At 47.9% G+C, this 40,925-nt stretch carries 43 protein-coding genes, 2 tRNA genes and 5 pseudogenes; 24 read left to right on the top strand and 26 right to left on the bottom strand.

Annotated features, from left to right (window positions below; all coding sequences use genetic code 11):
* The first annotated feature begins 168 nt into the window (after positions 1-168).
* Both CAFE_RS01770 and CAFE_RS01765 read left to right on the top strand, forming a co-directional pair.
* Positions 169-270, top strand: coding sequence for a hypothetical protein (locus tag CAFE_RS01770; protein WP_233452669.1), 102 nt, complete (start codon positions 169-171; stop codon positions 268-270).
* Positions 260-943 (top strand): DUF4367 domain-containing protein, encoded by a 684-nt coding sequence (locus tag CAFE_RS01765; protein WP_166525043.1) that lies wholly within the window; start codon positions 260-262, stop codon positions 941-943. The genes CAFE_RS01770 and CAFE_RS01765 overlap by 11 nt, the downstream gene beginning before the upstream one ends.
* Here CAFE_RS01765 and CAFE_RS01760 read toward each other — a convergent pair.
* Entirely contained in the window at positions 940-1,137 is a 198-nt protein-coding gene (locus tag CAFE_RS01760; protein ID WP_156989639.1) for a hypothetical protein, read from the bottom strand. The genes CAFE_RS01765 and CAFE_RS01760 overlap by 4 nt on opposite strands.
* A 280-nt stretch (positions 1,138-1,417) precedes the next feature.
* On the opposite strand from CAFE_RS01760, the gene CAFE_RS01755 reads away from it, so the two are divergent.
* From CAFE_RS01755 to CAFE_RS01720, 8 genes and pseudogenes are all read left to right on the top strand, one after another.
* On the top strand, positions 1,418-2,017 hold the full coding sequence (locus tag CAFE_RS01755; RefSeq protein ID WP_156989638.1) for a hypothetical protein: 600 nt from the start codon (positions 1,418-1,420) through the stop codon (positions 2,015-2,017).
* A 126-nt stretch (positions 2,018-2,143) separates the two neighbouring features.
* Positions 2,144-2,734, top strand: a complete 591-nt coding sequence (locus CAFE_RS01750; RefSeq protein ID WP_156989637.1) for a hypothetical protein — start codon at positions 2,144-2,146, stop codon at positions 2,732-2,734.
* 163 nt (positions 2,735-2,897) lie between these two features.
* Positions 2,898-3,672: pseudogene (locus CAFE_RS01745) on the top strand (IS5 family transposase).
* Positions 3,673-3,808: 136 nt separating this feature from the next.
* Positions 3,809-4,237: a hypothetical protein gene (locus CAFE_RS01740; RefSeq protein WP_156989636.1), complete on the top strand. Its 429-nt coding sequence runs from the start codon at positions 3,809-3,811 to the stop codon at positions 4,235-4,237.
* A gap of 133 nt (positions 4,238-4,370) precedes the next feature.
* Positions 4,371-5,414: an amidase domain-containing protein gene (locus CAFE_RS01735; RefSeq protein WP_156989635.1), complete on the top strand. Its 1,044-nt coding sequence runs from the start codon at positions 4,371-4,373 to the stop codon at positions 5,412-5,414.
* A 258-nt stretch (positions 5,415-5,672) separates the two neighbouring features.
* Complete coding sequence (locus tag CAFE_RS01730) at positions 5,673-6,107, top strand: hypothetical protein (protein ID WP_156989634.1); 435 nt, start codon at positions 5,673-5,675, stop codon at positions 6,105-6,107.
* A gap of 348 nt (positions 6,108-6,455) precedes the next feature.
* Complete coding sequence (locus tag CAFE_RS01725) at positions 6,456-7,091, top strand: hypothetical protein (RefSeq protein WP_156989633.1); 636 nt, start codon at positions 6,456-6,458, stop codon at positions 7,089-7,091.
* 113 nt (positions 7,092-7,204) lie between these two features.
* On the top strand, positions 7,205-7,390 hold the full coding sequence (locus tag CAFE_RS01720; RefSeq protein ID WP_330593777.1) for a cysteine-rich KTR domain-containing protein: 186 nt from the start codon (positions 7,205-7,207) through the stop codon (positions 7,388-7,390).
* A 59-nt stretch (positions 7,391-7,449) separates the two neighbouring features.
* On the opposite strand, the gene CAFE_RS01715 is transcribed toward CAFE_RS01720, so the two are convergent.
* Positions 7,450-7,800 carry a helix-turn-helix transcriptional regulator gene (locus CAFE_RS01715; protein ID WP_156989632.1) on the bottom strand — a complete coding sequence of 117 codons (351 nt, stop codon included), beginning with the start codon at positions 7,798-7,800 and terminating at the stop codon, positions 7,450-7,452.
* Positions 7,801-8,098: 298 nt separating this feature from the next.
* Between CAFE_RS01715 and CAFE_RS01710 the strand changes: the two genes are divergently transcribed.
* The 3 genes from CAFE_RS01710 (at position 8,099) to CAFE_RS01700 (ending at position 10,809) form a co-directional block, all read left to right on the top strand.
* On the top strand, positions 8,099-8,524 hold the full coding sequence (locus tag CAFE_RS01710; protein WP_156989631.1) for a sigma factor-like helix-turn-helix DNA-binding protein: 426 nt from the start codon (positions 8,099-8,101) through the stop codon (positions 8,522-8,524).
* A 729-nt stretch (positions 8,525-9,253) separates the two neighbouring features.
* Positions 9,254-9,415, top strand: coding sequence for a helix-turn-helix domain-containing protein (locus tag CAFE_RS19885; protein WP_242857906.1), 162 nt, complete (start codon positions 9,254-9,256; stop codon positions 9,413-9,415).
* 2 nt (positions 9,416-9,417) lie between these two features.
* The gene (locus tag CAFE_RS01700; protein WP_156989630.1) at positions 9,418-10,809 is read left to right on the top strand and encodes a site-specific integrase; all 1,392 of its coding nucleotides are present in this window, start codon (positions 9,418-9,420) and stop codon (positions 10,807-10,809) included.
* A 265-nt stretch (positions 10,810-11,074) separates the two neighbouring features.
* Here the strand turns inward: CAFE_RS01700 and CAFE_RS01695 are convergent.
* The 3 genes from CAFE_RS01695 to CAFE_RS01685 all read right to left on the bottom strand — a co-directional run bounded on the left by CAFE_RS01695 (position 11,075) and on the right by CAFE_RS01685 (position 13,861).
* Positions 11,075-11,151 (bottom strand) — tRNA-Arg (locus CAFE_RS01695).
* A gap of 233 nt (positions 11,152-11,384) precedes the next feature.
* Complete coding sequence (locus tag CAFE_RS01690) at positions 11,385-12,587, bottom strand: peptidoglycan-binding protein (protein WP_156989629.1); 1,203 nt, start codon at positions 12,585-12,587, stop codon at positions 11,385-11,387.
* A 26-nt stretch (positions 12,588-12,613) separates the two neighbouring features.
* Complete coding sequence (locus CAFE_RS01685) at positions 12,614-13,861, bottom strand: ATP-binding protein (RefSeq protein ID WP_083210216.1); 1,248 nt, start codon at positions 13,859-13,861, stop codon at positions 12,614-12,616.
* 182 nt (positions 13,862-14,043) lie between these two features.
* On the opposite strand from CAFE_RS01685, the gene CAFE_RS01680 reads away from it, so the two are divergent.
* Both CAFE_RS01680 and CAFE_RS01675 read left to right on the top strand, forming a co-directional pair.
* On the top strand, positions 14,044-14,868 hold the full coding sequence (locus tag CAFE_RS01680; protein WP_066648516.1) for a hypothetical protein: 825 nt from the start codon (positions 14,044-14,046) through the stop codon (positions 14,866-14,868).
* A 277-nt stretch (positions 14,869-15,145) separates the two neighbouring features.
* Positions 15,146-15,234: transfer RNA gene (locus CAFE_RS01675), tRNA-Ser, on the top strand.
* Positions 15,235-15,422: 188 nt separating this feature from the next.
* Here the strand turns inward: CAFE_RS01675 and CAFE_RS01670 are convergent.
* Together CAFE_RS01670 and CAFE_RS20585 are read right to left on the bottom strand one after the other, a co-directional pair.
* Positions 15,423-16,286 carry a tyrosine-type recombinase/integrase gene (locus tag CAFE_RS01670; protein ID WP_156989628.1) on the bottom strand — a complete coding sequence of 288 codons (864 nt, stop codon included), beginning with the start codon at positions 16,284-16,286 and terminating at the stop codon, positions 15,423-15,425.
* 19 nt (positions 16,287-16,305) lie between these two features.
* Positions 16,306-16,425 (bottom strand): annotated as a pseudogene (locus CAFE_RS20585) (tyrosine-type recombinase/integrase); the annotation flags it as partial.
* A 685-nt stretch (positions 16,426-17,110) separates the two neighbouring features.
* Between CAFE_RS20585 and CAFE_RS01660 the strand changes: the two are divergent.
* From CAFE_RS01660 to CAFE_RS01650, 3 genes are all read left to right on the top strand, one after another.
* A complete protein-coding gene (locus CAFE_RS01660) occupies positions 17,111-18,412 on the top strand; it encodes an RNA-binding domain-containing protein (RefSeq protein ID WP_156989627.1) in 1,302 nt (433 codons plus the stop codon).
* Positions 18,409-19,305: a TOTE conflict system archaeo-eukaryotic primase domain-containing protein gene (locus CAFE_RS01655; RefSeq protein WP_156989626.1), complete on the top strand. Its 897-nt coding sequence runs from the start codon at positions 18,409-18,411 to the stop codon at positions 19,303-19,305. The genes CAFE_RS01660 and CAFE_RS01655 overlap by 4 nt, the downstream gene beginning before the upstream one ends.
* A gap of 178 nt (positions 19,306-19,483) precedes the next feature.
* A complete protein-coding gene (locus CAFE_RS01650; RefSeq protein WP_330593784.1) occupies positions 19,484-20,479 on the top strand; it encodes a DEAD/DEAH box helicase in 996 nt (331 codons plus the stop codon).
* Here the strand turns inward: CAFE_RS01650 and CAFE_RS01645 are convergent.
* The 6 genes and pseudogenes from CAFE_RS01645 to CAFE_RS01620 form a co-directional block, all read right to left on the bottom strand.
* A pseudogene (locus tag CAFE_RS01645) lies at positions 20,437-20,835 on the bottom strand (hypothetical protein); the annotation flags it as partial. The gene CAFE_RS01650 and the pseudogene CAFE_RS01645 overlap by 43 nt on opposite strands.
* 18 nt (positions 20,836-20,853) lie before the next feature.
* The gene (locus CAFE_RS01640; RefSeq protein ID WP_156989624.1) at positions 20,854-21,000 is read right to left on the bottom strand and encodes a hypothetical protein; all 147 of its coding nucleotides are present in this window, start codon (positions 20,998-21,000) and stop codon (positions 20,854-20,856) included.
* Positions 21,001-21,016: 16 nt separating this feature from the next.
* A complete protein-coding gene (mobP3, locus tag CAFE_RS01635; RefSeq protein ID WP_156989623.1) occupies positions 21,017-22,756 on the bottom strand; it encodes a MobP3 family relaxase in 1,740 nt (579 codons plus the stop codon).
* 2 nt (positions 22,757-22,758) lie between these two features.
* A complete protein-coding gene (locus CAFE_RS01630; RefSeq protein WP_156989622.1) occupies positions 22,759-23,172 on the bottom strand; it encodes a hypothetical protein in 414 nt (137 codons plus the stop codon).
* Between the two features lie 527 nt (positions 23,173-23,699).
* Positions 23,700-23,882, bottom strand: a complete 183-nt coding sequence (locus CAFE_RS01625; RefSeq protein ID WP_156989621.1) for a DUF6103 family protein — start codon at positions 23,880-23,882, stop codon at positions 23,700-23,702.
* Positions 23,883-23,984: 102 nt separating this feature from the next.
* Positions 23,985-24,158 carry a plasmid segregation centromere-binding protein ParR gene (locus CAFE_RS01620; RefSeq protein ID WP_233452668.1) on the bottom strand — a complete coding sequence of 58 codons (174 nt, stop codon included), beginning with the start codon at positions 24,156-24,158 and terminating at the stop codon, positions 23,985-23,987.
* A 307-nt stretch (positions 24,159-24,465) separates the two neighbouring features.
* On the opposite strand from CAFE_RS01620, the pseudogene CAFE_RS01615 reads away from it, so the two are divergent.
* The 6 genes and pseudogenes from CAFE_RS01615 to CAFE_RS01590 form a co-directional block, all read left to right on the top strand.
* Positions 24,466-25,170 (top strand): annotated as a pseudogene (locus CAFE_RS01615) (SDR family NAD(P)-dependent oxidoreductase); the annotation flags it as partial.
* Between the two features lie 56 nt (positions 25,171-25,226).
* Entirely contained in the window at positions 25,227-26,273 is a 1,047-nt protein-coding gene (locus tag CAFE_RS01610) for an alpha/beta fold hydrolase (protein WP_156989619.1), read from the top strand.
* A 117-nt stretch (positions 26,274-26,390) separates the two neighbouring features.
* Positions 26,391-27,398 carry a C45 family autoproteolytic acyltransferase/hydolase gene (locus CAFE_RS01605; protein WP_156989618.1) on the top strand — a complete coding sequence of 336 codons (1,008 nt, stop codon included), beginning with the start codon at positions 26,391-26,393 and terminating at the stop codon, positions 27,396-27,398.
* Positions 27,399-27,636: 238 nt separating this feature from the next.
* Positions 27,637-28,719 (top strand): helix-turn-helix domain-containing protein, encoded by a 1,083-nt coding sequence (locus CAFE_RS01600; RefSeq protein WP_156989617.1) that lies wholly within the window; start codon positions 27,637-27,639, stop codon positions 28,717-28,719.
* Between the two features lie 169 nt (positions 28,720-28,888).
* Positions 28,889-29,191, top strand: coding sequence for a DUF2089 family protein (locus tag CAFE_RS01595; protein WP_156989616.1), 303 nt, complete (start codon positions 28,889-28,891; stop codon positions 29,189-29,191).
* Entirely contained in the window at positions 29,188-29,481 is a 294-nt protein-coding gene (locus CAFE_RS01590) for a hypothetical protein (RefSeq protein WP_156989615.1), read from the top strand. The genes CAFE_RS01595 and CAFE_RS01590 overlap by 4 nt, the downstream gene beginning before the upstream one ends.
* Before the next feature lie 124 nt (positions 29,482-29,605).
* On the opposite strand, the gene CAFE_RS01585 is transcribed toward CAFE_RS01590, so the two are convergent.
* The 13 genes and pseudogenes from CAFE_RS01585 to CAFE_RS01525 all read right to left on the bottom strand — a co-directional run.
* The gene (locus CAFE_RS01585; RefSeq protein ID WP_156989614.1) at positions 29,606-31,210 is read right to left on the bottom strand and encodes a recombinase family protein; all 1,605 of its coding nucleotides are present in this window, start codon (positions 31,208-31,210) and stop codon (positions 29,606-29,608) included.
* Between the two features lie 102 nt (positions 31,211-31,312).
* Complete coding sequence (locus CAFE_RS01580; protein WP_156989613.1) at positions 31,313-31,501, bottom strand: hypothetical protein; 189 nt, start codon at positions 31,499-31,501, stop codon at positions 31,313-31,315.
* Entirely contained in the window at positions 31,483-32,511 is a 1,029-nt protein-coding gene (locus CAFE_RS01575; protein WP_156989612.1) for a relaxase/mobilization nuclease domain-containing protein, read from the bottom strand. The genes CAFE_RS01580 and CAFE_RS01575 overlap by 19 nt, the downstream gene beginning before the upstream one ends.
* Positions 32,511-32,816 (bottom strand): plasmid mobilization protein, encoded by a 306-nt coding sequence (locus CAFE_RS01570; protein WP_156989611.1) that lies wholly within the window; start codon positions 32,814-32,816, stop codon positions 32,511-32,513. The genes CAFE_RS01575 and CAFE_RS01570 overlap by 1 nt, the downstream gene beginning before the upstream one ends.
* A gap of 379 nt (positions 32,817-33,195) precedes the next feature.
* On the bottom strand, positions 33,196-34,212 hold the full coding sequence (locus tag CAFE_RS01565) for an AAA family ATPase (protein WP_156989610.1): 1,017 nt from the start codon (positions 34,210-34,212) through the stop codon (positions 33,196-33,198).
* Positions 34,213-34,357: 145 nt separating this feature from the next.
* On the bottom strand, positions 34,358-34,807 hold the full coding sequence (locus tag CAFE_RS01560; RefSeq protein ID WP_156989609.1) for a sigma-70 family RNA polymerase sigma factor: 450 nt from the start codon (positions 34,805-34,807) through the stop codon (positions 34,358-34,360).
* 519 nt (positions 34,808-35,326) lie between these two features.
* Positions 35,327-36,571 (bottom strand): ABC transporter permease, encoded by a 1,245-nt coding sequence (locus CAFE_RS01555; protein WP_156989641.1) that lies wholly within the window; start codon positions 36,569-36,571, stop codon positions 35,327-35,329.
* Positions 36,572-36,574: 3 nt separating this feature from the next.
* Complete coding sequence (locus CAFE_RS01550; RefSeq protein ID WP_156989608.1) at positions 36,575-37,462, bottom strand: ABC transporter ATP-binding protein; 888 nt, start codon at positions 37,460-37,462, stop codon at positions 36,575-36,577.
* 135 nt (positions 37,463-37,597) lie between these two features.
* Positions 37,598-38,656 (bottom strand): sensor histidine kinase, encoded by a 1,059-nt coding sequence (locus tag CAFE_RS01545; RefSeq protein WP_156989607.1) that lies wholly within the window; start codon positions 38,654-38,656, stop codon positions 37,598-37,600.
* Positions 38,657-38,685: 29 nt separating this feature from the next.
* A complete protein-coding gene (locus tag CAFE_RS01540; RefSeq protein ID WP_156989606.1) occupies positions 38,686-39,201 on the bottom strand; it encodes a VanZ family protein in 516 nt (171 codons plus the stop codon).
* A gap of 35 nt (positions 39,202-39,236) precedes the next feature.
* Entirely contained in the window at positions 39,237-39,932 is a 696-nt protein-coding gene (gene vanR / locus CAFE_RS01535; RefSeq protein ID WP_156989605.1) for a VanR-ABDEGLN family response regulator transcription factor, read from the bottom strand.
* 214 nt (positions 39,933-40,146) lie between these two features.
* Complete coding sequence (locus tag CAFE_RS01530; RefSeq protein ID WP_156989604.1) at positions 40,147-40,434, bottom strand: hypothetical protein; 288 nt, start codon at positions 40,432-40,434, stop codon at positions 40,147-40,149.
* Positions 40,435-40,576: 142 nt separating this feature from the next.
* Positions 40,577-40,681: pseudogene (locus CAFE_RS01525) on the bottom strand (DUF3852 family protein); the annotation flags it as partial.
* Between the last annotated feature and the right edge of the window lie 244 nt (positions 40,682-40,925).

Here is a 40,925-nt window from a genome sequence, read left to right as displayed (position 1 = left end):
GACAGCAAATCTGGTATGATTTTGTCATGAGGACTCGTCTCCTTTCGGGAGTACATTGTTTTGTGTCAAAACCATTGTACCAGAAGGGCTGACGAGTCCTCAACTTTCATTTAACTTTACAATACGTTAAAATATGTTCAGGAGTTTTCAAATGAAGAAATTGCAAAGATGTTAGGGATCTCGGAACCGACTGTCCGAAAGCGATTGGAGCGCGCGAAAGAAAAAATTCAGCAATTTCTGAATGAGGAGACAAGTGAAAATGCTGACTAACTACTCAGAAGAATCCCTGAAAGCTGCTGTTATAGCAGCCGACCGCATGTTCCTGGATTCTTTACCTTCCGACGATGAAATCAATCATGTGTTTTCCAAGAGATTTGAGCGTCACATGAAAAAACTTATACAAAAATGTAGCTCTGGAAAAACTACTGCAAAATCCCATATAGTGAGAAAACGGTGGATTGCTATTCTTGTCTCAGTTATTATGGTCTTCTCCATGGCACTGAGCGTTTCCGCCGTGCGGCAATCAATTTATAGATTTGTGTCCCAAATATATGAAAAATACACACAAATCCTTTTTAGCCAAACGTCGTCCTCGCAAACAGACAGCCTTGTTTTTGAGGCTTACATCCCCTCGTATATCCCGGACGGTTTCCAATTGGTTCATCAGGAAAAAAATGATATCGTGATGCTCGAATATGAGAAAGGCAAAGACTTTGTTTCATACGATCAGGAACCGCTTGAAAATGTATCCGCCCGTATCAATACGGAAGGCGTCAAAATTGAAGATACAAAACTGAATGGGACGCCTGCGCAGTATTATTCCAATAAAGGCATACAAAATCTGATCTGGTACGACAGCCGTTATATGTATATGATATCGTCTACTTTAGACCGCAAAACGGTCTTCCGGATTGCTGAAAGTGTACCCATGAAAAAAGATTAAAATTTTTCCATAATTTTTGTCACAAAAAGCCTTCCTGATTTGTCTTTATGTGTAGAAGACAAAATTAAGGGAGGCTTTCGTATGTTATCAAAAAAAATCATTTCCTTTGCAGCGAGTGCTCTGATCGTTTTTTCTGCCGCATGTCCAGCGCTGGCCGCCAGTACACCCAGGTCAACTAAGGAATCTTCACCCATACATGTTGATTATGCTTATATCAACAGAGCCAACAGCAGTCTCCAGAGAAACTTATTGTAATCGCAACTTGTTACTCTGTAATCGGCTCGAGTGAGTCGGAGTCAGATATAATTTGCAGTAAAACTTTCTCTTGTTAGTCTTTGCAAATAGACAGATTAAAACAATAAATATATTCATTATTTAGGGGGTGATTCCAATGGTTAATTAAAAGTACGCCTTTTTTCTGAGGACAATAGCTTGTTTGAGAACGGTTTTTCAATAATCAAGGAGGTATAAACCATGAAAACAAAAATACGCTTTGGAGCCACATTCCTCGCTCTTTTAGTCAGCTGTGCAATGGTTACTACTACTGCGTTTGCAGCCGAAACACAAACATCCACGAGTTCTACAGGCAAAACAGTTTACACACAGACGGTCAATGCACAGCTTGAGGCGATGCCTTATGCCTCAGCTGACAGCAGAACAGTAACCGCAAACAAAAGTCTGGGACTTGCATTAGATCCAGGAGCAAGCGGATGGAGTATGCCTGTAACCTTTCGATTCTCTAGCCTTCCATCCAATGCCGTGGTACGCTCCATTGCGATTAATCCCGGGCGGGGTGTCATAAACAATAACAATAGAAACATGTTGGGACTAATAGTCATTTCAAAGATAGAAGTAACTAGCCCGAGGGGAAAAACAGCCGATATTTCATGGAGGCCGTACGGCATGACGGACGACGTTGATTTTTTACAACAACAGGCCTCTGGAAATTGGACAGCACTCGTTTATGGGACAAATATTACACGTCCTACTGGAGATCGTATGATGGATCTTCGCTCTTTTGGCAGTATTTCTTATAAATCCGCTCAGATGACAGTTTCATATGTTTTGGAGTAATCTTGTTCTACAGTGGGAGGGACAAGCTATAAAGGTTGTCCCTCCCATTTGTGGTCTATATTCAGCTTTTTCGAAAACTGCCGATAATATATATCGAAAAACACTTTATAATACGAGGGTAATGTTATGACTATAAGTTCTCTTAGCATGGGAGGTTTCTCACGTCTAAATTCCCAAACTACTGTAAAAGCAGATAAAACCACTTCTACTGAAAACACTTCCGATAAGAAAAATACCAGTTCCTTGCCGGATGCAGTGGTTGAAAACATTCAGAAAATGGCACGGGAAGGTGCAAAAAAAGGTGTATACATGGGAGATAAATATGGAGCATATATCAACGCATATAAAACGCAGCATATATCGCCTGACCGTTCAAAGTTGATTTCTTTGATGACTCCTATGGTGATGAACGCCAAATACACAAATGGTTTACCAAGTTTTTTTCAACTCCCAGGACTTCCGTTTACAGGGATGTTGCAGGTCGGCGCACGAAATGGAGCGTCTATGTCTATCTATGACAATAGCGGAACGGAAATCCTGTCTTATGATTGCAGGAATGGCTGGCTTCCTCACCAATCGCAGGTGGAAGGCAAGTTTTACGATGAAACAACGGCAATTTATCATGAGGCATACGCCGCCGCGAGAGCTGAGATGCAGACAGGTTCAGTACAAAGTAGCGGAATAGCTACAATTTCGGGATTGGATATGAAAGCATAAAGCGCCTTGGCGTATTCTTATAAAGTGAAGATCACCCTGTCTTACCAATCAAATTGTAGTGGATTACAACATACCGATATTTAACCACCATCTTTCGCTGATTCTAGGTCTTGTTTGAAAAATAAAAGTTGCACAGTATGGATAAATTATGTAGACTCAAGATATGGGTATACACAGATATGAAATTGCAGATGAACAGTGGGAACGAATCAAGAATATGCTGCCAGCAGAGCATCCGAAGTTTGGAAAACGCGGCCGTCCGGCAAAATATGATAACCGCAGTATGGTAAATGGGATACTGTGGATTGCCAAAAGCGGAGCACCATGGAGAGAACTGCCTGAACGGTATGGGCCTTGGCAGACCGTCTATGCTTGTTTTCGTAAATGGAGGAAACTCGGTGTATTTGAGGCAATCTTCCATGCCTTGTCGGGTGATGCGGATATGGAAAACGTCAGCATAGATTCGACGTCATGTAAAGTGCATCAGAGCGCCAATGGTGGGAAAAAAATCTGAGGATAAAGCTGTGGGAATGTCCAGAGGAGGACGTAACACCAAGATTCATACGCTTGTGGACGGTCTAGGTAACCCCATCTCCTTTATGCTCAGCCCGGGCAATGAGCATGATTCCATTCGTGCCATTCCCTTGCTCAAACAGATTGACATCAGAGGCTGCAATATACTGGGTGATAAAGCCTACGGAGCGCAGACAATCCGCGATTATATATCGTCGCAGAAAGCCACCTATACGATTCCACCTCAAGACAACTGCAAGGAACCGTGGTCTGTTGACTGGCATACATATAAAGAACGCCATCTTGTGGAGTGCTTCTTTCAGCAGCTCAAATGGTTTCGCAGAATATTCACTCGATACGATAAGCTAGATGCGTCTTTTCTCGCGTTCGTTTATATTGCCGCTACCATGGTTTTATTGAAATAGCACAATGGGGGTCGATTTTTCAAACAAGCCCTAAATATAGTTGATCAAAAAAATAAATTTTCCCAAAATGTTTGTCACAAAAAGCCTTCCTAATTTGTCTTTATGTGTAGAAGACAAAATTAAGGGAGGCTTTCGTATGTTATCAAAAAAAATCATTTCCTTTGCAGCGAGTGCTCTGATCGTTTTTTCTGCCGCATGTCCAGCGCTGGCCGCCAGTACACCTAGGTCGACTAAGGAATCTTCGCCCATACACGTTGATTATGCTTATATCAACAGGGTAAGCAGCACCTTGAGTATTTCCAACGGGACAGCCCATATCTTTGGGTATGTGCAAAGAACAACCTCTGGAAAGAGAATTGATGTGGAATCCACTCTGGAACGCTACTCCGGCGGCTCTTGGGATAGAGTTGCAAGCTGGTCCGCATCTTCGAATTCCTATTCGGCATCAGTATCTAAAACCTATAGGGTTTCCGGCGGAACTTACCGCGTCGCAACTTATTACTCTGTGAGTGGTTCGAGCGGTTCGGAGGCAGATACTCTTTATAGCAAAACCGTAAATTGCTAATTATTTCTCCTATATATTTTGATGGAAAGGGGTGATTCCAATGAACTTATTAATGAGGTGAAAGCCTCTATCAAAATAGCAAAAAATCATGTTCGAATATAGAAATGATGACTAATTTGAAGGAGTGAAAAAAATGAAATTCTCCATGAAAAAAATGATCAGTTTAGGCTTAACGTTAGTAATGGCATTGGCTATTTCCGTACCAAGTTTTGCTGCGGATAAAGTTAATGGGAATTCTGAGAATAAGAAACAAGCCGATCAAATATATGAAGGTGTTGTTTCTTATGTGAATGAAGTTTATCCAGATTTAGCTAAGACCGAAAAAAGCAATTTAATCGATAGACTTTATAAGGAAAAAAGTCAAGCAACATCCAAATCACAAATACAATCGAGAAATAATCGCAATGAAGTAGACGAAGCATATCAAAACGTTATGGCCGAAGAGGAATATATTGTAGATCTGATAAATTCACGTGGCGCTAGCACTGCTTTGGATAATTGGCAATTCAATTTGAAGTATTTAAAGCAAAACTATGACGCAATTAAAAAAATTCCTAATGTTAACATGACATATGTGGATTCCTATATTGCGGCATATGAATCAGTACTGGCAGCAAAAGATATGCCGACCGAAAAGGTGAATACATGTACTACCTTAGCAACCAATGGCTCTTATAATTATGATCAAGCCGTAAATTACGCAAAAAAATATTACCGCAATTATAATTCCGCCTATCCAAGTTGGGCTTCTGCTGGTGGCGACTGTGCCAATTTTGTGTCGCAATGCCTGTACGCTGGTGGAAAGCCCATGAAAGGGACACCAGGAAGCGCGTCTTCCGCCAGCAACTGGTCTAATTGGTTTTCGAGAGGAAATACTCAAAACACTAATAATGTATCTTCAACATGGAGAGGTGCGCAAGCATTTAGAAGTTATTGGCAAACTAACGCATCGTCTTATAAAAAATTCACAAGTGTCGACAGTAGTTCCTTCAATTATGGCTGGACAGGTGATGCTGTGTCGCTATTGAATAGCAATGGTAGAGCATATCATACTTTGATTATTGTTGGCTATTCAAGCCCTGACTTCACAGTAGGCGCCCATACAGGCGATACAATTGATGGTTCGTTAAGAAGCTATGCATCGTCAAATGGTTTTATTATCTATAACATGCGTTAACAAGTATCTCTCGGGGGCAAATTCAAATATTTGCCCCTATTTATTATCACGAATACGGGATTAAAACTCTCACCTCTAGGCGAAAACTTTAGGTCAACATAATCCGTCAAAAGCGGAAGATCTGCGAAAACTACTTGTTGATTTTGTGTTAGGCTGATATAAAAGCGACGTTTTCCATATTTAGGTGGCTTCCAGCCGCCAATGGAACCTACCGCCTTTTAGGTGGTAGCAGTTCAGTTTTGAAGGGAAGGTATATATATGAGCAAAAAGTTCCTTCTGGCCTTATTGGTAGTATTAATAACAATAGGAACATTTGGTTGTAGTTATATAAGGAATAGTAATAATGTTTCCTCTGACCGATCGCGAATGGTCGTAAGTTCGTCATCGTCAGATTCAAATGTACTACCGCCATCTAGCAATGAATCAGTGAGTTCTAATATGTTTACAAATGAAGAAATTGAAAGCGCTAAAAAAATTGCGGAAGCGTATTATAAAGGAACTACATGGAAACCAAAATCATATCAGTTTGATACGACCAACCGTCTTTATAAGCAATACTCTTCAAAATATGAAAAAGATAAATTAATCGTCTTTACAGTCGCAATCGAAAATTCTGAAGATCCGCCAAGAGGGATCGCATTGACAAAAGCAGATACAAATTCCGATTGGAAAGTTGTAGATGAAGGATATTAGTAAGAATATTCTTATATCTTTTAATTAAGTGCATAAACAGCAATTAGACGTTCAGGTTCAGAAATATATTGAGCAGAAGAAAAAGGCAGACACCAACATTTCCGAAGACAAAATTTTGTCTCACAGTTACAATCGGGATAGAAATCAAATTGTAGCTAACTACTCGATTCGTTATACTTATCCAAGCGGAGATTGGGTCGCTTACGATGCAGAAAAGAAAACTTTTAAAATACCTGCATAGCATCTACTCTACAGAATTTTTTAGACAACTAAAATGGCTGACAGTCACTTCAAAAGTAACTGTCAGCCATTTGCCCTTTATAGATAATACTGTCCATAGGCTTACTATTGAAGATTTACCATTCTTTATGGAAACATTTCATTCGTAATGGTCTGAAATCATTTGCAGAAATATCCCGGCGTGTTCTTGGCGAAGTGGCAGACGAAGCCCTGTCGGAGCGGCTAAAGAGCTATGTGCTGGCGTATGACAGAGAAATGATTGATGAAGTCGTTGATTTACAGTTACTGGATTATGGATATGAACGGTACGGTGCGTTTTTGACTGTCAGAACAAAGTGTGATGCAGACAAGGGAAGATTCTTGCTGCTTATCGCAGACCTGAAAAGTGACATATACAAGGAATTTGGATATGTTGCAACCATTGAGCCGGAGGTTCCGGCAAGTCCGTCAGAGCAGAATCGGATTAAAGAGATTGTTTGCCGGAAAATAAAAGAAATAGATGAAAATTTGATTGTTGCCGACAGCACACGCATCAATGAGGGAGCCACCAGGCCGCAGGCTGTTCTTTACATTGCGATCCCATTCGAGTACAGCAAACAGGAAAGGAAGATTTATCAGGAAGTACAAAAAAAGTTGGAGGGTGAATCCTTTTCATATACCACTAAGTTAATGGTAGGCAGGAGCCTACAGCCATCAGGAAGGCACACGAAACACATCATCAGAAAGCCAGATGCCAAGAGGTAGAGCCGATAAATTATAAGTAATGGTAGTCTACCGGCTCCATTTGGGTATGCTTGAAAAGAAGGCCAAAGCCAGACGATTAACGCAGAGCTGCGCCGTGACTGGAGGTATGAAAAGTGGGAGACAATCGAAAGAGCTCTCTATGGATATATTGCCCGATCTGTGGAGGGAAAACAAGAACAAAGGTGTATGAAGATACCGTCCTTGTAAAGTTTCCGTTGTATTGCCCTAAGTGTAAGAAGGAAATCCGGGTGGATGTCGTACAACTGAAAATGGTGCTGAGCAACGAGCCAGACGCATAAAGCGCAGAGCCTGCTTCCTACTGACGTTAGGATGCAGGCTCTCTTTCTATTTATGTAGCTTATTTAATTTCACTGGCATCTTTTGCCCTCAGTGTTGATAGGACTGCCTCGATCACAGGAATCAGCGCAGCGGCTTCCTGTTCGCTGCATTCCTCAATCAGAAAACGCAGTTGGCGGATGGCAGGGCTTTCGCGTTTCATCTCTGGATTAAAAATGTCTCTAGCGTCTATTTTCAGCAAGCGAATTAAAGGAAACAGCGTTTTCATTTTGGGGTTTCCCTTATAGTTTTCAATATTCATGATCGTGCGCGTGTCTGCATCAATTTTGCCAGCAACTTGTTCCTGCGTAAGCCCAAGTTCGCTGCGGGCAATTTTTACAGCATCACCTAAAGAATGGAAATAATCTTGCATCGTGGTTCACCTCAAAAATATTCTACAATACACCTTCTTCCGTTTGTATTCATTGCAATACTGCTCTTATATGTATTGTAATTCACCACATGAGCAAGGAGGCCGCTTATGAATCAGGAAATACCGGTTAAATTACAGACTACGCACATGAATTTCAATGTTTGGTAGAAAACCAGTATGCCCTGACAGGTGAACTGCAATTCACCCATACCAATAAATCAACCGGCAGCGTTGGCTGTCGTTCTCCGCCTCCATTTCGATTCACTCGATAACCAATGAATCGAAATGGAGGTTATTTATGACCAAGATCAATCTTCGGGAACAGTACCCCGATTTTTATAAGAACGATTACATTATTGAAGTCCCTGATGAGGTGGCTGCCATCATGCAGGAGTATGACCGGCTGGAGGCCGCCTACCGTCGCCGTACATACTACCACAAGGCTCATTACTCGCTGGATCGGGGCGACGGTATTGAGTACGAAGCTCTTTTTGTGGCCATGACACCCTGTGAGGTTTATGAGCGCAAGGTCACGATGGAACAGCTCCATGCCGCTATCGCTTCTTTGCCGGACAAGCAGGCCAAGAGGATCAACGCCCGGTACTTCATGGGCCTGACGATATCCGAGATTGCCAAGAGTGAAGGTGTGAGTGCTGCATCCGTCAGCGAATCTATCCAACGTGGGCTGCGGAACATGGAAATATTTTTGAAAAATCGTCTGTAATACCCCTAATGTAATCCCCGGAAATCTCACGGTTATTAGAAGGACACGCTATTCCTCGTGACCTTGAGATCATTGAAAACTGAATACACGGTATTACAGGTACGAAACCCGCGTGAGTAGCGGCATAAGGCCCGGCGCGATGACGGCAGTTTGAAGGAGGTGAACAGACAAACTGCCAGAGCGATCAACGGAGCTTTAGACCCGGCTTGGCAATCCGGGCGCGATGACAGCGCGGGGGCTAACGATACTTTCTCACGACCTCCCACAGACTTGAGGGGGAACCCTGTGGCGCACGAGTAAAACGACGCTGCGGAGTTATGACAGCCCTGCCAGGGGCGGCCTGTAATATCCCTACCGTCAGGGATGCGTGGCAAAAATGACGGACAATACTTTTTGCAACAACTGATACAGCCGCACCGAAACTTTACCGTTATGTTATGATGGCTTCAATCTGTTCGGTGCGGCTGTCTTGTGAGATGCAAGACCTGTCGCCACAAGCAGACTTGTTTGCGGCGCATGGTGTTTCATCCCACATGGATCGAGACAATCAAACGCCATTTTGAGAAAGGCGTCAAATACTACATAGGCCGCAAGATTGCTTGGATGTTCCGCAGCAGATATAATACAAGTACGTTGTGATGCATCCGATCAATCCGATTGCGGTGAAAGGAGGTCTTTGCAATCGGAGCTGTAACTACAACATCATCAGTTGGCAAAAGAACATATTCCGTGGATGAGGTACGAGAAATTCTCGGTATCAGCAGGAGGAAGGCGTATGAGCTGTGTAATTCTGACTGCTTCAAGGTGGTTCGCGTGGGCAGGGTCTTGCGGATCTCCAAAGTCTCTTTCGACAACTGGTTGGATAACTTCAATCAGATCGGAGGGCAATAAACATGGCATCTATCGTAAAAAGAGGAAAAGCCTACGCCGTGGTGTATTACGAAGGCGAAGGCAAAAACAAACATCAAGTATGGGAATCCGGCCTCAGCTATAACGCAGCAAAGTCCAGAAAAGCGCAGTTGGAGTATGAGGTGTCTCAGAATATCCATATCGAACAGAATGATATGACCGTCAGCGAATTTCTCCATGAATTCGTTCAGAAATACGGGGAGAAGCGGTGGGTAGCATCTACCTATGACGGGAATGTTGGCCTGCTGGAGAACTATGTGTACCCGTACCTGGGAGACAGAAAGCTCCGCAGCATCCGCACCAAAACCGTGGATGACTACTATCACTTCCTGCTCTTTGAGGCAGAACCCGTAACCAACCCCGGAAAACCCAAGCGAGAGCATCTCACGACTTCGATTATCCATGATATTCACAAGGTTTTGCGCTGCGCCTTTAATCAGGCTGTGAAGTGGGAGTACATCGCTAAGAACCCGTTCTTGAACGCAACACTCCCGGAACACAAAGAGAAAAAGCGTGCCGCATTGACGCCGGAGCAGCTCCAGAAGGTCATGGAGTTTACGGACAGGCCGGATATCTATGACTATTATCTGATCCACTGCGCGATTCATCTGGCCTTTGCCTGCAGTATGCGCGGCGGTGAGGTCGGCGGCGCACAGTGGGACAGATACGACCCCGCGAACCGGATGCTCTATATCGACAGGGTGATCGACCGTGTGGACAAAAAACTCGCAGATACCCTTACCAAAATGGACATCATGTTCCGGTTTCCGAATCTGTATCCCGGAACCAGAACCCTGATCGTCCTGAAACAGCCTAAGACTGAGGGCAGCGTCCGAAATGTTTACATCCCGGAGACGGTTGCCCAAAAGCTGAAGGTTCTGAAGCAAATGCAGGACAAGCTCAAGATCGAGCTGGGCGATGACGGGTATATGGATTATGGGCTTATCATCTGTCAGGCAAACGGCAGACCGATCATGACAGAACACCTGAACAAACGCTTTAAGGAAGTTCTTGAAGCCATGGGTGATCCCACCATTGATCCCAGCGAGATTGTTTTTCACAGCATCCGCCATACCAGCGCGGGCGTAAAGCTTCGCTTGTCCGGCGGTGATCTGAAGGCGGTACAGGGCGATGGTGGTTGGAGTACACCGGATATGGTCACGAAACGCTATGCACACATTCTGGATGAGGACCGAAGAATGCTGGCTTCTGAAATGGAGCAGCAGTTCTATCAGCAGGGCGGCACAGCCATACAGCCAGCAGCAACAGAAAAAGCGCCCTCGATGGACGCAAATGCCCTGGCTGCGCTGCTTACCAGCAACCCGGAACTGCTAACAAAAGTTCTTCAGTCTATCCAGACGGCTAATAACGGATGATTTTATTAGCAGTCACGCTGGGAGGTCAAAAACGCCTGTTAGCAAAGGGCCTCCCAAAACCGGTTTTTCGGGTCGGAAAATCCGGCTTCTATTAGCAGAAAAAATTCTTCCGGCCGCTGATGCAGACCATGCGCTTTCTATTAGCGGCAGCAAATTTCCGGTCGTTTATTAGCAGGTTTTATTAGCAAATCCGCAAAGGTGAACGAACCGGAAAAGTAAAAGAAAGCCGAAAACCCTGATAAATCAAGGCTTTCGGCGTGATTTCTGGCGTCCCCGGCGCGATTCGAACGCGCGGCCTTCCGCTTAGGAGGCGGATGCTCTATCCTGCTGAGCTACGGAGACGTATATGAAGTTTTAAGGCGGGGTCCTCCCCAAAAGGTGTCCGCTCCTCGTTCTCTTAGGAGGCGGACGCTCTATCCAGCTGAGCTACGGAGACAAATCATTCAAAATGCTTCCCGCATAAGACTCGTTCTCATGCGCAAATGCTTATCTATTATAAGATAAGCCGCGGGGTTTGTCAATGCCTGACCAAAAGAAAAGCGCCCCGGCGGAAAGCCGCCGGGGCAATTTTGCGTTTATTCAGCGGGCCGTTTGACCGCGTCGGAGGAGAACATCTTTTTCAGGGTCGCGGGGTCCGCCACGCCGGTTACCGTCATTCCGTTCAAAAGCTGAAAATCTTTTACGGCCTGCTCGGTTCCTTCCGCATAAAGCCCCGTCGGCTTTACGAACATATATCCCAACTGTTCCAGACGATTCTGCATTTTCAAAACGTCGTCGCTTTGCATCCCGTTCTTCAGAGTCTGGTCCAGATTCAGGTTCGTCTCGACAGAAGCGCCCGAAGAAGAGGAAGAGGAGGAAGAGGCCGCCCCGGATGACGAGGAGGCCGAACCCAGCAGCTCAGGATGCACGGTTCCGGCCATAAAGCTGACCGCCTGGACCAGTTCCTCCCCCTGAAGGTTCATCAGGCCGGGGTCCATCTCATAAACGCGTTTTTCCTTCACCGCCGTCAATTTTGCGTAATCAGGCGAGGCTTCCAGCAGGGACCTGACGCCTTTGGCACAGAATATGTACTTTGGGTCCGCCAGCAGCAAATCGGAGACTTTCACGGTTTTATCTTTTCCGCCTTCCGCGGAATTGGTCAGCCCGGCAGCGTCAATCAGCTTTCCGGCGAGCGTGTCGCCGGTCGCGGCGGCGCCCTTCGCGTCATAAAGATACACCGCCGTGACCGGTGTGTCGCTGTCCGGTAAAACGCGGGTAATGTCATCGATGGTCTGATAGATTCCGGCCGCCGCGTCCTGCCCTTTCCGGTAGCCGGTCCGCGCGCCTTTGAGCGCCGAGCCCACATACGAATAGAGCTTTTCCAATCCTTCCCGGCTGTCCGCCGGCTGCAGAGTCAGGACCGTCAGTCCCGCCTTTTCCATCGAGGATTTCTGCTCTTCGGTCAGGGAATCCGCGAAAACGATGTCCGCGCCAAGGTCGCGTATTTTCTGCGCGTCGTCGGCGGAAACGACCGGCAGAACGGAAAGATCGCTCTGCGTGCAGTCCTTGCTTCTCGCTTTCAGAGTCGCTTCATATCCGATGGACAGAATCACGGACGCGATATTCGGCGACAGCACCACCGCGCCGGCGGGTTCCTTTTGAATCGTCACATTCCCGAACGCAACGGGAAAGTCCTTATCCCCCGCTCCGGAAGAAATATCACTTGCGCGGCTGCAGGCGGACAAGGCGGAAAACGCAAGCATCGCCGCCAGGAATACGGCCAAAAATCTTTTTCCCATTCCAGACTCCTTTTCTCGGTCTCGGTTTACTCCGGCTTCCGGCCGCTTCGAATGCGGGCCTCCGCCGCGCGGATATACTGCTTCGCGCAGCGCGGCGAACGCCCTCCGCGGCCGATCGCCCAGCGTTCGGCCCCCTCCTCAAGTTCCTTCATATGGCCGCCGAGCCCCCTCCGCTCGGCCAGCCCGCGTACAATCTCCAGATATTCGTCCTTCGCCGGAAGGCTGAAATTGACGGATAGCCCGAACCGGTCCGCAAGCGAGAGGCTTTCCTGAATCGTGTCGCCCCGGTGGATTTCATCGCCCTCCCGGTCGGAAAACGTTTCGCGCAGCAAATGCCTGCGGTTGCTTGTCGCGTAAATCAGCGTGTTTTCCGGCCTTGCCGCAAGGCCGCCTTCCAGCACCGCTTTCAGCGAAGCATACGTTTCATCCTGGCGGGAAAAGGAAAGATCGTCGATAAAAACGATAAATTTCATCGGAAGCTCTGCGATTTTGTCCACCAGGACGGGAAAATCGGAGAGGGATTCCTTCGGCATTTCGATCATCCGCAGGCCGCGATGACAGTACCCGTTCAGAATCGCCTTGACGGTGGAGGATTTGCCGGTGCCCCGGTCTCCGTACAGCAGGCAGTTATTCGCGGGCAGGCCGTTAAGAAAAGCCAGCGTATTGTCAATCACCGTCCGGCGCTGATCCTCATAACCCGTAAGCTCGGAAAGAACGGTCGGGTCAGGATGCAAAACCGGCCTGATTTCTCCGCCTCGCCAGATAAACGCCCGGCAGCGCGCGTATACGCCGCATCCGTTTTCACGGTAATACCGGGCGGCACGGTCCGCGAAAGTTCCGCCGCCGGCCTCAAACGGCGGGGGCAGCGCCCCCGTTTGCCACCGCGGCAGATTCAGCGCCCTTAGGCCGTCCGCAAAGTCGCATCCCTCGAGCAGCTGTTCCGGCGTGACGGAAGCCGCCTGAAAGACGACGTCCAGGTCGCGCCGCGCCGCGTCCAAAACCGTGCGGCCAATCTCCTCTCCCCGCGCCGCCGCCAGAGAGAACGCGTTTTGGTCGTATAAAACATCCCTGGCGAGACAGCCGCGCAGGTTTGAGCTTCCCTCCTGCCCGCAAAGAGCGGAAAAGAAAGCGCCCCACGCTTCCGCAAATTCCCGCTGCGAATGGCCCGCCGCGTGAAGCAGTCGGCAGAGCGCCGCGGGCACCGGCCGGTTTAATATTCCGCGATAGACGGAAAGGGAGGCGAAACTCATTGCAAGGCTGCTGATTTGATTCATGCGGGCAACTTCCTTAATTAAAAAATTTAGAGTGCGCAAAGGGAAGAAATCAGTTGATTTTGCATCTATTTTACGCTGTCAGGAGGGTAACTGTCAAGTTCGGGGGAAGAAATCCGGTTGCGGACATACTCTAAAACCATTATAATGGGGACAGGCTCAGATCGACTGAAAAGAGGTTCATCATGAAACGAATTAATCGCATTTTTTCCGCGCTTCTGTTTCTTGCCGCCGCGATAATGTGCAACGCCTGTTCCGGCGGACCCGACGCCGGCGTTCTGTTCCGGGAAGCAAAAACGGACGCGGATTCCATACAAAGCTGCAGCGCCGACATCAGCCAGAACCTTGTGTTTACGGCGAACGGCGCCCAACATGTCTATTCTTCCTCCAACAGTATTACATACACGGCAAAGCCGTTCGCAATAAAATCGGTTCAGAAAATCCAGAATGACGGCATCTCCAGCGACAATGAGACGTACACCCTGACCGAGAACGGCAAACCGAGCTTTTACTGTAAGCCAAACGGGGTCTGGCAGAAAACCGACGCGGGCAACCTCGACACTTCGCCCGCGGCCCAGGTGGATATTCTCCGCGTGCTGAACAACGCGGAAGACCAGAAATATGTGCGGGAAACGACGCTGCATTCCCGGAAAGTCCATAAGATTGAGCTAAAGCTAAGCAGTGAAATTCTGCGCAGTGCAGTGGAAAATATTGTGACGGTTTCGGGTATGGCTGAAAATTCCAGCACGGTGGTCCCGGCTCTGCTCAACGGCGCGCCCGATTTATACGGCTATTGCTACATTGACGCAGGCACCGGAAAAATCGTCCGGATTGAAGCCGACCTGACGGACGCGGTCAATCAGATCTTCAAAAATATTGACGGCAGCAGCGTATCGGTTCATGTAACAAAATGCGAACTATCGGGGAACATCGATAAGATTAACTCCGCGCCTTCCGTCACTCTTCCAGATGACGCCAAGAGCGCCTCCTCCATTCAGGCCTACGGCTGATTGTTTTTGAAAAAGCCTTGACTTTTTCAGCGCTTCCCAGTAAAATAAGAAAGCACGCTTATCGTGCATAGACTCAAGCGTGTCAGAGCGGCCGTCACGGGTCTGACCCTTCAAAATCGCGTGTGGTCGGCGATGGGACAGGCTCGAAGAAGCCTGATTTCATGCGGGTTTGCGGCTCCTATTTTACAGCGGTTCTAATTTTCATCTTGCAGTTTTCTCGCAATTTTGCAATCAACTGAATATCGCCTTTTCGCCGAGCAATCGGTTGAAAATATATGGAGAGGTATCGAAGTGGTCATAACGGGGCTGACTCGAAATCAGTTTGACGGCAACGTCACATGGGTTCGAATCCCATCCTCTCCGCCAAATTTGTCCTAAAAGTCCGAATTTTTCGGGCTTTTAGGACATTTTTATATCTGTTTTTACATTGTTTCCCCCACTTTGGTAGAAATCGAGGCAAGCGGATTTGCGGCTTTTCTAGGCTTTTTCTGCAAGAAAACTGCAAGATGGGAAAGTCTTCTGCGACATTGCGTGGGTTCGAACCTTCGGAGAGTTTATTCCGGTTTTTCGTCCTTGTCGTTCTCCGGATTATCCTCGTCATCGGTCACTCCAAGCACTTCTTCAATCATGTTGGCGCTGGCCAGCTCGCTGGAGCTGTCGATGTGGGAGTAGATGTTGGCGGTGGTCGCCATATCGGAATGCCCCAGCCAATCCTGAATCATCTTCATGGGAATATTGTTTGCCAGCAGGAGCGAGGCACAACTGTGCCGTAAATCGTGAAAGCGTATTTTTCGAAGCCCGTTTTCTTTCAGAATGACTTGAAAATGACTGCTGACATACTGTGGGGTAATCAGGCCGCCCAAGGCGTCTACGCATATGTACTCCGAATATTTTTTGTCGTAAGCACCGCGCATTACCGTCCGCATTTCCTCCTGCCTCGCCTGCTCCGCCAGAAGCTCCTCCTCGATGTGAGGAATCAGCGGCAGGGTGCGGTAGGAGGATTTGGTTTTCATCACGTCGTAGCCCTTGAGCACGATGCCGCTCTTGGTTTCCTCCTCCAGAATCTTGTGCCGGATGCTGACCGTCTTGGCGGTGAAATCCACCGCCGACCATTTCAGCCCCAGAACCTCGCTGCGGCGCAGGCCGTAGTAGGCCGCCAGCATGATGACCAGGCGGATCGGGTCCCCCTCGACGCAGTTCAGAAGCGTTTTCAGCTCCTCGGCGTTGTAGTAGCTGCCGATGAACGGCACGGATTTGGGCCTGTCGGCCTGCAGGCAGGGATTCGTGGGGATAATGCGCCGCTTTACCGCCTGCTGGAAAGCCCTGTGCAGCATGGCGTGGTGGCGCTGCGCCGTCGTGCCCTTCAGCCCGTCGGAACGAATCGTCGTGTAGTAAGCGTTGATTTCGTCGCCTGACATCCATCACCTTGAGCTTCATCGGTTTGAAAAAAGCCGTCATCCTGCCGTTGATCATCCTCTTGTAATTCAGATAGGTGGAGCTTGAAATATTGGGCTTGTGCTGCTCCAGCCATTCCCGAAGATAATCCTCGACCAGCATGTTGGTAATCCGGTTGCGTTCCCGGTCCGCGTGAGTCATGCTCTCCTGCAAATACAGGTCGCCGGTGTTGTACTGCGCCAATATTTCAGCGAGCCGGTGATTGGCTTCCGTTTTTGTGCCGCGCTGGTCTTTTAAATCGAGATTGACCCACTTTTGTGAACGTTTTCCGCTCGTGTCATAAAGGTTGAGTACGGCGTACCATTTCTGATTTTTTGAGGTCAAGTGACCTGTAATTCGTTTCATTTCCGTTCTCCTTTCGCGTGGCTTTCTCCGGTACTGCCGTCGGCAGTACACACAATACCACACTCGGACGGAGAAAGCCAGGTGTCAAACGGTACAAACCTGCACGGGTTATTTTCGACCAGAATGCGATAATTGACATTTGAAAAATCAGGATTTTCTTCTGCCTGATAAAAATGATTGTGTCTCTTGATATTGGAGGACTTCGGCCTTTTATCCATCTTCGTCAAACTGACTTTTGCGGTTTATATCCGCAAAACTTCATAAATCAGTTCTCGATTGCGGATAACATTGTTTGCTGGGCTTTGCTTGTTTTATTATAGGAGAGAAATTTATTGATGGAGATTCACATTTCGACAGCATTCTATTGCTTTCTTTCACTCACTGTGTTACTATCAGTGAAAGAATGAAAGTATGAAAGAATGCTGATCGGAGGTGTCATAAAATGATTCACGAAACTGAACAAATTGAGTTTAAAGAGATATTTGTTCCGGAAATCAAGAAGGAAGTTGTCGCCTTTGCAAATTCAGATGGTGGGACGGTCTATATAGGCATCCGCGATAATGGGCAATTCGTAGGGCTGGAAAATAGCGACTTTGTCATGCAGCAGGCATCCAATGCCATTCGAGATGGAATCAGCCCCGACATTACTTTATTTACGCAGCTTTCTTTTGTAAGTGAAGATGGGAAAGCCGCCGTGAAAATTGAAGTGTCTCGCGGTACAAAGCGGCCTTATTATCTCAGAGATAAGGGCATGAAACCATCCGGCGTATATGTGCGCCAAGGCACGGCGTCTGTACCGGCTTCGGAAGATGCGATACGGAGAATGATTAAAGAGACAGACGGAGATTCTTTCGAGAACAACAGATCTCTGATACAGGAATTGTCCTTCACATATCTTAAAAAGGAATTTGCCTCGCGCAAAATAGACTTTGGCGCGGTACAACAAAAAAACATCGGAATCATGACAAGTGACGGGATCTATACCAATCTGGGGCTTCTGCTTTCTGATCAGTGTAAGCATTCTGTTAAACTGGCTGTTTTTCAGGGAACAGACAAGCTTGTATTCAGGGACAGAAAGGAGTTTTCCGGGTCGCTGCTCAAGCAGCTCGAAGATACTTATCGTGCGATTGATTTTTACAATGAAACAAAGGCCACTTTTCAGGGCCTGATACGGAACGATGAGCGTGATTATCCTACAGAAGCCATTCGTGAAACTCTGCTTAACGCCATCGTCCATCGCGATTATAGCTTCAGCGGCAGCACTTTTGTAAATGTTTACACCGACAAAGTAGAGTTTATTTCCCTAGGCGGCCTTGTTTCAGGGCTTTCTCTCGAAGCCGTTATGCTGGGGGCATCTCAGCCAAGAAATGAAAAGCTCGCAGCACTCTTTTACAGAATGCGGCTAATCGAGGCATATGGGACGGGAATCGGTAAAATTATGAGCAGCTATTCCCAAGCTGCAAAAAAGCCTGTGTTTGAAAATGTGGACGGAGCATTCCGTGTTGTTCTGCCAAACCGCAATAACGAAGCAGTATCTTTTGCGGAAAATATCTCTGCGACTCAGCCTACCTACCAGATGATAGAGGCGTATCTCAGCCAGCATAAGAGTGCTACCAGAAAAGAGCTAGAAACTCTCCTGAATCTCGGAACAACCAGGACTTCTACCCTTTTAAAAGAAATGATGGAACTGGGAACAATAGTAAAGATTGGCAGCGGAAAACTGACGAGGTATTCTCTGAAATGAGGCATACGGCAGTTATAGATGGGCATCGCTATACATGGCTGGAATCGCTCAAAATGATTGGCTGTGAAGACGAGATTGTAATATGTCAAAGCGAAAGTGGAGCAAAGCTTGCTTGTCATTCTGATGTATGGGAAACACACGAAGAAAATGCAATGTTTTCTTTTTCAGATGCAAAAGTCAAGAACAAAAGCTCTTCCAGTGAGAAGATTTCATTGTTTCGCTCTCTATTCTGCGGACGCGGTGATGTTTATGCCAAACGTTGGTATAATTTAAAAACCGGACAGGCAGGATATTCGCCCGCTTGCAAAAATGAATGGCAGCGGGGTCTATGTGACAAAAGAGCAACCCCTTGCGGGCGTTGCCCAAACCGTGCTTTTTTGCCACTAACAGGCAGCGTGATTTACCGACATCTGGAAGGCAAAGACGAATATGCCCGAGATGTAGTTGGTTTGTTCCCTATGCTCCAGGATGAAACAACATGTATTCTTGCGATAGACTTCGACGATGAAGGTTGGCAGAAAGATGTGTCGGCGTTCCTCGGGACATGCAGAGATTTCGGCCTTACACCGGCAGTTGAACGATCACGTTCGGGAAATGGTGGGCATGTGTGGTTTTTCTTTTCTGAGCCCGTGGAAGCCGCTAAGGCTAGAAAACTGGGAAGCGGCCTGCTCTCCCGTGCCATGGAGCGTCATGCCACCTTGAAAATGGAATCCTATGACAGGCTGTTTCCCAATCAGGATACCCTGCCAAAGGGTGGATTTGGTAATTTGATTGCTCTTCCCCTTCAGGGTATGGCACGCCGGGCGGGAAACAGTGTTTTTGTTAACGATCACTTTGACCCCTGGCCGGATCAATGGGCTTTTTTATCCTGTGTGAAAAGATTGACCCCTTGAACAATTGGACGAACTGATAAGTACTATTTGCCATAGCGGAGAACTCGGTGAGTTGGCGAATTCCGGTGAAGATGAAACACCGTGGAAACATTCCAAACCTGCAGAACTTGGACGGACGGATTTTCCCGACTCAGTCGAACTTACACTGGCAGATGGAATCTACATTAAGAAAGAAGGAATGTCCAATGCGGCACTGAATAGGATCAAGCGTCTGGCAGCATTCCGCAAGATCGGCCAGCTTGGTGCTGGAAAAAACACTTTGAATGGTATCGTAGACATCGCCACAATGCAGTCACTAACCGACGGAGATGCAGTAAAGGAGCTTGTACGGGACTATGGGATGGTCATTTGCGATGAATGCCATCATGTTTCTGCAGTAAGCTTCGAAAAAGTTTTGTCTGCTGTCGTAGCGAAAAATGTTTATGGACTCACCGCTACACCGATTCGTGCTGACGGGCACCAGCCCATTATTTTTATGCAGTGCGGTTCCATACGCTACCGTGTAGACGCCAAGGAACAAGCAAAAAAAAGTGATTTTGGGCATTTTATTCTTCCACGCTTTATACCGACCTGCATCCCGAATGCTACGGAACTGACCATTCAGGAGGTCTGTTCAAAACTGACTGACGATGATATGCGCAATCGTTTTATTGTAAAGGATGTAATATCCGCATTGAACGAGGGCCGTTCGCCACTTGTTCTCACAGAACGTAGAGAACATGCCGTTCTGCTGGCAAAACTGTTGGGAACGGCCTGTGTCAATGTCTTCCTGCTTTCCGGAAGTGATGGACAAAAGATAAAGCGCGAAAAGCTGGAAGCGCTGAAAGCAATACCGCCGGATCAGCCTCTCATTGTTGTTGCCACTGGAAAATATATTGGTGAAGGCTTCGATGAGCCACGCTTGGATACACTGTTTCTTACCATGCCCATCGCATGGCGCGGGACTTTGGCTCAGTATGCCGGCAGATTACATAGGGATTTTGCTGGAAAATGTGAGGTACGCATCTACGATTACGTTGACGTTCGTGTCAAAGTGCTGGAACGGATGTATCATAAGCGCTTACGAGGGTATGCCGAGTTGGGGTATCAGTCAAAGGCGGGAGATAGCGTAGAACAGCCAAGTGTCATCTGCGACAGCACCTCGCGGTCAATAAAGCGCTGCTTGATGAGATAGGCGAACACCCGCCGCATGTCGGGATTCTGCGCCGGAAGAGCGAACTCCTTTTTCGGTGCCGGGGCATTCTTGTCCGTCTGGTTCCATTCCACGCCGCTCTCGCCGCCCAGGAGCCACTGCACCGCTTCGGGAAAGCTCATGTCGTAGAACTCCTGCACAAAGTCGATGGCGTGGCCGCCCTCCTTGCGGCTGTGCCGGAACCATTCGTTTCCGCGGACGGTAACGCTGTCATAGCGTTTCCATCGCCACTCATGTCCGGAGCGGACGAGTTTTTCGCCCTGTCGCTGGAGAAGATCCACCAGATCCACAGAGTTGGCACGCTGCTTCTGCTCGTCTGTAAAATACACATACTCCATACCGGAAACCCTCCTTTGTCAGTGCCTGCGCTTTCCGCAGCGCATGTGCCCGTGCCGGGCGCAGAAAAAGGCCACCCGCTGGTGAACGGGCGGCTTACTGAGCTGCTTCTGTTTTATGATCAGGTTTTCTTTTTCTCGCCGTGTTTTTTCAAACGACCTGTGCATGAGAATCCCCTCCTGTTTAGTAAGTAGTAAACTTCTGCTCATGATCGTCCGGAGCGTGACCCTGGGCGATCTTTTTCTGCCGGATTTTCCGCCGCAGCTTGCTTTCCACCTGCATGCGCGGACCTCCGGGAAGCCGATCCTGTTCCTCCCGGAAAATATGGCTCAGATGGTGCAGGAGCCTTGTCGCTGCGAGGGAAAGCGACGGATCTCGGAAGGAGTCCGGATGATCGAGAAAAAACCGCGCGTAAATGTTGCCCTGCTTCGCAGATCGCGTCAGCCAGCGAATAGCGGCTTCCCGGTCGCGTGGGACGTCGCGTCCCGCCAGATAGAGCTTGCCAAGCGCATATTGAGCGTACTGATTGCCCTGTTCCGCGGAGGCAGTCAGCCACCGGATAGCGGAACCCACATCTTTTAGAACGTCTTCGCCCAGCAGATAGAGCTTTCCAAGCCGATACTGTGCAAATGAATTTCCTTGCGCCGCCAGCTTTTGTAGACGCTCTATCTCATTTGGAGGATTCACCGTCGATGTATCGTCTTCATGGGTATGTTTTTCCGTTTGTGGATCACTGGTATCTGCGTAATCTTCGAAATGCTCTTCCTCAAAAGCAGCTTCCGCATCCTCATCGCCCTCAAATATAAAGTGGTGACTGCCGAGACTGACCGCTTCTGCAATCACCATGTTTTTAATCTGCTTGAATTCCTTCTGCTGAGAAAGCGGCTGGGGTTCAGGCAGATGGTCCTTATAGGTGTGCAAAACCTCGTTACGTAGTTCCTGCCATTCGGCATAGGCCGCCGCCACCCGTTCGTCCTTCGCCAGCTCATCCACAATTTGATTGACCATCTCCTTGAGCGGGGCCTTCAGGTAGCCGTACTGTTTTTTCCCGGCCGTGTATTTCAGCCGCTCCGCCAGCCGGGATATCAGATCCTCAATGACCGGGTTTGCGCAGGTTCCGTTTTTCATCTGCTCCAGCAGCTCCCGCAGGGTATCCCGGCTCTCGGTGGTCAGGGAATCCCGCCGCTCCGTCTGCTCGGAGTAAATCTGGAGCAGATCCTGCTGGAAGATTTCCCGCGCGAGGCCGCTCCGCATCTTCTCGATGGCCGGTTTGGTGACATAGCCCTCGCGGGGATCGGCGGAATAGACGATCATGTGGCAGTGCGGGTGATGACCCTCGTTGTGAAAAGCGGCGTACCAGCGGAGATTTTCCGGCGCGATCTTCATCTGCTCCGCGAATATGTTCCGCTGCTTCCGAAGGAGTGCCATCCACGCGACGGCGTTGTCATAGCCGAGACGGGCGGCGTCCTCACGCCGCAGAGAGATGATCGGCGTCCAGATGTTGCCCGTGTGCTGGGCTGCTTCCTCCGCCACCCGCGACAGCACCAGCGGCGTATTTTCATCGGAAAACAGGCCGTGGGCGCCAAGCTTTTCGGCGCGGGGGCGGGTGGCAATATAATTGACGTAGACCTCTTGGTGCGACGGCTGATCAAGATTCTGATCCAGCGCCGCCAAGATCAGCTCTGAGGCGTTTCCCGCGGTCGGGCTGTTTTGATAGTCCTCGTATTCAAACAGCCGGTCGGAATCGGGAAACCGCGCGAGGATGTCCGCAATGAGCTGCTTCTGTTTTTCTGTGGCGGGGAGGCTCCGCCAGTTTCGCGGGATTTTCTCAACGCCTTCCCGCGTCGCCACGTAGGTCACGAGATTTTCCGCGTGCGCAGCCGCGTTTTTCAGATACCGGCACTTGAAGATAATCCGGGGCATAATCATTCACCCTTCTGGAATTTTGCTACATCCTCGAAGGTTACGGCTCCGACTGATTTCTTTACGTCGCCGACGCACTTGCCCCGCAGACGGCGAAGGGTGGCTTCGTCCACGTCGGCGGTGGAGGCAAGGACATTCATCATCATGCTCATTTCCACCGCCAGCTTGAAGATCAGACGCGCCATGCGGTTCTCCATGCCGTCCACCATGCCGGTCATGGCCGTGGTGATTGCGGCAGGAAGATAGCGCACGCCTTCCTCCGCGGAGATGTAGCCACAGTAGTATTTGATCGCCTTTTCAATAAATTCGCTCTGGCTCTGGCAGTTATCCCGCCGATACCAGTCCGAAACCAGCTTTCTGCTTTTCGGATACATCCAAAGCGGAAACTTCTTTTTGTTCTTTGTTTCTTCCGGCATGCAAAAACCTCCATTCACGCGAAAAGGGGCCGCAACTCCGGTCGCAACCCCTATGAAATACTTGATTCAGCTTGTATTTTCGGCATTCCGCTTTTCTCACAACCCCGGAAGCGACTCCACGGGCAGGAATCCGACCCCGGTGAAAAACGTCCCCGACCCGCGTTGCGGGGCGGTGTAAGCCGAAACGGGGGCGCTTTGCTACCCCGCTTCTTTAACCCGCATCATTTTCGATCCCATGGTTCACTTCTGACTTTGTACTGGGTGGAAAACTCAGTGCTTGCCGTACTTTCGCACACAGCTCCGACACGGGCGCACCATCTTCATGGTGTAAAACGCTGCCATACCTGCGGGGAAAACGCGGCACAGGGGCACACAGGCGGCAACGCGGGCTTTCACATCTGCTGTGTCGTTTGGCCCACCAGATTCTCCAACTCAGCCCGGACGTTGTCGCAGTACGCATTCAGCGGGATGCCATGGCTCCTACGGCGCGAACGGCAGAGAGAAAAATAGTGGGCCCGTCGCATCCCTCACACGGCGGCATTTTCATTCCGGCGGCCGGGAGTCTTCCGAAGCTCTGTTGGGACATTCCTTTCATAGAGCTCCTGCAGGTGAGCTTCCAACCCGACACGAAGCTCCGCTTCGTTCCTATATTTTCGCAGGGCGTTCAGCTTTTCGCTGTCATACCGGATCTGTATCGTTGACATTTTCATGAATGCTGCTTCCTTTCCGCGTTGATTTTTCAAAATGATAGCCATGATGGTATACTTTTCGCCATTTGTCATGGCGGAGCTGACAAAAGTGTGCCTACTTGGTTACAAATCCTCCAGCGCATGGACTAGACTGTCGGGGAGATCGGTCAGATGGACATCAGATTCCGGCTTCTCCGTTTTGGCGGACAGCTGAACATTTTTGAGTTCCTCCCGGATTGTTTGCCGAACGACCTGTTCCAGTAATTCTGTCCGGTTTGCTTCCAGAATGCTGGACACCACAAACTCGGTTCGCTGCCGGGCAGTCTGCCTGCAATAAAGCGCCTCACTGACCGAGGATGGTAAGCTGGCGCAGCAGGAACACAGGCAGAGCGAGGCACTTTTATGGCAGAAGATTCTGGGTGCTTATGAAACGGCGAAGGAAAGAAGTGAGCTGATTCGGCTGCTTTCCATCCTCGCAGAAAAATTGGCCAAGTAAAAGGAAGAGGAAGCTATTATGCAGAATAAAACAGCGGTAGTTACAGGAGCGACAAGCGGGATCGGCGCCGCTTATGCCAAAAGGTTTGCATCATAAGGCTATGACCTTGTCATCACGGGAAGGCGAAAAGAAAAGATTGAGGCTCTTGCAGAAAGCATTCGTGGGGAACATCATGTCCGTGTAGACGTGATTCTGGCGGAACTTTCCGAAAAAGACGGGATACATAAAGTGATCGAAGGCATGCAGGGAAAGCAGATTGAAATCCTTGTCAATAACGCCGGATTCGGCGCGAACAGCCTTTTTAATGAGTGTGATTTAGCTGTTGCGGAACAGCTTGCGAATGTCAATGTGATTGCACCCATGGAGTTGATCCGGGCTGTTCTGCCCGATATGGTGAAGAGAAAAAGCGGGACGGTTATCAACATTTCCTCCGAAAGCGTGTACATGATTGTACCGAAAAATTCCGTTTATTCTGGCGCAAAGGCGTTCGTCAAAAGCTTTACAGAAGGTCTGCATGTTGATCTGATTGGTACCGGCGTTAAGGTCCTGGCAGTTTGCCCCGGCCTTACTCATACCGATTTTCACGAGAAGATGGGTATGGAGAAATCGAGGCAGATAAACAAAGGAATTATCAGCTGGATGTCTCCGGAAGAGGTTGTGTCATGCTCTTTGAAAGACCTGCAAAAGGGCAAAGTGATCTGCATACCAGGACTGCATACAAAGCTGATGACGGGTATGCTCAGTCTGATCCCCCAAAAGACGTACTATAAAACGATGCATAACCTGAGTCAGAAAATATCGTCAAAACGATAAACGTGCATTTCGCCATCAACACATGGTGATTCAATCATTTACCGGAGGAATTCTTAATGTCAATATTCAGGGCTTATACTCCCGCGTTTCAGGATGCGAAGGGAAATCTATTGAAAAACAGCATCGCCGAGATGCGGATGGTGCCGATTGGAAATACAAAGCAGTCGGTTATCATCTGGGGAGAAGACCGGAACAATCCCGTGCTGCTGCTCATCCACGGCGGGCCGGGTTCCGCCGAGACGCCGCTTTTTAGGCATTACAACGCGGCGTTGGAAAAAAGCTTTGTCGTGGTTTACTGGGATCAGCGCGCATGCGGAAAATCTTATACCAAACGGGATGCTTTCTCTCCGCTCCGCGTACAGATGTTTGTACAGGATCTCTGTGATTTGGCGGTGTATCTCAAAGATGATCTGGGCAAAGAAAAAATCTATCTGCTGGTGCACTCATGGGGAACGCTTCTCGGAATTCTGGCGGCAGCGCAGCATCCGGAGCTTTTTTACGCGTATATCGGTACAGGGCAGGTTTCCAGTATGCCGGAAAGTGAGCTGGAATCTTACCGCTTTGCGCTTCGGGCCGCGCGGGAGAAGAAAAATGCAAAAGCTACCCGCGAGTTGGAAGCCATCGGGGAACCGCATAACGGCACCTATGCGCGTGGAATTGCGGGCATCCGCATACAGAGAAAATGGCTCAATTATTTTGGCGGAGCAATATATGGTTCAAAGAGTATGAGTAAGTTTATTCTAAAGTTTTTTACGTCTCCGGAATATAGCCTTACTGATGTCGTCCGCTTCTTCAAGTCGCTCAACGCGCCCGCGAGAAACAAACTCTCTCAGGGAGAATTTCTACAAACAGATTTGTTTGATACGATTCGGGAGATTAACGTACCCGTTTATTTTTTCCTTGGCAGGCATGACTATCAGGTGGCATCCGTTGTGGCTGAAAAGTTATTTCACGCAATAAAAGCGCCCAAAAAGGAACTCGTTTGGTTTGAAGAATCGGCACACAGCGCCTGTTTTGAGGAACCGGAGAAATTTAACAATCTGATGGTGGATATGGTTTTGGCTTCTACCGCTCCGTCAGACCTGCATGAAACTACCGGATGAGTTGATTCGGGCACTTCCTAAAAAATTAATATAGTGCTTGACATAAAATTTTTATTCGATTACGCTTGACTCAAGAGATGACGTCAACTCTCAATTCAATGATTGGAGAGTTAAAAAATGTATCATGGAAGATTTACCGGAACCCACTACGGGGCTGGGTACAAATGGGAGATCTTGCTGCTCAAGAACGGAAAAAAACTCGATCACTGCCCAACCTTTGCGCTTACGGAGGACAAATATGCCTTTGCCGGAGAATGTGCTAAAGAATACCAAAGGTATTTTCCCGAGGTTCTGGAGGAAATCCGAGGTATTGCGGACGGAAACGAGGTGCCTCTGGAAACCCTCCAAGCGCTGCTTTTCTGCATGTACTGCTTCGAGCCTGATCACAAATGCACCTGCTTTGCCTTTAGCACGGAGAACGAGGTCGTCTTCGCGCGAAACAGTGATTTCCTTGTGAGTCTGGAAAAGCTCTACATGAACTGCCTGTATCGTCTTGAGGGTGCTTATGCGTTCAACGGAAACACAACCGCCTTTGTGGAAATGGAAGACGGCGTCAACCAGCATGGGCTGGCTGTCGGTCTGACCTTTGTCTACCCGCATCTGCGAAAGCCGGGCCTCAACGCCGGGATGCTGCTGCGCTGTCTTTTGGAGAAATGCAAAACCACCGCTGAAGCGCTAGAGGCACTGCGCAAGTTTCCCATCGCGTCGGCGCAAACTCTAACCATCGCGGACAGAGACGGTGAAATTGCCGTGGTGGAATGCAACCCCAGAGAGATGGAGGTCATCCGGGCCCGTGCCGGGGAGATGTTCGTTGCGACCGCCAACAATTTTAATTCTGAAAAGATGCGGCCGTACCGAAATCCGGAAATCGACGACTGGCATTCGGATGAGTGCTATCAAACCGCGCGTAATGCGCTGGAGCATAACAAGGATGGCTATTCCGTGGCCTTCGCGGAGGATGTCCTGTCCGGGAAATACGGGTTCATGTGTCAGTACGACCGCAGGCAAAACGCTGATACAGTCTGGTCGGTTGTCTACGACCTTAAGCGGAAGCAAATCTGGAGGGCCGAAGGGAATCCCTCACGGAAACATTTTAACCGAGACGACCGAATGAGGCTGGATTAAGTGATACACGCAGGCTGACACGGGGCAATTTCTTTGATTGCCCGGCGCAGCTTAAAATTGGGCCGCTCCCTTTGCCATGGTTTATCGCGAAAGGCGAAAAGCAGACACCGGTTGAATAATTCAACCACGGGTTAAATTGCAGACGTTGAAAGTCAAACACGCTTCCATTGCGGCCCTTCCGGGAATCGGGTATACTGATACTCAGGAAGGGCCTTCCTCAAGAAAGCGAGGAATCAGAATGGATTTATCTATTGGGAAAAACATTCAGAACAAAAGAAAAGCCATGGGACTGACGCAGGATCAGCTTGCCACGGCACTTGGGGTATCCATTGCGGCGGTATCGAAATGGGAAACCGGCGGTGCGTATCCGGACATTACCCTGCTCGCCCCGATTGCCCGGCTGCTGGGCATCACGGTTGACGAACTGCTGGGCTTCGAACCTCAACTGTCGGAGGATCAGGTCATGGAGCTCTGCGGCCGGTGCACAAAGCTGTTTGAATCCTCCGACTATGAAAGCGCGGTTTCCCTTGCCGAACAAAGCATCCGGGAATACCCCAACAGCGCGTTTTTAAAGCTGCGAATGGGCAATGTTTTTATGATGCACACTCCCTGTGCGCGAACAGAGGACGAAGCCGCCAATTTAATAAGCCGCGCGGAAGTTCTGATGCGGGAGGCGGTCGGAAGCGAGGATATCACAATCCGCGAGGCTGCGTTACACAGTTTGAGCGCCCTTTTAATGCAGCAGGAACGGTACGAGGAAGCGATAAAGGCACTCGACGGCATCCACAGCTCGGAAATTGAGCCGAATCAAATGAAAGTTTCTATCTACTATGCCATGGGGGATTACGAAAAATCAAAACAGGTGGCGCAGTATTTGCTTGCCACGCACGCCTTCGGCTGCAACATCGCACTTGGCACGCTCTCCAAGATTGCAAAAAAGGAGAAGGATTATCCGCTTGCGGTACGGATGGAAAGGCTAAGCCTGAAGCTTTCCAAAATGTTTGACCGGGATCAGATTTACGGTCAGGATTTGAATCATTACCTGATGATCGCGCAGTGCCACGCGGAGCAGAAGCAGGAACGGGAAACGCTGGATTCGCTCCATGAATTTTTGAAGTGCGCGCAGATGCCCGCGGACCATGACGCGGTAAAGGCAAGCCCCTTCTTTGACAGCATCGAACTGAGTGAGACCGCTCAGTCAAAAGGTTACCTGAACCGATGCGTCCGTGAGATGATTAAGGGAAACCCGGCATTTGATTTTTTGAACGGGAATCAGGAGTTTCAGGATATTCTGACGGCGCTGGAACAGCTTCCGGAATAGGGATTGTATTGGAGCAGGCTGGCTTCCTGTTTATGAAGCCAGCCTGCTCTTGCATTTATACGAACGATCAATCAAAATACAATAAAGTTTATTTGTATCTCTGTATTGACTTTAATAATATTTAGTGTATAATAAATATTGTTAAAGTTAATGTAAAGGAAGATATCAATTGGACATCGATAAAATTCCACAGTGGATACTTGCGTTAGAGCAAGAAGATACTGCCTTTCTTAAAAACTTTGTTTTAAAGTCGGGTTCTCTGAAAGAAATTGCGAAATTTTATGAAGTTTCTTACCCGACCGTCCGATTACGGTTGGATAAACTTATTCAAAAAATTGAAATGAGCGATCAGCAGAAAGAAGAACCTTTTCAATCTTTTATCAAAGGTTTAGCGGTTGACTCGCGAATTGATCTGGAAACGGCGAAAATTATAATCGAAAAATACAAAAATGAGAGGGAGAATAGATCATGAATAGTTTTCTTATTGCCGGTGGCATTACTGTTATTTTGTGGATTGCAGAGGATTTGCTCTGCACAAAGCTTAAAAACCCACTTTGGGGTGGAATTATCCCCCTGCTCACGTTAGCTTTCACGATCTATATCTTAGCAACCGGCATGATTTCTTTTAATCTCACATCCTTTATCGTGTTCTTAATCCTTAACCTCTTTATAATAGAGGGGTGGATTACCGGACGAGGAAAATACACAAAGAGACAAAAAGCAGAATTAGACAAGATGAAAGCACATGATATTGATAGTTAAAAGGATGGTTTCTGACTTGCAACAAATATAAGCAGGTCGGCTGAGGTTGACCGCTTGCGCCGACCTGCTTACTTTTTTCTACATTCCAACGACGCTCCAGTCAAACCTTGTATAAAGGCGGTGATTAATCCAGCGCCCCGACAAAGTTGTAAACGATAATGATGCTCTGCTGCAGAACGCCCTCCATCTCGATTTTCTGCCCGACTATGATTTTGTCGATCAGCCGTAGGAGCAGGTCGCGGTCGATTTCCTCCACGTTCATGTACCGTTTGATCAATTCTACCCACCGATGAATATCCTGCTCCGTTTCCTCGGATTTTGCCAGACGTTCGGCCAGCTCACCGGCTAAGCCGTTTTTCTCATTGCGCTCGGATTGGTATCTGTCCACCAGTCCCAGCAGAACCTCGCGGGGGATATCTCCCGCGACCATTTCCTCATAGGCTTTTGCAATCAGCTTGTCAAGCTGGCTGACGCGCTCCCGAAGCACTTGCAGCTTTCGCTCCGCAGTCGCCCGTTCCGAGGTACTGTCGGCGTTCTTCCGGCGTATCAGTTCCCGCACAACCGTATCCTCGTCAAGCAGAATCCTCCGCGCATGCTTTTGAATATCCTCCTTCACAAGGTCTGTCAGAACATGCATCATGATGCGATGCGGCGCGCAGGCGTGGATGCCGCCCCGCGAATAAGTGCAGCAGATGTAGGCGTGGCGGTTATTCATATGTCCGTCCTTGCGGGTGTTGTAATCCCTTGCCATCTTCATGGAACCCCGGCAGTCAGCACACTGAAGCAGGCCGCTGAACAGGGTAACCGTGCCCTCTTTTTGCGAGCGAAATCTGGATTTTTTTCGATTGATTTCCTGCACAGTGTCCCATGTTTCACGGTCGACAACGGCCTCATGGGTACCTTCGCAGCGTATCCAGTTTTCCTGCGGCTTGTCGACCCGCTTGTGATTTTTGTAGGAGATCGATCCGGTTTTGAACTGGACGGTATTGCCGATGTAGGCTTCGTTTGAGAGAAATTCCTTGACAGTGATATCCGACCATGTGTGCGTAACCCTGCGGGGATTCTCTTTGCCGAGGCATTTGTAGTAATAATCACGGGGACTGAGTACCTTTTCCTCATTGAGCGCCTTTGCGATCAGAAGGTAGCTGAGTCCCCGCATCCGCATGTCGAACATACGCCGCACCACCGGAGCGACCGTCTCATCCACGATGAGATGCGCGTGGTTCTGCGGATCGTGCCTGTATCCGTAGGGAGCGTAGGCGCAGAGGTAATTGCCGCCTTTTGCCCTTGCCATCTTTGCACTTCGAACCTTTTTGCTGATATCGCGGCTGTAAAACTCGTTGAATAAATTTTTGAAGGGCATGATGTCATTGTCAGTGTTCAGTGTGTCCACGCCGTCGTTCAGGGCAATGAAACGGCATCCGACAGAAGGAAAAAGGTAATCCGTGTACTCTCCGACCTGAATATAATTGCGCCCGAAGCGGCTCAAATCCTTGACCACAACCAGATTGATTTTCCTGTCCTTCACGTCCTCGACCATCCGCTGGAAGTCCGGACGGTCGAAATTCGTTCCCGTGTAACCGTCATCCACGTAGGTTTCAATCAGCTCCCAGCCCTGTTCCCGCACATAGTTGCCGAGTATGACCTTCTGATTCTCAATGCTCATCGACTCGCCCTCGCGTTCATCGTCGCGGGAGAGCCGGGTATAAATCCCAACCCGGTAATTCATTTTTCATTCCTCCATTCCTTAGGTATATGACCCTGATGCTTGGGTATAGCTACACACAGTACCACACCTTTCCGGCAATAGCTATCACAAAAGCCACCAAAATCAAGGCTTTTTCACAGTTTTGTTCAAAGCCCAATCCATCAGGTTTTTCTTCAGATCGCATTTTTCCTTAAAAATGGAGGTCACCCGGAAAAGGGTTTTTTCTATCTTCACTTCCCGGTACCCGGCATAATGTCTCGGGATAATATTCCTCATGACACGCTCCTTTTCCATCACAATTTTTGACTCCATGTCTGTGTTTCCTCCTGTTCTTCGCTCTGCAGCTTATGTCCCTGCGCCAGCTTTTTAAGCCGTTCCCGCCGCTTCTGCCTGCTGTCAGCGTGAACATAAGGCTGTACCGGAGGCGGCGTGTTGCTCATGTCCTCCAGATCTTTCCCGAGCCGGACGGCATCGGAAGCCACGCTATGCTGCGGATAAATTTGCGACAGCCAGCCCATTTCCGGTTCCGGAGTCTGCGGTGTGAAACCGTAGACGCGCCGGTACTCGAACAGCTTTTCAAGATTTTCCTTGAGATAGGTATCGTCGTGGAGGCTCCGGTCGCGGCACTTCATGCCGTTGGGGCAGGTGAAGGTGATGTACTTCCGGTCATCCCGCCAGCTCACCCGGTAGCCCTCGTACTCCATATTCTGAATGAAATGCTCACGGGTATCACTGTAATACAAGGCATCCTCGATGGCCTTGATGAGCACGAACTTCCAGCTCTCACCCCGCATCGCCGCCCGGTATTCTCCGGCCTTCATGCCCTTTTTCTTTTTCTGTCCGGTGTAGGGTTCCAGCACATTCAGCCCGTGTGCCCGGCAAATCTCATCGTTGACCTTCCGCTGTTCCATCAGGGAAGTAGGGGACTGATGCAGCTTCTTGCCGGTCTTGTGACCGACGCTGTTAACAACAAAGTGGTTGTGAATTTCATCGGTGTCGGTATGGGTAGCCACCAGAACCTCATGACCGGGGAACAGCTTCGCCGCCAGCTCCAGCCCGATTTGGTTGGCCTGCTCCGGCGTGATGCGCTCGTTCTTGTGGAAGGACTGGACATAGTGATAGAAAAACACGCCGTCCGTTTTCCGGAAGTTCTGCTTGGTGGTCATCATCTCTGCAAAGGCAGTCTGCGGACAGCAGTCCAGACCGCTTGTCACCCTGTGCCCATCATGTATGGTTTTGCTGTCCCGCAGGACGTATTGGATTACTCCGTGAAGAGCGCCGCCCGACTGTTTTTTGTTGCGAATACGGTTGAAGGTAGCCATCAGCGTATCCTCCCCGCAAGCTCCAGCAGCACATCACAGACTCTCTCGAACACTCTTGTAAACTCGGTAAGGTTAGTGACGGTGATCCTGCCCATATGGACAAGAGTAGTCTGCTGGTTGAGGTTCCTGCCCACGGCTTTCACCTCGGAGGTCAGCTCCCTGAGACCGTCTATGGTGACGATCTTTTTGTTCAACGCACAGGCGGTGATATATGCGGTCACATTCATTCCGGCCTGCGCCGCTTTTCTCCGGATAACCTCCAGATCGCGCTCGCTGATCCGGAAGGCAAAGTCCTTGTTTTTCATGCATTTCACGCTCCTTTCGTTCCATGGGGTGTGGGGCAGCGCCCCGCTTAAATGCGACCGCCGTATAGGCGGACGCTTTGCTTGCCCCTGCTGAAGCAGGGCATTCCTGTACCCTGAAATCACTCGCTGTAGGTCGAAATTTCCCGTTCCATACGTCTCTCCGTTTTCAGCATATTTATGGTACGGAAACCGCCCCGGAATGCCGCCAATTTTGCCTTCAATTTTCGAGAGTGGTGTACTTACCCTACGTTGGATGCCAAAACGCGACACGGGGGCACACGGGCGGCAACGCGCGTCTGGAAAAGCAAGGTGCGTTACGCTCCGCGTACGGTGTGTACGGCTGCGTACGGCAAATTTGGCACCGGCTCCGGTATCGGTTTTACCCCCCGCTGCCGTACTTGCCGACCGCAACCCGCGTGATTTCAATGAATTTCTCGTTGCGGCTCCGCTTAAAGGAACACCGCCAGCCAAGCTCCGATAGCTGTCCGTGGTGCTTCATTAGCTTCTTGCTCAGCACTGCCGGATAGAGAACGGCTCCTGTCGCTTTTTCTATCGCTTCAGCAAGCTGTGTGGCTGTGCCTGTGAAATCGACAGAAGAAAAAAGCATGAAGTCTGCCACGGTCTGAATGACCGGATCGATAAGTTTTACTTCCTCTGCGGCGCTGTCCGAAACCAGTTTCCAGATATGCGTCGCGGAGTCCAGTTCCAGCACAAGTTTCTGCGACTCGATATCACGCCCGGTGCAGAACAGCGTAGCGCGGCTGTCGGTGCGCTGCTCCCGGTCAAGGATGAACACCGTGTCCACCACACCGGAGAGACCGGTGGTGCCGGAGAGCATGTTCATGGGATCAACGTCCTTCATCTTGCGCAGATGGTGCACACACAGGATGGCGATCTTATGTTTGTAGGCGATGTCGCGGAGGACGGTCAGCTCTCGGTAATCGTTGTCGTACGGATTGGAGTTGTTGCTCTCGCCGCGAATGTTCTGTAAAGTATCAATGACGATGAGGTTTGTGTCGGGGTGTTCGCGGAGAAAATATTCAATCTGTTCCGTCAGTCCGTCCTCCAAGCTGCACGCCATGATGGAGAAGAACAGATTGTCCGGCGCGTCCTCCGTGATATCAAGCAGCCGCGACTGGATGCGCTCATAGCTGTCCTCAAGGCACAGATACAAAGCCGTGCCCTTCCGGCACTGATAGTTCCAGAGGTTTTCTCCCTTGGAAACACACAGGCAAAGCCACAGCATAAGCCATGACTTGCCGGCCTTGGGCGCGCCGCCGAGGATGTGCAGCCCCATCGGGATGAGAGAGGACACCACGAAGCGCGGCGTTTCAAGCTGCGTGTTCAGGAGGGTTTGTCCGTCTATGGTGGTAAGGGGTGTGTATTCATAGCCCACCTTCCTTTCTTTTTCTGCTGTTGATTGCTGCTTCTATCTGAAAAGACCGCCGACCGGCCGTACGCTTCGATGGCGGTCTTAAATTTTCAAAAAACAGTCCCTCACTTCTTAAGAGGAAAATGTGAGGGACTGCACGGAACTATTTTTACTTTTCCAAAAGCTTACGCAGCTTTTTCAGAATTTTGACCTTCCGGTAGTGAAGAGTCATCTGTGGAGTACCTGTCTCCGCCGCCAGCCGACGCTCGCTCTTATCATGGAAAAACAGTTCACGAATCAAATTCTGTTCTTCCGTAGAGAGCGTTTTGATACAAACTATCATTCTTTCAATCATGACGGCATTCACAGCCTTATCCTCAACACTTTCGGATTCCGCTTGAAACTGTCTGTTTGCTTCCAAAAGCATGTCATAGGAAACCTCCCGGCTGGGGATACGGATTACCGATTCCGTAACCTTATCCGTTTTGCAGCGGTCTACCTTCAGATCATGCTGCTGATATGTCATTTTATTGTCGCTTTTTTTCAGCACCTCTACGATTTCATCGCTCAGGCCGGGGTACTTTTTCCGGTAGTCAATCCAATTTCTATATTTAGCCATAAGGCTTGTCCTCCATTTCAAGATTTTTTTGAATCAGGAAAATGAAGAACAGGCGGTGGAGACCTGCAGCCAACGGACCTGCCGTTTCCGAGCAACAAAAAAACGCCCAGCCGGAATAATTCCGAATGAACGTTTACACACTGATATATCCTGTTTTGACGTACTGAAAGTTCTGCTTGAAAGCCGCACTTATCCCCGGATAAAATCGCGCTTTTTAAACACAGTTCAACAACTGAAGAGGAATAAGCATAGATGTCTGCTTCATCACGCCGAGCCGCTGCCCGGCAGCGGCTGATTATTCTTTACTGCATACTGAATGCGCATAAAAACGCCCTCCGAACCCGTAAGTCCGGAGGGATACGATCGTCATAAAGGCATAGAAGTAAACCCGCCGAACTTGCGTTTTTTTTATTGGGCGGGTACGTCTTTTGTTTTTTGATAGGCAAATCCGCGAAAAGCAAAAACAAAATAGCAAGTCTTATATATAATTTTGGTTGCGCAAATAGACTGCCTTTTCTTTCAAGCAACTTGATGTTTACAATAAGTTCGTATTGCAAGGAAAAGGAATACAGGAATTTCAATTACTGCGGCGGCCATTGTGACATAAGGCGACCAAATACTTATTAAACCTATATGCAGAAAATTAAAGCCTGTCAGTTGGTAAAGCAAGCTGTTCTGCATACCGATTCCGCCTGACGGCAAGATAAAAGTAAGCCAATTAGCCCCGGCTGAATAGGTGAATATCGGGAGCAAGCACATTACAATAGCAGTCAGGATAACGGAAATAGAATCCTTGCATTTGGCTGATAGAAATAATGTAAAACTGATGGTTGCCAGCAAAGAAATAAGTCCTCCGGCAGCCAAGACAATCTGAAGCTGTCCTAAATTAATGGCGGGCAGGCTGATAACGGAAAACAGCATCTGCATCGATGTTTTCATGCATTCCGGTCCAAATGCAAGGTTTGAAATCAACAAGTGCAGTGAGATACAAATGACAAAAGCGATTGAAAAAACAGTCAATGCGGCAAATATCTTCACCATTGCCAATCGGGAACGTCCATGCTTGGTGCAGCGCAAAATGCTGTCTGAACCTGTTTGATATTCATTGGAAAACGTAGGTGTGGCAGCCGCTGTGCAAAGGATAACAAGGAGAAAAATAAAAAGTACAATGTAATCAAAAGCATCCCTCGAATATCCGGCATAAAGCTGAAAGGGTGTTTTTACTTCTGTATATTTTTGCAGGGCTTGTTCCTGTGTAGTTGGGTACTCTTTTTGCTCCATTTTCATGATATCTTTCAGGTGCTGCACTGTTTGTTCATAAAAGCTGTCTAATTTATCCGGTGATATATCCATTAAACTTGTTGCCTGACCGGTTTTCGAATCAGAAAATGCTTCCGGCAGTCTTCCCAAAAGCGATTCGACCGGAAATACCTTTTCCGTATAAAGGTCTGCCGGGAAGTCTCCTCTATAAATGCTGTCCTCTCCATATTTTGAAACGGCACTTTGATAGATGTTCAAAGCCTCTTTGAGTTTTTCCGGGGTAACTTCTCCGTTATTGACAGAGCGAAGCGATTTTTTATAAGTAATCGCTTCCAGACCATTTAGCTCCGCTACTTTGTTACCATTTTCGCCATATTGGTTAATATCCTCGAATGTGACGGGAAGCCAAGCCATTACCGCAGACATGAACAGCGCAATGAGCAATAAAATGATAGAACGGCGTGATTTAAGCACGCGTTTTAATTCAAGGCGATAAATACGCATCAATTATTTTCCCTCCTCACGAATTTCCTCTTGCGGGAACAACCATAAATATAAATCTTCCAGACGGGGCGGCGCCATTACAGAATCACTGGTTTTCGCTTCATCTGCCAGATATCGGATAGATACCTGATTGTTGCCCTCACTGCGCTGGTTAATAATGCGAAACTGCATTTCATACATAGGCATCTTTTCGGTAGATACAACACAAGTCCAAACTTTACCTGTAACTTGCTTTACCAATTCGTCTGTTGTCCCTACATCAAGAATTTTTCCGGCTTTCATAATCGCATTTTGGGTAGCAATATACTCAATGTCGGATACGATATGGGTTGAAATGAGAACAATGCGATCATGGGAAAATTCCGAAATAAAGTTGCGGAAACGAACCCGCTCCCCGGGATCAAGACCGGCTGTCGGTTCATCCATAATCAGAATTTTAGGGTCATTCAGCATTGCCTGTGCAATTCCTACCCGACGTTTCATCCCGCCGGATAACTTGATGATTTTTTTGTTTTTTACATCGGTTAGGGTGAGTGTATGCAGCAGGCTGTCAATCTTTTTTCTTGTTTCTCTTGCAGGAACGTCCTTTAGCGCGGCCACATATTCCAAATAATCCTTTACAGTAAAATCCTGAAAGAAGCCAAAGTCCTGTGGTAAGAAGCCGAATAGATTTCTGTATGCTTCTCCCATTGCATGAATGTCCTTACCGTCATAAAGGATTTTCCCGCTGGTTGGATTCAGAATATCTGCAATCATCCGCATTAGCGTAGTTTTACCAGCTCCGTTGGCTCCAAGCAGCCCCCATACGCCCGGCGTAAGGTTTAAACAGACATCATCAACTGCGGTTTTATCCTTAAACTGTTTTCTAAGGTTTGTAGTTGTCAGTTTCATGTCAATTCTCCTTTTTTCTATAATACAATGACAAACGTCCTTGTTCAGTTTTATTGTACTGAACAAGGACGTTTCAAACTTTAAGATGAACAGGATAAATTCCTAAGAAAATCCTAATATCCGATTGATGTTTTCCTAAGACAAAGCCGGAAGGGATACGGTAAATGTAATCGTATCATTTTCACTTTGAACGGAAATTTCTCCGCCGTGCAAACGAACAATCTCGTCTGCGATAGACAACCCAAGCCCTGCACCGCCAGTGTCTGATTTACGGGCATCATCCAAACGGTTAAATTTTTTAAAGATAGCAGATAACTGATCGGGCGGTATCGTGTTCCCATGGTTTTCAAATTTAATTATAACTTTGTCCTGTTCCTTTTGGGCAGAAATCAGAATCTCCGTATCAGGGTAGCTGTATGCAGCGGCATTTTTGAGAATGTTGTTAAACACCCGGGCCAATTTTCCGGAATCCGCATAAACCGTGAGAGTTTCATCAGCATTAAGTAAAGCGGAAATTCCCTTAGCGGATAAGACAGGATAAAATTCATCAATGAGTTGCACAAGCATATAGTATAAATCAACATTTTCTTTCTTCAGCTTAATTTGCTGCGTATTGTACCGTGTGATTTCAAAAAATTCGTTGATGAGCTTTTCCAGTCGCATGGATTTCTTTAAAGCAATCCCAACATATTTTGCTTTCTGTTCTACCGGCATGTCCGGTGCTTCGTCAAGTAAGCTCAAATATCCGATTACGGAGGTTAGCGGTGTGCGAATATCATGAGCGAGATACATGACCAATTCATTCTTTTTGTTTTCAGCCTCTTTTACGGCTTGCTGGCTGAGTAGAACAGCCATTTTAATTTGGTTCATCTGCTTTTCCATGTCTTTGAGCGGTTCGGATAATTCAATGGTGCTGTCATTTGGTTGATATACGGTTTTAGTGGCATTTACAACTTCCTGCAAATATCCCCATGGCTTTTTCCAGTAATGATAGAAAATACAGCAAAAGCCGACAACCAAATATAGAAAATAGATGACTTCAATCCTAAGATGTAGCCACGGAAAAAATGTGTTTGAAAATTGACTAAATCCATAATCGAATAGTATCGCCAGGATATAGCCAACCAAAGTATAGAGGATCAAGGTAATGTAGAGCTTCACACGCAATTTCTTTTCTATACCATTATTCATCATTGATATTACCTCCATTCTTAATACATTTTTTAATTGGATAGCAACAGGACAGCCATAAGCCCTAAGAATAGAACCACAACGATTCCTGCAACAACTGAAATTACCGTATCTGTTTTCTGCTTATCTTTTACCACTTTCAGCAAGAGTGTGTATAGAATAATACCGATTATTCCGCCGGATACGTTGGTTATCAAGTCCGTAATATCTGTACTTCCAATGGTAAGAACATATTGCATCGTTTCAAGAACAAGGCTTGTTCCCAAAATGATAAGGGTTTTATTTCGCAGCTTCATTCTTGGAGTCAGCATAGATAGTAAAATTCCAAAAGGAATAAAAATTAAAACATTATCCCTGACTTCCCTAATATGAAACTGTTCTCCGACGGATGTAGAATAATGAAAGGGTATCAGATTGACACTTCTTATATGGTCTATATCACTCAATGTAAATTGCAGCTTAAACAGTATGACCCATACCAATATCACTAAATAAAGTACGAATAACACGGAAACAATGGCTTTTAAGCGTTTTCTTTTTTTCTCCATAGCATGGTTTTTCCTTTCCTCATGTCGTGTGGCAGTTAAATTTTATAACCCACGCCCCATATTGTTTTGATATATTTGGGTTCCTCTGCAGTGTCACCCATCTTTTCACGCAAATGCCGGATATGAACAGTGATGGTATTATTGCTTTTACTGTAATACTCATCCTTCCATATTTCATGGAACAGCTTCTCGGAACTTACAACCGTTCCCTTGTTCTGAAGCAAAATACAGAGTATGGAAAATTCCGTTGGTGTAAGCGAAACAGGATTTCCATTGAGCAGACATTCGTATGTTTTCGTGTTTATCTCCAAACCGGCATAACACAGAACCGGGCTTGTATCTAAATCTTCTTTGACAGGGTTGTACCTTTTGTACCGGCGCAGCTGAGCCTTTACTCTGGCAATCAATTCGAGAGGGCGGAACGGTTTTGTAACGTAATCATCAGCACCTAAAGTTAAACCTGTAATTTTGTCGGTTTCCTCATCTTTCGCGGTCAGCATAATAACCGGAAAAGTGTATTGTTCACGGATTTTTCGACAAAGGTCAAATCCGTTTACTTCTGGCATCATAATATCCAGAATAGCAAGGTCAAGCTCCGTGCTTTCTAAGCAGGCAAGAGCTTCCTTAGCTGAATAATACTTAAATACGGCATAGTTTTCATTTTGTAAATAGACTTCTATCAAGTCCGCAATATCATGTTCGTCATCTACGACAAGAATTTTATCATTCATGACTGTCTCCTCCTTTCGGGCATATCTAAGGTATTTTATTATTATATCAAAGGCAGCTTTCTTATTTATGATTTCCTGCATGAGAAATTCCTAAGATTTTCATAAGATTAGGGTTTCTGACTTTTGTTTTCTACGTTCTGAAATGCCCCATTTATCAGCAATGGTTAATACAAAAGCCCCTACCTTAGGTAAGAGCTTCTGTCCGGTGTTGGTTTTATAATGCGCCGAGTTTTTTAAGCAGTTCTACACAGTCCTTCGCACCCTGTACATAAAGAAACGCACATTCTTTATCCGCTATCAAATTGGTTTTAACAAAATAATCCTCCAGAGTCTGCTGTTCGTCCTTCGGCAACTTGGCGGTAATATCCCGCGCACGTTCACTAAGTTTACCAACCTCAGCATAAGGTTGCTGCTCTTCCTCTGAAAGATTTTCACGTCGGTCTTCCAAAGCTTTTTCAGTGAGCTCACGAACGACCATTTCAATAATATCTTCCTTGCTCATTTATAAAATCACCATCCTTTTAGAACACAATAAAACAATCTACAGCAAAAGTCGATACCTAAGTAAAATATTTTCCCGCATTTACAAGGCGAGAACAGGCCATCCGTTACGCAGATGATCCTGCTCTCTGGTTTCACCGTCTTTATGCGAGGATTGTCCAAATGTACAGCGGCGCCGTCAGCGTGAACACCAGACAGGCAAACAAAATTGCGGGCGCCGCCCACTCGAATTGTCCGTGCTTTCTGTGTGGGCTAAGTGCCCAGCGCCTTACCATATTCCTATGGCAGGTTTCCGAACACTCGCCCCCGAACCGTGCTTGCACCTCTCGATGCACACGGCTCTCCACTTGTTAATTCAGTTTTCCTCACTGCTGTGGTTCTGTAAACTGCTTAACATATTGATTGGATTTCTCATGGTGTATCACACACCTTCCTTTCTCTATTGTTAAGATAACAAGCTGCCGCCCTTCGCCATGTATGCGGCGTTACCGC

Source organism: Caproicibacter fermentans (assembly GCF_009746625.1).
GTDB classification, from domain to species: Bacteria; Bacillota; Clostridia; order Oscillospirales; family Acutalibacteraceae; genus Caproicibacter; species Caproicibacter fermentans.
The sequence above is the reverse complement of the archived record's forward strand: the minus strand, read 5'-3'. Positions and strand labels throughout refer to the sequence as shown.

What these genes read in the sequence shown, in the direction of transcription:
- CAFE_RS01770 (WP_233452669.1), top strand. Translation starts at nt 169, where the DNA reads ATGTTAGGGATCTCGGAACCGACTGTCCGAAAGCGATTGGAGCGCGCG.
- CAFE_RS01765 (WP_166525043.1), top strand. Translation starts at nt 260, where the DNA reads ATGCTGACTAACTACTCAGAAGAATCCCTGAAAGCTGCTGTTATAGCA.
- CAFE_RS01760 (WP_156989639.1), bottom strand. Translation starts at nt 1,137, where the DNA reads ATGGGTGAAGATTCCTTAGTTGACCTGGGTGTACTGGCGGCCAGCGCT.
- CAFE_RS01755 (WP_156989638.1), top strand. Translation starts at nt 1,418, where the DNA reads ATGAAAACAAAAATACGCTTTGGAGCCACATTCCTCGCTCTTTTAGTC.
- CAFE_RS01750 (WP_156989637.1), top strand. Translation starts at nt 2,144, where the DNA reads ATGACTATAAGTTCTCTTAGCATGGGAGGTTTCTCACGTCTAAATTCC.
- CAFE_RS01740 (WP_156989636.1), top strand. Translation starts at nt 3,809, where the DNA reads ATGTTATCAAAAAAAATCATTTCCTTTGCAGCGAGTGCTCTGATCGTT.
- CAFE_RS01735 (WP_156989635.1), top strand. Translation starts at nt 4,371, where the DNA reads ATGAAATTCTCCATGAAAAAAATGATCAGTTTAGGCTTAACGTTAGTA.
- CAFE_RS01730 (WP_156989634.1), top strand. Translation starts at nt 5,673, where the DNA reads ATGAGCAAAAAGTTCCTTCTGGCCTTATTGGTAGTATTAATAACAATA.
- CAFE_RS01715 (WP_156989632.1), bottom strand. Translation starts at nt 7,800, where the DNA reads ATGCAAGATTATTTCCATTCTTTAGGTGATGCTGTAAAAATTGCCCGC.
- CAFE_RS01710 (WP_156989631.1), top strand. Translation starts at nt 8,099, where the DNA reads ATGACCAAGATCAATCTTCGGGAACAGTACCCCGATTTTTATAAGAAC.
- CAFE_RS01700 (WP_156989630.1), top strand. Translation starts at nt 9,418, where the DNA reads ATGGCATCTATCGTAAAAAGAGGAAAAGCCTACGCCGTGGTGTATTAC.
- CAFE_RS01690 (WP_156989629.1), bottom strand. Translation starts at nt 12,587, where the DNA reads ATGGGAAAAAGATTTTTGGCCGTATTCCTGGCGGCGATGCTTGCGTTT.
- CAFE_RS01685 (WP_083210216.1), bottom strand. Translation starts at nt 13,861, where the DNA reads ATGAATCAAATCAGCAGCCTTGCAATGAGTTTCGCCTCCCTTTCCGTC.
- CAFE_RS01680 (WP_066648516.1), top strand. Translation starts at nt 14,044, where the DNA reads ATGAAACGAATTAATCGCATTTTTTCCGCGCTTCTGTTTCTTGCCGCC.
- CAFE_RS01670 (WP_156989628.1), bottom strand. Translation starts at nt 16,286, where the DNA reads ATGTCAGGCGACGAAATCAACGCTTACTACACGACGATTCGTTCCGAC.
- CAFE_RS01660 (WP_156989627.1), top strand. Translation starts at nt 17,111, where the DNA reads ATGATTCACGAAACTGAACAAATTGAGTTTAAAGAGATATTTGTTCCG.
- CAFE_RS01655 (WP_156989626.1), top strand. Translation starts at nt 18,409, where the DNA reads ATGAGGCATACGGCAGTTATAGATGGGCATCGCTATACATGGCTGGAA.
- CAFE_RS01650 (WP_330593784.1), top strand. Translation starts at nt 19,484, where the DNA reads ATGTCCAATGCGGCACTGAATAGGATCAAGCGTCTGGCAGCATTCCGC.
- CAFE_RS01640 (WP_156989624.1), bottom strand. Translation starts at nt 21,000, where the DNA reads ATGCACAGGTCGTTTGAAAAAACACGGCGAGAAAAAGAAAACCTGATC.
- mobP3 (WP_156989623.1), bottom strand. Translation starts at nt 22,756, where the DNA reads ATGCCCCGGATTATCTTCAAGTGCCGGTATCTGAAAAACGCGGCTGCG.
- CAFE_RS01630 (WP_156989622.1), bottom strand. Translation starts at nt 23,172, where the DNA reads ATGCCGGAAGAAACAAAGAACAAAAAGAAGTTTCCGCTTTGGATGTAT.
- CAFE_RS01625 (WP_156989621.1), bottom strand. Translation starts at nt 23,882, where the DNA reads ATGAAAATGTCAACGATACAGATCCGGTATGACAGCGAAAAGCTGAAC.
- CAFE_RS01610 (WP_156989619.1), top strand. Translation starts at nt 25,227, where the DNA reads ATGTCAATATTCAGGGCTTATACTCCCGCGTTTCAGGATGCGAAGGGA.
- CAFE_RS01605 (WP_156989618.1), top strand. Translation starts at nt 26,391, where the DNA reads ATGTATCATGGAAGATTTACCGGAACCCACTACGGGGCTGGGTACAAA.
- CAFE_RS01600 (WP_156989617.1), top strand. Translation starts at nt 27,637, where the DNA reads ATGGATTTATCTATTGGGAAAAACATTCAGAACAAAAGAAAAGCCATG.
- CAFE_RS01590 (WP_156989615.1), top strand. Translation starts at nt 29,188, where the DNA reads ATGAATAGTTTTCTTATTGCCGGTGGCATTACTGTTATTTTGTGGATT.
- CAFE_RS01585 (WP_156989614.1), bottom strand. Translation starts at nt 31,210, where the DNA reads ATGAATTACCGGGTTGGGATTTATACCCGGCTCTCCCGCGACGATGAA.
- CAFE_RS01580 (WP_156989613.1), bottom strand. Translation starts at nt 31,501, where the DNA reads ATGGAGTCAAAAATTGTGATGGAAAAGGAGCGTGTCATGAGGAATATT.
- CAFE_RS01575 (WP_156989612.1), bottom strand. Translation starts at nt 32,511, where the DNA reads ATGGCTACCTTCAACCGTATTCGCAACAAAAAACAGTCGGGCGGCGCT.
- CAFE_RS01570 (WP_156989611.1), bottom strand. Translation starts at nt 32,816, where the DNA reads ATGAAAAACAAGGACTTTGCCTTCCGGATCAGCGAGCGCGATCTGGAG.
- CAFE_RS01560 (WP_156989609.1), bottom strand. Translation starts at nt 34,807, where the DNA reads ATGGCTAAATATAGAAATTGGATTGACTACCGGAAAAAGTACCCCGGC.
- CAFE_RS01555 (WP_156989641.1), bottom strand. Translation starts at nt 36,571, where the DNA reads ATGCGTATTTATCGCCTTGAATTAAAACGCGTGCTTAAATCACGCCGT.
- CAFE_RS01550 (WP_156989608.1), bottom strand. Translation starts at nt 37,462, where the DNA reads ATGAAACTGACAACTACAAACCTTAGAAAACAGTTTAAGGATAAAACC.
- CAFE_RS01545 (WP_156989607.1), bottom strand. Translation starts at nt 38,656, where the DNA reads ATGATGAATAATGGTATAGAAAAGAAATTGCGTGTGAAGCTCTACATT.
- CAFE_RS01540 (WP_156989606.1), bottom strand. Translation starts at nt 39,201, where the DNA reads ATGGAGAAAAAAAGAAAACGCTTAAAAGCCATTGTTTCCGTGTTATTC.
- vanR (WP_156989605.1), bottom strand. Translation starts at nt 39,932, where the DNA reads ATGAATGATAAAATTCTTGTCGTAGATGACGAACATGATATTGCGGAC.
- CAFE_RS01530 (WP_156989604.1), bottom strand. Translation starts at nt 40,434, where the DNA reads ATGAGCAAGGAAGATATTATTGAAATGGTCGTTCGTGAGCTCACTGAA.